Annotated in this window: 53 protein-coding genes (2 of these 53 cut by a window edge); 21 read left to right on the forward strand and 32 right to left on the reverse strand. The window is 66.4% G+C overall.

Annotated features, from left to right (window positions below; all coding sequences use genetic code 11):
- From K7G82_RS18015 to K7G82_RS18030, 4 genes are all read right to left on the reverse strand, one after another.
- Positions 1–110: the 5' portion of a DODA-type extradiol aromatic ring-opening family dioxygenase gene (locus tag K7G82_RS18015; RefSeq protein WP_222991291.1), read on the reverse strand. 736 nt of this gene lie to the left of the window's left edge; the window shows 110 of its 846 coding nt (coding positions 1–110); it begins with the start codon at positions 108–110; the stop codon falls past the left edge of the window.
- Between the two features lie 153 nt (positions 111–263).
- Positions 264–1,442, reverse strand: a complete 1,179-nt coding sequence (locus tag K7G82_RS18020; protein WP_222991292.1) for a dipeptidase — start codon at positions 1,440–1,442, stop codon at positions 264–266.
- 64 nt (positions 1,443–1,506) lie between these two features.
- On the reverse strand, positions 1,507–2,766 hold the full coding sequence (locus K7G82_RS18025) for a serine hydrolase domain-containing protein (RefSeq protein ID WP_222991293.1): 1,260 nt from the start codon (positions 2,764–2,766) through the stop codon (positions 1,507–1,509).
- Positions 2,767–2,903: 137 nt separating this feature from the next.
- A complete protein-coding gene (locus tag K7G82_RS18030; protein WP_222991294.1) occupies positions 2,904–4,715 on the reverse strand; it encodes a DUF885 domain-containing protein in 1,812 nt (603 codons plus the stop codon).
- Between the two features lie 131 nt (positions 4,716–4,846).
- Here K7G82_RS18030 and K7G82_RS18035 point away from each other — a divergent pair, with 131 nt between their 5' ends.
- On the forward strand, positions 4,847–6,448 hold the full coding sequence (locus tag K7G82_RS18035) for a serine hydrolase (protein ID WP_222991295.1): 1,602 nt from the start codon (positions 4,847–4,849) through the stop codon (positions 6,446–6,448).
- Here K7G82_RS18035 and K7G82_RS18040 read toward each other — a convergent pair.
- From K7G82_RS18040 to K7G82_RS18090, 11 genes are all read right to left on the reverse strand, one after another.
- The gene (locus K7G82_RS18040; RefSeq protein ID WP_343228602.1) at positions 6,432–7,490 is read right to left on the reverse strand and encodes a PepSY-associated TM helix domain-containing protein; all 1,059 of its coding nucleotides are present in this window, start codon (positions 7,488–7,490) and stop codon (positions 6,432–6,434) included. The two genes, K7G82_RS18035 and K7G82_RS18040, sit on opposite strands and share 17 nt — an antisense overlap.
- A gap of 5 nt (positions 7,491–7,495) precedes the next feature.
- Positions 7,496–8,254 (reverse strand): ethanolamine ammonia-lyase subunit EutC, encoded by a 759-nt coding sequence (gene eutC / locus K7G82_RS18045; RefSeq protein WP_222991296.1) that lies wholly within the window; start codon positions 8,252–8,254, stop codon positions 7,496–7,498.
- Positions 8,251–9,633 carry an ethanolamine ammonia-lyase subunit EutB gene (locus K7G82_RS18050; protein ID WP_222991297.1) on the reverse strand — a complete coding sequence of 461 codons (1,383 nt, stop codon included), beginning with the start codon at positions 9,631–9,633 and terminating at the stop codon, positions 8,251–8,253. Before K7G82_RS18050 ends, eutC begins: the two co-directional genes overlap by 4 nt.
- Positions 9,634–9,635: 2 nt before the next feature.
- A complete protein-coding gene (locus K7G82_RS18055) occupies positions 9,636–10,709 on the reverse strand; it encodes an ABC transporter ATP-binding protein (RefSeq protein WP_222991298.1) in 1,074 nt (357 codons plus the stop codon).
- Entirely contained in the window at positions 10,702–12,417 is a 1,716-nt protein-coding gene (locus K7G82_RS18060; protein ID WP_222991299.1) for an ABC transporter permease, read from the reverse strand. Before K7G82_RS18060 ends, K7G82_RS18055 begins: the two co-directional genes overlap by 8 nt.
- Entirely contained in the window at positions 12,414–13,526 is a 1,113-nt protein-coding gene (locus K7G82_RS18065) for an ABC transporter substrate-binding protein (RefSeq protein WP_222991300.1), read from the reverse strand. The genes K7G82_RS18060 and K7G82_RS18065 overlap by 4 nt, the downstream gene beginning before the upstream one ends.
- Before the next feature lie 5 nt (positions 13,527–13,531).
- The gene (locus K7G82_RS18070) at positions 13,532–14,293 is read right to left on the reverse strand and encodes an HpcH/HpaI aldolase family protein (RefSeq protein WP_222991301.1); all 762 of its coding nucleotides are present in this window, start codon (positions 14,291–14,293) and stop codon (positions 13,532–13,534) included.
- Positions 14,280–15,113, reverse strand: coding sequence for an alpha/beta hydrolase family protein (locus tag K7G82_RS18075; RefSeq protein ID WP_222991302.1), 834 nt, complete (start codon positions 15,111–15,113; stop codon positions 14,280–14,282). The genes K7G82_RS18070 and K7G82_RS18075 overlap by 14 nt, the downstream gene beginning before the upstream one ends.
- A 70-nt stretch (positions 15,114–15,183) precedes the next feature.
- Positions 15,184–17,301: a TonB-dependent receptor gene (locus tag K7G82_RS18080; protein WP_222991303.1), complete on the reverse strand. Its 2,118-nt coding sequence runs from the start codon at positions 17,299–17,301 to the stop codon at positions 15,184–15,186.
- A gap of 98 nt (positions 17,302–17,399) precedes the next feature.
- Positions 17,400–18,284, reverse strand: a complete 885-nt coding sequence (locus K7G82_RS18085; protein ID WP_222991304.1) for a proline iminopeptidase-family hydrolase — start codon at positions 18,282–18,284, stop codon at positions 17,400–17,402.
- Positions 18,281–19,126: a carbon-nitrogen hydrolase family protein gene (locus K7G82_RS18090; protein WP_222991305.1), complete on the reverse strand. Its 846-nt coding sequence runs from the start codon at positions 19,124–19,126 to the stop codon at positions 18,281–18,283. Before K7G82_RS18090 ends, K7G82_RS18085 begins: the two co-directional genes overlap by 4 nt.
- Positions 19,127–19,227: 101 nt before the next feature.
- Between K7G82_RS18090 and K7G82_RS18095 the strand changes: the two genes are divergently transcribed.
- Positions 19,228–19,893, forward strand: a complete 666-nt coding sequence (locus K7G82_RS18095) for a GntR family transcriptional regulator (RefSeq protein WP_222991306.1) — start codon at positions 19,228–19,230, stop codon at positions 19,891–19,893.
- Between the two features lie 246 nt (positions 19,894–20,139).
- On the opposite strand, the gene K7G82_RS18100 is transcribed toward K7G82_RS18095, so the two are convergent.
- Complete coding sequence (locus tag K7G82_RS18100; RefSeq protein ID WP_222991307.1) at positions 20,140–21,411, reverse strand: leucyl aminopeptidase family protein; 1,272 nt, start codon at positions 21,409–21,411, stop codon at positions 20,140–20,142.
- Positions 21,412–21,520: 109 nt separating this feature from the next.
- Between K7G82_RS18100 and K7G82_RS18105 the strand changes: the two genes are divergently transcribed.
- Together K7G82_RS18105 and adh are read left to right on the forward strand one after the other, a co-directional pair.
- On the forward strand, positions 21,521–22,477 hold the full coding sequence (locus K7G82_RS18105) for a GAF domain-containing protein (protein WP_222991308.1): 957 nt from the start codon (positions 21,521–21,523) through the stop codon (positions 22,475–22,477).
- A 149-nt stretch (positions 22,478–22,626) separates the two neighbouring features.
- The gene (adh, locus tag K7G82_RS18110) at positions 22,627–24,144 is read left to right on the forward strand and encodes an aldehyde dehydrogenase (RefSeq protein WP_425517292.1); all 1,518 of its coding nucleotides are present in this window, start codon (positions 22,627–22,629) and stop codon (positions 24,142–24,144) included.
- 59 nt (positions 24,145–24,203) lie between these two features.
- Here adh and K7G82_RS18115 read toward each other — a convergent pair whose 3' ends face one another.
- Positions 24,204–25,544 (reverse strand): MFS transporter, encoded by a 1,341-nt coding sequence (locus tag K7G82_RS18115; RefSeq protein WP_222991310.1) that lies wholly within the window; start codon positions 25,542–25,544, stop codon positions 24,204–24,206.
- Positions 25,545–25,569: 25 nt separating this feature from the next.
- A complete protein-coding gene (locus tag K7G82_RS18120) occupies positions 25,570–26,655 on the reverse strand; it encodes a DmpA family aminopeptidase (RefSeq protein ID WP_222991459.1) in 1,086 nt (361 codons plus the stop codon).
- Positions 26,656–26,917: 262 nt separating this feature from the next.
- On the opposite strand from K7G82_RS18120, the gene K7G82_RS18125 reads away from it, so the two are divergent.
- The 4 genes from K7G82_RS18125 (at position 26,918) to alkB (ending at position 29,199) form a co-directional block, all read left to right on the forward strand.
- Positions 26,918–27,064 carry a lmo0937 family membrane protein gene (locus K7G82_RS18125; protein ID WP_222991311.1) on the forward strand — a complete coding sequence of 49 codons (147 nt, stop codon included), beginning with the start codon at positions 26,918–26,920 and terminating at the stop codon, positions 27,062–27,064.
- Positions 27,065–27,288: 224 nt separating this feature from the next.
- Positions 27,289–27,816 carry a methylated-DNA--[protein]-cysteine S-methyltransferase gene (locus K7G82_RS18130; protein WP_222991312.1) on the forward strand — a complete coding sequence of 176 codons (528 nt, stop codon included), beginning with the start codon at positions 27,289–27,291 and terminating at the stop codon, positions 27,814–27,816.
- 41 nt (positions 27,817–27,857) lie between these two features.
- On the forward strand, positions 27,858–28,523 hold the full coding sequence (locus K7G82_RS18135; protein ID WP_222991460.1) for a 2OG-Fe(II) oxygenase: 666 nt from the start codon (positions 27,858–27,860) through the stop codon (positions 28,521–28,523).
- Positions 28,513–29,199 (forward strand): DNA oxidative demethylase AlkB, encoded by a 687-nt coding sequence (gene alkB, locus K7G82_RS18140; RefSeq protein WP_222991313.1) that lies wholly within the window; start codon positions 28,513–28,515, stop codon positions 29,197–29,199. The genes K7G82_RS18135 and alkB overlap by 11 nt, the downstream gene beginning before the upstream one ends.
- Positions 29,200–29,246: 47 nt before the next feature.
- Here the strand turns inward: alkB and K7G82_RS18145 are convergent, their stop codons facing one another.
- Genes K7G82_RS18145 through phhA form a run of 3 tightly spaced genes read right to left on the reverse strand, consistent with a single transcriptional unit; the run spans position 29,247 to position 31,599 of the window.
- Positions 29,247–29,549, reverse strand: a complete 303-nt coding sequence (locus K7G82_RS18145) for a 4a-hydroxytetrahydrobiopterin dehydratase (protein ID WP_222991314.1) — start codon at positions 29,547–29,549, stop codon at positions 29,247–29,249.
- Positions 29,546–30,733 carry an amino acid aminotransferase gene (locus K7G82_RS18150; RefSeq protein WP_246623654.1) on the reverse strand — a complete coding sequence of 396 codons (1,188 nt, stop codon included), beginning with the start codon at positions 30,731–30,733 and terminating at the stop codon, positions 29,546–29,548. The genes K7G82_RS18145 and K7G82_RS18150 overlap by 4 nt, the downstream gene beginning before the upstream one ends.
- Positions 30,730–31,599, reverse strand: a complete 870-nt coding sequence (gene phhA / locus K7G82_RS18155) for a phenylalanine 4-monooxygenase (protein ID WP_222991315.1) — start codon at positions 31,597–31,599, stop codon at positions 30,730–30,732. Before phhA ends, K7G82_RS18150 begins: the two co-directional genes overlap by 4 nt.
- Before the next feature lie 93 nt (positions 31,600–31,692).
- Between phhA and K7G82_RS18160 the strand changes: the two genes are divergently transcribed.
- Positions 31,693–32,163 (forward strand): Lrp/AsnC family transcriptional regulator, encoded by a 471-nt coding sequence (locus K7G82_RS18160; RefSeq protein WP_222991316.1) that lies wholly within the window; start codon positions 31,693–31,695, stop codon positions 32,161–32,163.
- A gap of 4 nt (positions 32,164–32,167) precedes the next feature.
- Here K7G82_RS18160 and K7G82_RS18165 read toward each other — a convergent pair whose 3' ends face one another.
- Genes K7G82_RS18165 through K7G82_RS18175 form a run of 3 tightly spaced genes read right to left on the reverse strand, consistent with a single transcriptional unit; the run spans position 32,168 to position 33,983 of the window.
- A complete protein-coding gene (locus tag K7G82_RS18165; protein WP_222991317.1) occupies positions 32,168–32,974 on the reverse strand; it encodes a hydroxyacylglutathione hydrolase C-terminal domain-containing protein in 807 nt (268 codons plus the stop codon).
- Positions 32,974–33,420 carry an SRPBCC family protein gene (locus tag K7G82_RS18170; protein WP_222991318.1) on the reverse strand — a complete coding sequence of 149 codons (447 nt, stop codon included), beginning with the start codon at positions 33,418–33,420 and terminating at the stop codon, positions 32,974–32,976. The genes K7G82_RS18165 and K7G82_RS18170 overlap by 1 nt, the downstream gene beginning before the upstream one ends.
- On the reverse strand, positions 33,417–33,983 hold the full coding sequence (locus tag K7G82_RS18175) for an Lrp/AsnC family transcriptional regulator (protein WP_222991319.1): 567 nt from the start codon (positions 33,981–33,983) through the stop codon (positions 33,417–33,419). The genes K7G82_RS18170 and K7G82_RS18175 overlap by 4 nt, the downstream gene beginning before the upstream one ends.
- 193 nt (positions 33,984–34,176) lie before the next feature.
- On the opposite strand from K7G82_RS18175, the gene K7G82_RS18180 reads away from it, so the two are divergent.
- The 6 genes from K7G82_RS18180 to K7G82_RS18205 are packed head-to-tail and all read left to right on the forward strand — an operon-like array spanning position 34,177 to position 40,013.
- The gene (locus K7G82_RS18180) at positions 34,177–35,172 is read left to right on the forward strand and encodes an aromatic ring-hydroxylating oxygenase subunit alpha (RefSeq protein WP_246623655.1); all 996 of its coding nucleotides are present in this window, start codon (positions 34,177–34,179) and stop codon (positions 35,170–35,172) included.
- 24 nt (positions 35,173–35,196) lie between these two features.
- Positions 35,197–35,637 carry a hypothetical protein gene (locus K7G82_RS18185; protein ID WP_222991320.1) on the forward strand — a complete coding sequence of 147 codons (441 nt, stop codon included), beginning with the start codon at positions 35,197–35,199 and terminating at the stop codon, positions 35,635–35,637.
- A 41-nt stretch (positions 35,638–35,678) separates the two neighbouring features.
- On the forward strand, positions 35,679–37,871 hold the full coding sequence (locus K7G82_RS18190; RefSeq protein ID WP_222991321.1) for a TonB-dependent receptor: 2,193 nt from the start codon (positions 35,679–35,681) through the stop codon (positions 37,869–37,871).
- A 14-nt stretch (positions 37,872–37,885) separates the two neighbouring features.
- Positions 37,886–38,278 carry a RidA family protein gene (locus tag K7G82_RS18195; protein WP_343228604.1) on the forward strand — a complete coding sequence of 131 codons (393 nt, stop codon included), beginning with the start codon at positions 37,886–37,888 and terminating at the stop codon, positions 38,276–38,278.
- A gap of 14 nt (positions 38,279–38,292) precedes the next feature.
- Positions 38,293–38,760 (forward strand): SRPBCC family protein, encoded by a 468-nt coding sequence (locus K7G82_RS18200; protein WP_222991322.1) that lies wholly within the window; start codon positions 38,293–38,295, stop codon positions 38,758–38,760.
- A complete protein-coding gene (locus tag K7G82_RS18205; protein ID WP_222991323.1) occupies positions 38,757–40,013 on the forward strand; it encodes an NAD(P)/FAD-dependent oxidoreductase in 1,257 nt (418 codons plus the stop codon). The genes K7G82_RS18200 and K7G82_RS18205 overlap by 4 nt, the downstream gene beginning before the upstream one ends.
- A 12-nt stretch (positions 40,014–40,025) precedes the next feature.
- Here the strand turns inward: K7G82_RS18205 and K7G82_RS18210 are convergent, their stop codons facing one another.
- The 3 genes from K7G82_RS18210 to K7G82_RS18220 form a co-directional block, all read right to left on the reverse strand.
- The gene (locus K7G82_RS18210; RefSeq protein WP_222991324.1) at positions 40,026–40,661 is read right to left on the reverse strand and encodes a hypothetical protein; all 636 of its coding nucleotides are present in this window, start codon (positions 40,659–40,661) and stop codon (positions 40,026–40,028) included.
- A 92-nt stretch (positions 40,662–40,753) separates the two neighbouring features.
- Positions 40,754–41,038, reverse strand: coding sequence for a hypothetical protein (locus tag K7G82_RS18215; protein WP_246623656.1), 285 nt, complete (start codon positions 41,036–41,038; stop codon positions 40,754–40,756).
- 124 nt (positions 41,039–41,162) lie between these two features.
- Complete coding sequence (locus K7G82_RS18220) at positions 41,163–41,579, reverse strand: hypothetical protein (RefSeq protein WP_222991325.1); 417 nt, start codon at positions 41,577–41,579, stop codon at positions 41,163–41,165.
- Positions 41,580–41,863: 284 nt separating this feature from the next.
- On the opposite strand from K7G82_RS18220, the gene ggt reads away from it, so the two are divergent.
- The 3 genes from ggt to K7G82_RS18235 all read left to right on the forward strand — a co-directional run bounded on the left by ggt (position 41,864) and on the right by K7G82_RS18235 (position 45,359).
- Entirely contained in the window at positions 41,864–43,570 is a 1,707-nt protein-coding gene (ggt, locus tag K7G82_RS18225; protein ID WP_222991326.1) for a gamma-glutamyltransferase, read from the forward strand.
- Positions 43,567–43,989, forward strand: coding sequence for a VOC family protein (locus K7G82_RS18230; protein WP_222991327.1), 423 nt, complete (start codon positions 43,567–43,569; stop codon positions 43,987–43,989). Before ggt ends, K7G82_RS18230 begins: the two co-directional genes overlap by 4 nt.
- Before the next feature lie 176 nt (positions 43,990–44,165).
- A complete protein-coding gene (locus tag K7G82_RS18235) occupies positions 44,166–45,359 on the forward strand; it encodes a serine hydrolase (protein ID WP_246623657.1) in 1,194 nt (397 codons plus the stop codon).
- Positions 45,360–45,469: 110 nt separating this feature from the next.
- Here K7G82_RS18235 and K7G82_RS18240 read toward each other — a convergent pair whose 3' ends face one another.
- Positions 45,470–46,708 (reverse strand): dicarboxylate/amino acid:cation symporter, encoded by a 1,239-nt coding sequence (locus K7G82_RS18240; RefSeq protein WP_222991329.1) that lies wholly within the window; start codon positions 46,706–46,708, stop codon positions 45,470–45,472.
- A gap of 85 nt (positions 46,709–46,793) precedes the next feature.
- Entirely contained in the window at positions 46,794–48,476 is a 1,683-nt protein-coding gene (locus tag K7G82_RS18245; protein WP_222991330.1) for an N-acyl-D-amino-acid deacylase family protein, read from the reverse strand.
- Positions 48,477–48,666: 190 nt separating this feature from the next.
- On the opposite strand from K7G82_RS18245, the gene uvrA reads away from it, so the two are divergent.
- A complete protein-coding gene (uvrA, locus tag K7G82_RS18250; protein WP_222991331.1) occupies positions 48,667–51,612 on the forward strand; it encodes an excinuclease ABC subunit UvrA in 2,946 nt (981 codons plus the stop codon).
- A 245-nt stretch (positions 51,613–51,857) separates the two neighbouring features.
- On the opposite strand, the gene K7G82_RS18255 is transcribed toward uvrA, so the two are convergent.
- Entirely contained in the window at positions 51,858–52,574 is a 717-nt protein-coding gene (locus tag K7G82_RS18255; RefSeq protein ID WP_222991332.1) for an LCCL domain-containing protein, read from the reverse strand.
- A gap of 74 nt (positions 52,575–52,648) precedes the next feature.
- Complete coding sequence (locus tag K7G82_RS18260; protein ID WP_222991333.1) at positions 52,649–53,350, reverse strand: SRPBCC family protein; 702 nt, start codon at positions 53,348–53,350, stop codon at positions 52,649–52,651.
- Between the two features lie 170 nt (positions 53,351–53,520).
- On the opposite strand from K7G82_RS18260, the gene K7G82_RS18265 reads away from it, so the two are divergent.
- Together K7G82_RS18265 and K7G82_RS18270 are read left to right on the forward strand one after the other, a co-directional pair.
- Positions 53,521–53,976: a hypothetical protein gene (locus K7G82_RS18265; protein ID WP_222991334.1), complete on the forward strand. Its 456-nt coding sequence runs from the start codon at positions 53,521–53,523 to the stop codon at positions 53,974–53,976.
- 33 nt (positions 53,977–54,009) lie between these two features.
- Positions 54,010–54,330, forward strand: a complete 321-nt coding sequence (locus K7G82_RS18270; RefSeq protein ID WP_246623658.1) for a hypothetical protein — start codon at positions 54,010–54,012, stop codon at positions 54,328–54,330.
- 341 nt (positions 54,331–54,671) lie between these two features.
- On the opposite strand, the gene K7G82_RS18275 is transcribed toward K7G82_RS18270, so the two are convergent.
- Positions 54,672–56,389 carry the 3' portion of a tetratricopeptide repeat-containing protein gene (locus K7G82_RS18275; protein WP_222991335.1) on the reverse strand. Its footprint extends 58 nt past the window's final position, so the window shows 1,718 of its 1,776 coding nt (coding positions 59–1,776); its start codon lies beyond the right edge, outside the window — the gene reads right to left on this strand; it ends in the stop codon at positions 54,672–54,674.

Genomic DNA, 56,389 nt, shown 5'->3' on the forward strand with positions numbered 1-56,389 from the left:
CCCATCTGCCGCCAGTCCATGAAAAAGCAGGGCCCGCCCCCGTGCGGGATGAACCATGTCGGAAAGATCGTATCCGTCGCGGCGCCTTGCTGGCCTGGGGCTTTGGTCATGGTTCCTCGCGCTGTCTCGACTGCGCTCCGACCATAGAATGCGCGGGCGGAAAATCTTGATCAGAGACGCGGGCAGACTTGGCTGATCCTGTCGAAGAGCGGCCAGGCCGCCGCGGCTTCGGGGGGCGCCATGGCACGCTTGCCCGTGGCGCCTCAGCCCCAGACCTCGCCGAAGACGCGGTTGAAATTGCCGCCGATGACCTTTGCGATCACCGCATCCTTGACGCCGGCCTGCGCCAGATCCCAGGCGATCACTTCCAGCCGCCGCGGCGTGTTCAGACCCGGCGTGCTGAACGGCATGCCGCTGTCTTCGAGCGGTGCGGAGATGTTGTTGCCCGCGCGCCCGGCGATGAACCGCTTGAGTTCGGCGCGATAACCGTCGTCATAAAGGATCGGCGTGATCGACGTGTCGCTGCCGATACCGACATGATCCTCGCCCGCCACTTTCAATGCGTGGACGATGTGGCGCGTCACCAGCGCGCGGCTCGGCCCCAGCGTATCGATGCCGAGGAACGGCATGATGTAGATGCCGAGCACGCCGCCCTTCGCGGCGACCACCCTGAACACCTCATCGGGCTGGCTGCGCGGGTGATCGTACACCGCGCGGCAGCCGGTGTGGGACAGGATGATCGGCTTGCTTGATTCGCGCGCGGCATCGAGTGCGGTCTGCGCGTGCGAATGCGAAAGATCGACGATCGCGCGCCGCGCGGTGATCCGCCGGATCGCCTCGCGGCCCACGGCTTCCAGCCCCGGCGCCGGATCGCGCGACAACGCGCCCGAACCGATGCTGCTTTCCTGATTATAGGTGAGTTGCATGATCAGGACGTTGGCAGCGGCGAATTCGTCGATCAGGTCCAGATTGTCCTGCATCCATTCCAGCCCCTGGAAACCGAGCATGATGCCGAGCTTGCCGCCCGCCTTGGCGCGCGCGATATCGGCATGGCTCTTCACCAGCATCAGCGTGTCCGGATGGCGGGCGATATCCTCCTTGATATTGGCGATGCGCTCGCGCGTGCGTTCGAGCGTCGGGCCGCCAACCGACATGTTGACCGCCGTCAACCCGCTCGCCCGCACATTGCGCAACTGTTCCGCTGACAGATCCTTGCCGCCGACGGGATAGTTGACGTTGAACGTATTGGGGCTGGCGAGGCAGTCGATCGCGACCGAATTCCTGTAGAGCGCCTTGATGCGGGGCGGGATCGGCCCGGGATTGTCGGCAGGCGCATCCGCCGCCCAAACGGCGCCGGGAAGCAGGCCCGTGCCGCCGGCAAGAGCAAGTCCGCCCAGCGCGAACCGGCGACGGTCCAGCTTCGGTAAGGATCGATCGGTCATCATGGCCCCCGCAATTGTTCGTCGAATTTTCCGATTCGAAAACTGTCATGCGCGGCGCGGGCGGTCAATCGAGCAACGCGCTGTAGACCAGGGTCCGGATCTGCGGCCGAAGCAAGGCGTTGCCGGGATTGCCCATGTCCTGCGCCAGCGCCACCACGACCAGATCCTTCTCGGGATCGACCCAGAAATGCGTGTTGGCGGCGCCGGCCCAGTAGAATGCCCCGGCCGAACTCATGAAGCCGGCCGCTGCGGGATCCTCGACGACCGCGAAGCCCAAGCCCCAGCCAACCCCCTTGGCGAACCCCTCCCTCTGCTTGTCGTCGAGATGATTGCGCGTCATGAAGCTGACCGTCTGTGGCCCGAGCAATCGCCGCCCCTCGAAGCTTCCACGGTTGAGCAGCATCTGGCCGAACCGCCAGTAATCGCTCGCAGTCGTCACCATGCCGTAGCTTCCCCCCTTTCTGGGGTGGTTGACCGCATAGCTGTTGACCGACCAGGGCTGACGCAGGAACACCGCGTCGGCGGGCGGAGCATGCGCCTCGTCGTTGCGCGTCAGTTTCCCGTCGCGGCTCCAGTAGAGCGTCGCCAGCCGGTCGGCGCGGTCCGGCCCCACCCACCATCCGCTGTCGACCATGCGGAGCGGCTGGAGGATTTCGCGCTCGACAAAGCTGTCGAAGGGCATGCCGGAGAAGATCTCGACCAGTCGCGCCTCGATGTCGGGCGCGACGCTGTAATTGTAGATACGACCCGGCTGATAAAGCAGCGGGATGCCGGCCAGCCGTGACGTCATCTCCGCCATGGTCACGTCCAGATCGAAGACCTTCCGCTTCACATATTCCTGATCGACCGCATTGGGATTGAAGCCATGGCCGAACCCTGCGGTGTGCCGCAGAAGATCATGGATCGTCGGTTCGCGTTCCGCCGTCACGGTATCACCCAGCGGCGATGTCGGCGTTCTCAGCACGCGAAGATTGGCGAATTCGGGAATATATCTGGAAACGGGTTCGTCGAGCTGGAAATGCCCCCGCTCGTACAGCATCATCAGCGCCGTGGCCGCGATCGGCTTGGTCATCGAATAGGCACGGAAGATCGTGTCGGGCGCCATGGCGCGCGACTTTTCGATGTCCGCATGGCCGATCGACTTGAGATGAACGATCTTGCCATGCCGCGCGATCAGGATGACGATGCCCGACATCTCACCCTTCGCGACCTTTGCCTCATAGAAGCGGTCGATCCGTTCGAGCCGCTCGGCCGAGAAGCCCGACCTGGCCTGCGAACCGGCGACGGGCGCGGCGGCGGGAAGCGGGACCGCAGCGCCGACCATCAATAGAGCCGCGAGAATCGAACCTCTCAAGCGCGTGAGCAAAACCCTTCCCCCTTGCCGCCTATGGTGCGGCCGGGAGCTTATCAGCGACGATCCGTCAGACCAGCGGTTTTGGCGACCGGCATCGTCGCCGGCTGTCAGCTCGCGCCGACGCCTCGCCAATCGGCCATGACGCGCGTCAGCACGTCGAGCGGCATCGCGCCCTTGAGCAGGCCTTCGTCGTGAAAGGCGCGCAGGTCGAAGCGCGGGCCGAGCCGCGCCTTTGCCTCGGTGCGCGCGGCGGTCCAGGCGCGCCAGCCGAGCATATAGCTGCAGGCCTGGGCCGGCTGGACGCAATAGCGCTGCACTTCGCGCACCGCCTCGGACTCGCTGTTGCCGAGCGTCGCGGTCATGTAGGCGATGCTCTGTTCGCGGGTCCAGCGCCGCGCATGAATCCCCGAATCGAGCACGAGCCGCGCCGCGCGGAACATCATCGAGGCGACATAGCCCAGCCGCGCAAGCGGATCCTCGCGATAGGCGCCCATCTCGTCGGACAGTTGCTCGGCATAGAGCGCCCAGCCTTCGGAGAAGCTGGAGAAGAGCGGCATGCGCCGCAAGGTCGGCAGGCCCTCCGCCTCGTTCGACAATGCGTTCTGCAGATGATGGCCCGGCACCGCTTCGTGATAGACCAGGGTCGGCAGGTCGAAGCGCGGCCATTCCGCCATGTTGCGCAGGTTGATCGAGAACAGGCCGGGCCTTTGCCCGTCCAGGCTGGGCGGCTGATAGGTGGCGCCCGACGATCCTGCCTCGATCGCGAGCGGCATGCGCTGGATGGTGACGCCCGCCCTGGGCAGATGCCCGAAGGCATCGGGCAGCCGCGCCAGCATGGCGTCGGCCATACGCTGGAGATCGGCGATCAGCGCGGCGCGGCCGGCATCGCTGTCGGCATAGAGCTGCGCCGGATCGCGGCGCAACGCGGCGATGCGCTGCGCCACGCTCCCCTGGGTCAGCCCGCGCGCCTTCAGGATCGCGTCCGCCTGGGCCGTCAGTTCGGCGACACGCTCCAGCCCGATCCGGTGGATCTCGTCACCCGCCAGATCGGTGGTCGTCGCCGCGCGGACGGCATAGCGATAATAGGCCTCGCCCTGCGGAACGCGCCAGACGCCGGCATCCGCCGTCGCCTTCGCCAGCGCGCCCGAAAGCAGGTCCGCCTGGCGCTGGAGCGCGGGATAGATTTCGCGCGCGACGATGCGTTCGGCGCGCGCCTGCCATTCGCCGGCGACGCCCGCCGCCGCCGCGCGCCGCACCAGGGCCGAGACCATGTCGCTCCGTTCGGGCGGCACGCGCATCAGTTCGCTCAACTGAAGCAGGGTCGTCCGCAGCACGAAATCGGGCGGCACCACGCCCGTGGCGAAATCCGCGCGCGCGCGATCGCTTTCCTGATCGAGCTGGACCGCGAAAGCGGAAAGACGCGACAGATAGGCATCAGCATCCGCCACCGTCTTGATCGGGTGCTGGTTTTCCAGAAAGGATGGAACCGAGCGATAGGCGCCGCTCAATTGCGAGACGATATAGGGAATGGCGACGCCGACATTGGGGTCGCCATAACCGAAGCCATAGCTTTGCAGGGTCGTGTCGGCGAGGAATAGCGCCGATTGATGATTGACCCAGTCGGCGGGTGAAAGCGTCTTCGGATCGAAGCGGACGAGCCCCGCCTTCATCTCCGCGAACAATCGCCGCATCGCATCGGCGCCGGCCTGCGAGCGATCGTCGAGCTTGCCGCGCGCCGCGGCGTTCGCGCCGGTATCGAGCCCCGTGATCGTCATCAGTTGCGGCGAGGAAAGGAGCGCCTGGCGCATCGCTTCCTCAAGCAGGGCGGTGATGCCGTTGCCGGCGGCGGGCAGGATACGCGGCCATCCGGCAAGCAGGGCGACAGCGGGCAGCGACAGCAACGAACGGCGATTCAACATGGGCTGCGGTTTCCGCCTTCCCGCGCCGGAATGCAATCCGCCTGCGGCACGGCAAAGGCCGCTTGCGGCGGATCGCATCGTCGGGGCATGGTCTTCGCCATCGCCCATCCCAGCCGCGGAGCCCACCCCATATGATCCCATGTTCCGCGACCGTCCGGAAAACCCGTTTCCTGTTCCGCATCGGCCTGGCGCTGGCCGTCGCGACCATGCCCGGCATGGCGCTCGCGCAATCGTCACCGAATGCGCAGGCCGAACGGCAGAAGGCCGCCCCGTTCGACGCGGCCACGTTCGACGCCAGGGTGGAGGCGATGATGCGCGACTGGAACCAGCCCGGGCTGGCCATCGCGATCGTCCGCGACGGCCGCATCGTCCATGAACGCGGCTATGGCGTGCGCAAGGCGGGCGGGAAGGATAAGATCGACGCGCAGACGCTGTTCGGCATCGCGTCGCTCACCAAGAGCTTCGCGTCGGCGACCGTCGCGAAGCTGGTCGGCGAAGGCAAGCTCGCCTGGGACGCGCCCGTCACCCGATATCTGCCCTGGTTCCGGATGCCGCGCGATCGCGACACCGATGAAGTGACGCTGCGCGACCTGCTGAGCATGCGCAGCGGCATCGGCAGTTCCGAATATACGTTCCGCCGCGCGAGCCTGGACCGGCGCGATCATGTCCGCCGGATCCGCTACCTGCCCCAGCTCCATCCGCTGCGGTCCGAATTTCTCTACACCACGGACAGCTATTCCGCGCTCGGCCAGGTCGTCGCCGGCGTCACCGGGGGCGTCTGGGAACGCTATGCCGCCGACAGTTTCTGGGCGCCGCTCGGCATGACGCGCACCAATGCCGACAGTCTGGCGGCGCGCGCCGACGCCAATGCCGCTTCCCCCCATCTGCGCGCGGACACGGGCTGGCGGCCGATCGAATGGCGTTACGAGGACGAGACGGCGACGCCGGCGGGCGGCGTCAATTCGAGCGCGCACGACATGGCGCTGTGGCTGCAATTCCAGCTCGCCGATGGCGGCAAGGGCGCACAGGCGCTTGTCCAGCAGGCGGCGCTGCATGAAACCCATGTGCCGCAGACGCCGGTGCGCGGCGCCTATTCCGGGGACGATTGGGTGACGGTCGCCGGTGAGGGCGAGGATCGCATCCGCTTCCGCAGCTATGCGATGGGCTGGTACGTCCATGACTATCGCGGCCACAATGTGATCTCGCATTCGGGTGGCATCGACGGTTTCCGCAGCCGGATGGCGTTCCTGCCCGACGACGGCATCGCCGTGATCGCGCTCGCCAATTCGGAAGAGACGCTGATGCCGCTCGCCGTCGTCCAGGCCGCGATCGACGATGCGCTGGGCGTGGGCGACCGGCAATGGAGCAGCCGCTTCCGCGCGCAGGCGGCCGGCCAGCGCGCCAAGGCCGAGGCGGCGCGCAAAGCGGTCGACGCGGCGCGTGTGATGGCCACCAGCCCCTCGCTGCCGCTCACCGCTTATACCGGCCGCTTCGCGGACAATGGCGCGTTCGGCACCGCCACCGTCACGCTGGAGAACGGCCATCTGGTGATCGCCGCCGGCCGCGACCGCTACGACCTGGAACATTGGAACTACGACATGTTCAAGGCGCGCCCGCGCTGGCCCTATGAGATGGACTCGCGCAATTTCTTCGTCGATTTCCGCCGCGATCCGCAGGGCCGGATGGACCGGTTCGATTTCTCGACCGGCTATTCGTTCAAGCGCGCGCCCTGACCGGCGCGGGTGGGCGCCGGAACCAGAAGGACCAGACCGCGAACGACCCGAGCAGCGCGAGGCCAAGGCCCGAAAGCGTCATCAGCAGCCGATGGGCGAGGCCGGTGCCCGAAGCGGAATGGAGCGGATAAAGCAGGTTGAACGCCCTGGCCTGCCACGGCAGGTCTTCGGCATCGCGCGCGCCGATCACTGCCCCGGTCGCCGGCGCGAACCATATCATCGTGCGGCCATTGGGCAGCCATTCGAACGGCCGCCGCATCCTCACCGTGATCGGCGCCCCCGGTTTCGCCGGGAGGATCAGCGCGCGAATCTCCGCATCGGGAAAGCGCGCATGCGCGGTGAGGATCATCGCATGCCAGTCTAGATCGGGCGAAACCGCGCCCGGCGGCGCGGCGGGATCGTCCAGCGTGGCCTGGATCGCCGCATTGGCGCCCGGCCCGAACAGGATATTGGCGATCGGCCGGAAGATCAGCGTCGCGCCGGTCACCAGCGACAGCAGCAGCACGGGCGCGAGCAGGATGCCGAGATCGCGGTGATGACGCACGATCGCGGGGCGGCTCACCCGCTTCGGCCAGAGGCGGAACTCGAAACTCCTGCGCGTGCGCCACCATAATATGACGCCCATGAGCACCAGTGCGATGCCTGCGATCCCGGCGATCCCGGTCGCCATCTTCCCCGCATCGCCCGCGAGCAGATAGTGATGGAATTCGAACAGCCATAATTCGGGGCGGCCCCAGGCATCGTTCCAGCGCGCAACGGCATTGCCCGCCCAATCGACATAAGCACCGCCACCGTCCGGCCAGCTCAGGCGCGACAGGCCGAACGCCTCGCCGGCGAAGAGGGTGCTGCGCGGCGGCGTGCCGTGAGACATGACCGCCTGCGCGAGCACAGCGACGCGTTCGGCCGATTGCGGACCAGTCTCGCCGGCATGGGGCAGCATGATCCAGCTATGGCGGTGCACCAGCGCCACGCCCGAAAGGCCGAGCAGCATCAGCAACACGCCGATCGTGCCACCGATCCAGCGGTGAAGAAGATCGATCATGCGCATCATGGCGCGTTGGGATCCGCGAGCAGCGGCATATCGGTCTCGTCCTTCAGCGCGATGCCACTGACCCGCCGGGACCGCGCCGCGTTGAGCAGCCAGGCGATGCGATCCGCCGCCTGATCATAGGACAGGCCGTGCGGCGGGCGGATGTTGGAAACGCAGTTGCGCTCGCTGTCGCGCCGTCCGATGCGCGGCGCCCAGGTGAGGTAGGCGCCCAGGCTGTCGGGCGAGCTCAGCCCCGGCCGCTCGCCGATGAGCATCAGCACGATCGCGGCGCCCAGCCGCTCGCCGATCGCGTCGCCCAGCGCCACGCGCGCCTGCCGGGCCAGCACCACAGGCGCGATCCGCCAGCCGGACAGGCGTTCGCGCAACACCGCGATCAGTGCCGGGGCATGCGCATGCACGGCATGGGCGGACAGGCCGTCGCCGACGACGAGCGCCAGATCATGCCCCTGCCCCGCCGCCGCATCCAGCATCGGCGCGCAGCCGGGATCGAGCGCGCGGCCGAGATCGGGGCGTTTGAGATAGGTTTCGCGCGTGTCGGCACGGCTCCGGACGGACAGTGTCTCGCCGCCGATCAGTTGCGCCAGCGTGTCGCCATCCATCGCCAGGTGCACGGCATCGCGCGCGCAGGCATGATCGAGCTGGAAGGCGAGCATCGGTCCGGTCGGCAGCGCAGCGCCGCTCCGCCCCAAGGCGATTCGCGCCTGGGTGGCGGCGCGCAGCCGCGCCGCCGGGCTGTCGTCGACAGGCAGAGTCATAGCGGCGGGGGCAGCAGCCGGGCCGCCTCGTCGGGGGACAGCCGGCGCGGCAGTCCATCAGCCTCCACCAATCCCATCTCGCGCTGCCAGGCCGCGAATTCGGGCGCGGGCGCAAGCCCCAGCGTGCGCCGCAGATACAGCGCATCGTGAAAGCTGGTCGACTGATAGTTGAGCATGATATCGTCCGACCCGGGCACGCCGATCACGAAATTCACCCCGGCGACGCCGAGCAGCGTCAGAAGCGTATCCATATCGTCCTGATCCGCCTCGCAATGATTGGTGTAGCAGACGTCGACGCCCATCGGCAGGCCGAGCAGCTTGCCGCAGAAATGATCCTCCAGCCCGGCGCGCAGTATCTCCTTGCCGTCATAGAGATATTCGGGGCCGATAAAGCCGACCACGGTGTTGACGAGCAGCGGATCGAACGCGCGCGCGACCGCATAGGCGCGCGCTTCCATTGTCTGCTGGTCGACGCCATGGTGCGCATCGGCGGACAGCGCCGCGCCCTGGCCCGTCTCGAAATACATGACATTGTCGCCGATCGTGCCGCGACCGAGCGACAGCGCCGCTTCCCGCGCCTCACCGATCAGCGCCAGCGTGACGCCGAAGCCCTGATTGGCCGCCTCCGATCCCGCGATCGACTGGAAGACCAGATCGACCGGCGCGCCCTGTTCGATCGCGAGGATGCTGTTGGTCACATGGGTCAGCACGCAGCTCTGCGTCGGGATCGCATAACGCTCGCGCAGATCGTCGAGCAGGCGCAGCAGCTCGCCTGCCCGCTGGACGCTATCGCTCGCCGGATTGATGCCGATCACGGCATCGCCCGATCCGAGCAGCAGGCCGTCGAGCGTCGATGCTGCGATCCCCATCGGATCGTCGACCGGATGATTGGGCTGCAGCCGCACCGCCAATGTGCCGGCGAGTCCGATCGTGCTGCGGAACCGCGTGACCACGCGCGTCTTGGCGGCGATCGCGATCAGATCCTGATTGCGGCAGAGCTTGGACAGCGCCGCGACCATTTCCGGCGTCAGCCCCGGCGCCAGCGCGGCGAGCATTGCCCCGTCGACCGTTTCGGAAAGCAGCAGGTCGCGCAGCCCGCCCACCGTCAGATGCGCGACGGGCGCAAAGGCGGCGGCATCATGGCTGTCGACGATCAGTCGCGTCACCTCGTCCGCTTCATAGGGGATCAGCGCTTCGTCGAGAAAAGTGCGCAAGGGCAGGTCTGCCAGCAAATAGCGCGCGGCGACGCGTTCGCGCATGTCGGCGGCGGCCAGGCCCGCCAGCACATCGCCCGAGCGATGCGGGGACGCCGCGGCGAGCAACGCCTTCAGATCCGCGAAGCGATGGCGCGTGCCGGCAAGATCGATCGCGAAGCCCATCCCTATCCGTCCAGCAGCAGCGTGTCCTCGGCGCGGAAGGCCAGGTGGACCGCGCCGGGTTCGAAAAGCTGCTCCGACTCCGCCTGGATCCGCTGATCCCCGATCGCGACCGTATAGCCGTGGCGCGCGCCGAGATAGGTGCGATCGACGATCGTGCCAGTCAGCCGGTTCTCGTCGTCGATCGGCGCGGCCGACAGCCGCAGATGCTGCGGGCGAATGGTGACCGCGAGGTCCGCTCCGGCGCCGGGCGGCGCAGTGCCGGCGGTGACCAGCCTGACGCCTTCGCCGGTCTCGACCAGCATCCGCCCGCCCTCGTCATGCCCGACATGGCGGACCGGCAGGAAATTGCCCGCGCCGATGAAATCGGCGACGAAGCGCGTCGCCGGGCGGCGATAGATGCGCTCGGGCGTATCGAGCTGGACGATCCTGCCCGCCTGCATCACCGCGATCCGATCGCTCATCGCCAGCGCCTCTTCCTGATCGTGGGTGACGTAGAGCGTGGTGAGGCCGAGCTGGCGCTGAAGCTGCTTCAGCCAGTCGCGCGCCTTGTGTCGCAGCTTGGCGTCGAGGTTGGAGAGCGGCTCGTCGAGCAGCAGCAGCGAGGGGCGGAAGACGAGCGTGCGCGCCAGCGCGACGCGCTGCTGCTGCCCGCCCGACAATTCGTGCGGCAGCCGTTCGCCGAGGCCGGTCAGGTCGACCAGTGCCAGCGCCTCTTCGATGCGTACCGCCTGTTCTGCCTTGGGTACTTTGCGCAGCTTCAGGGGGAAAGCGAGATTCTGGCGCACCGTCATGTGCGGCCACAGCGCATAGGATTGAAAGACCAGCCCGATGCCGCGCCGCTCCGCCGGCACGTCGATCCCCGCCGCCGCGTCGAAGAAGACGCGATCGCCGATACGGATCGTGCCCTCGGTCGGGCGGTCGAGCCCGGCCAGCGCGAAGAGCGTGGTCGATTTGCCGCAGCCCGACGGCCCCAGCAGGGTGACGAACTCGCCTTCGGCGACGTGCAGGCTGACATCGTCGAGCGCGCGGACCGCGCCATAATGTTTGCCCAGATTGTCGATGACGACCTCAGACATCGCGATGCGTCCTCGTGAAGCGGTGGGCGATCAACACGAACGCCAGGGTTATGATGAGCTGGATCACCGAAAGCGCCGCGACCGCGCCACCCTCGCCCTCCGCCCAGAAGGACAGCATGGTGGTGCCGATGATCTCGGCCCCCGGCGCATAGAGGAAGACGGCGGCCGAATATTCCTTCAGGAAGCTCAGGAACAGCAGCGTATAGGCGGCGAACAGCGCGGGCTTGGTCAGCGGCAGGATGATCCGCGTCACCGCCGTCCACCAGTCCGCGCCGAGCGATCGCGCGCTCTGGTCCAGCTCCGGACCGATCTGCATCAGCGCCGGTGCGATCGCGCCATAGGCGGTGGGAATACCGCGCATGGTGAAGGCGATCATGAGGATCCAGATCGTGCCCGAGAGTGCGCCGATAAAGGGCAGCAGCAGCATCGCCCAGAAGAAGCCGATGCCCGCCACGATCCCCGGCATCGCGCGCGGATAGAGCGCGACATATTCGAGCGCGCGCGCGAAGGGGAAGGACGATCGCCGTATGACCAGCGCGATCACTGCGATCAGCACGGTCGCGACCAGCCCGCCGACGCCCGCGATCACCACGCTGTTGACGATCGCGCGGACATGGACCGGATAATCGAAGATGCTCTGGAAATTCTCCAGGGTCAGCAGTTCGAAGGGCGACAGCAGCGGCGTAAGAAAGGTTGTGAAAGCGCGCAGCAGCACCGCCGCCATCGGCAACAGCACACCGACGAGCAGATAAAGGGCGAGCAGGCCCGACACGACATAGCCGCCCATGCCGAGATCGATCCGCTTGGGCCGCTGCGACTTGCCCTTGACCGACACGAACCGCCCGGCGCGACGCAGCAACAGCCCCTGCACGACCAGCAGCAGCGTCACGATCACCAGCAGCAGCGATGCGGCCGCGCCGATCATGCCGTAATCGGGCGTGATCGCGCCCAGTCCCTTGCTGTAGAGGAAGGTGGTGAAGAACTCGATGCCGACCGGCCGGCCGAAGATGAGCGGGATCGCCAGCGTCTCGAGCGAGCCGATAAAGACCAGGATCGCGCTGTAGATGATCGGCGGGCGCAGCATCGGCAGCGCCACCGACCACAGGATCCGGAACGGCCCCGCGCCAACGCTGCGCGCGGCATCCTCCAGCGTGGCATCGGCCATGCGCGCATTGCTGGCGCAGAACAGATAGACCACGGGCGCCTGGGTGACGCCGCCCAGGATCGCCATGCCGGGCACCGAATACATGTCCCAGAGCGGCACCCCGAAGATGCGCTCGCCAAGCAGGGTGAAATAGCCGGCGGGGCCGTAGAGCGTGTACCAGGAAAATGCGGTGACGAGCTGCGAGATGTAGAGCGGCCACATCAGCAGGTTGCGCAGCAGGTTGCGGCCCGGCAGCCGGGTGCGTTCGAGGAACAGTGTGAAGGCGACGCCCGCCAGCACCGCGATCACGGTCGCCAGCACCGCGAAGACGAACGAATTGCGCAGCACCGCATGGAAGTCCGGATCGCCGAACAGCCGGACATAATTGGCGAAGCCGGGCACCGCGCCCGCTTCGTAGAGCGGACGGTCGAGAAAGGATTGCCACAGGATCGGGCCGAGCGGCGCGACCACCAGCAGCAAGGTCAGCAGCGCGACGCTCCATTGGATCGTCAGCGCGCGGCGGGGCCAACCGGTCGCAGGATCGCGGGAGACTGCGATATTCATGTTCGCACCGGTGCGAAGACGCGCTTCCAGCGTGCGATGAACCCGGGATAGTCGGCGATCATCCGCCGGTCATAACCGACCAGCACGATCGGTGCGGTGCCGCCGAGCCGGCGCACGATGCCGTCGATCGTCAGGAAAGGCACCTCGCGCTCGCCGATGTCGCGCCGGCAGGGCGTCAGCCCGCCATTGGCCGCGGCGATCTGCCCGGTGTGCGACAACAGCCAGTCGAGCACCAGCCGCGATCCCGCCGGGGTGCGCGTCGCCTTGGTGATCGCCATGCCGCGCAGCGCCAGCGGAGTGCCGTCGCGGCACAATGTCCAGTCCAGCAGTTGCGCGCGCCCCTTGGTGCGCATCTGCGGCAGCACCGTCACCGCCGAGACATGGAAGCCCGCGAGATATTCGCCGGTGGTGACCTTGTCCAACATCGTCGCCCCGCCGGTTTCGAGGCGCATATAGGGCGCCAGCCGCTGCATCAGATCCCAGCCGCCGGGCTTGCCCGCGACGATCGCCGCGCGCTGCAGCGCATAGGCGAGCGCATGGCTTGCCGCGTCATAGGTGGTGATGCGGTGACGGAACTTGCGCGGGTTGGCGGCGGCGATCCGCGCCAGATGCTGCAATCCGGTCGGGCGCAGCGGCGGATCGAGCAAAGCCTTGTTGAAGATGAGCAGCATCGGATCCGCCGACAATGTGTAGAGCCCCGGGAAAGGCAGGCTCCAGCCGGGCAGCGCGGCGATCTGGCCGCTGCGATAGGGCAGCACCTGCCCGCGCCCGACCAGGCGCAGCCACGCATCGGGCGCATTGCTGATCAGCATGTCGGCACTGCGGCGGCCCGCCGCACTTTCGGCGTAATAGCGTTCGAACAGCTCGGTCGGCCCCATGTCGATCGTCTCGATCGCGAGCGTCGGATAGGCCTGGCGCAATCCGGCGAGGATCGGGCGCCAATTATATTGCGACATGTTCGAATAGATGCGCACCGGCGGCTCATGCCGTGCGGTTGCCAGAAGGCGCGTATCCGCCTCGGCGCGTTGCTCGGCGCCCCCGGCGAACAGCGTTGCGGCGCCGCCCGCCATCAGCATCCGGCGCGAAAGCGTTCCGCTTCCCTCGTCCATCTCGGTCACGCCGCGAGCGCGGCGAGCGCCGCATTGCGGAGAAAGCCGGCATCCGCGCCCAGCGTCGCGAAGCGATAGCCGCGTTCGAACAGCGCTGCCGCGCCATAGCCGGGCAGGATCGTCCCGCCCAGCGCGACGCCGCTTTCGACGATCCGCCGCTCAGCCTCCCGCCACAGGTCGAGAAAGCCGGGATCGTCCCAGCGCCCCGCCACGCCGATGCTCGCCGACAGGTCGAGCGGACCGATGAAGAACATGTCGATGCCCGTGACTTTCGCCATCTCCGGGATCGCCTGGACGCCGGCAGCGGACTCGATCATCGCGACGATCAGCGTTTCGCCGGCAGCATGGGCGGGATAGTCGGCCGCATAGGCGCCCCAGCCCGCCGCGCGCGAGACGGTGTAGTGCAGCCCGCGCACGCCGTGCGGCGGATAGCTTGCCGCCGCGACCAGGCCGGCCAGATCCTCGACGCGCTCGACACAGGGCAGCAGCAGCCCTTCGGCGCCGCTGTCGAGCACCGGCTTCACCGTTTCGGGCCGCGCATCAGGCACGCGCACCAGCAGGGTCGGCTGGGTGCCGCCATTGGCCGCGCGCAGCTGGTCGGTCATCGTGCCGATGCCGGTGCTGCGATGCTCGAGATCGGCGATCAGCGCGTCGAACGGCAGATGCGACAGCAGCTCCGCGGTGGACGGGCTGCCCATGAACAGCCAGCAGCCGACCGAGGGGGCACCGGCCGCCAGCCGGCGCTTGAGGCGGTTAGCGCGCAGCATCGCCAAGCGTTTCGGCGAAGAAGGTCATCGCCCGCCGCGCGAGCGGTTCATATTCATGCGCGGCGCCCTCGACGAGATCGAGGCGCACATCGATGTCCGAGGCGCGAAGCGCATCGTGCAGCGCGCCGATCCGCTCCACCCTGGTGTCGCCGGTATCGTTGGCGCCCTCCATCCAATGCGCGCTGCCCGGCCGATGCGTGATTTCCCAGGTCTCGACATCGCGCGTGCCGACCGCGAGATGGACGGGCACCGCGCGCATCGCCGGCAAGTTGAGCGGGCGGCCGAAGCGCGCCTCCATATCGGCGACGCCGACCCACCAGGGGCGATCCGGATCGGGCAATGTCGGCGATCCCGGCGCGCAGACCGACACGGCCGACAGGCGTTCGGGATAGAGATAATAGAAACGATGCGCGAAATGCGCCCCGCCCGAAAAGCCGAACAGGCCGAAACTTGTGTCGGTGACGCCGTATTTCGCGGCGACCTCGTCGATCATGGCCAGCAACACATGATCGAACCGGATACCGCGATATTCGACATATTTATAGTTGTCGCGATCGTCCGGATCCTCGATCCCGCAGGGGAAGAGCGGCGCGAGGATGATCAGGTTGAGCCGGTCGGCGAGCGCGACGAAGCTGTCGCGCACCACCTGGTTGCCCCGCCCGGTGCCATGCACCGCGACGAGCAGACGCCGCGTCGCCGGATCCCCGTCACGGGGCACATAGAGGCAATAGGAGAAGCGCTGATCCATCGCGCAGGCGATGGCGGGCGTCGCCCCCAGATCATAAGGCGAAAGGCTGGGTGGCTGGGTCGACGGAGTCATGCGGTTCCTCTCGGCAGCCGGCACGAACGGCCGGCTGCCTTCATTCAGGTCTGTCGGGATATGCGAACGCTCAGTAGTTGACGCCGAGCTTCACATAGACGGTCCGCCCCTCGGCCTTGGTGTAGAGCTCGTTGCGGTTGATGAGCTGTGCCGAGACCGAGAAATAGTCCTCGTTGAGCAGATTGTTGACGCCGACGCTCACATCGAACGGATCGGCCTTGAACTTGGTCGACAGATCGATGCGATCGGTCGGACGAATGCGGCCGGTGTAGAAATTGCCTGCCGCCGAGCCGGGAAAGGCGTTGCGTGAGCCCGAGTGATTATATTGCAGGCGCACCGACCAGTCAGTGGTGATGTCGTGATCGACCGCGAGGTTGAACTGGTCGGGCCCGATACGGCGATTGGTGAGCGGCGTATCGAGCTTGCCGTCCTTGTTCGCGTCGCGCCGGCCCTGATTGTGCGAATAATTCGCCATCCACCGCGTGCTGGTCGCGATGGTGCCGCTCAGGCTGACTTCCCAGCCCTGCACCTTTTCCTTCTCGCGCAAGGTCAGCGCCTCGGTGGGGTTGACCGTGTCGATCACGAAGTCGGTGCCGAAATCGGCTGTGCTGATATAATAAGCGGCGGAATAGCTGATGCCGGCGATCTTGCCGCGCACGCCGATCTCGTAATTGTTCACGAGCTGCGGTTCCGGGCGGAAACCGTTGAGGTTGGGCGCAACCACGCTGCGCAGCGGCGATCCGATATCGGGGATCGAGAAGCCCTGGGAGAAGCCGCCGAACAGCTCCAGTTCGGGCCCGACCCGCGCCGTCAGCCCGACATTCACCGGCGTTGCGCTGTATTTCAGCTTGCCGCCGGCGACATGGACATTGGTGAGGCCGGCGACGAAATCGTCGATGTCGAGCGTGAATTCGTCATGGCGGATGCCCGCGTTGAGCGAGAGCCAGGGCGTGATCGGCTTGTCGATCTGGATGAACGCCGCATAGTTCATCTGCTTGAGCGGCGGGGTGAAGGTCCGCCCATCGCCCGGCTTGTCGGTCAGCGGGATCAGCGGCTGTTCGGTCGTGTCGCGCGCGATATCGACGCCCCACAGGAAATAGCCATCGCCCAGCCCGAGCGCGTCGAACTGCGTCTTGAAATCGGCCTGCAGCCCGGTTTTCTTCGAATTGATCGTGGTCTGCGTGCCGCCCAGTCGCGCGGCGTTGAACGAGAACACCGAATAGCTGCTCAGGTGATAGAGCTGGGCGTGGAAGGTGCCGAGCAGATTGTCGTTGAAATAGGCGAGATAGCCCATGACGTTGCGGTTGATCGGGTCGATCGCGCGCGGATCGTAGCTGCCGCGCACCGCACGGACCTTCTGCCCCAGCGCGACATTGCCGCCCGTGGGAATGAAGTCGCTGCGCTGGTGCTGGTCATAATAGTTGAACATCGCCTCCAGGCGCTGTCCGCCGAAATTATAGCCGACCTTGCCGAAGAAGTTCCAGATATCGGAATCGGCGATGCCGCCGAAATTCTGAGGATCGGGCGGCAGGCGATCGCCCTCGGCGTCGAACTGACCGTTCACCCGCTCGTAACTGCCGGCAAAGGTGATGTCGAAATCGCCGATCGCCCCGGATCCGCTCTGCAGGATCATGGGATTGAGGCTGTCGCCGACATTCTGGGTGGAAAAGCCCAGCCCGGCTTCGGTGCGGAAGGTCCAGGCATCGCCCGCCTTTCCGCGCTTCGTGACATAGTTGATGATGCCGCCGGCGCCGCCCTGGCCATAAATGGCGGAAGCGCCGCGGATCACCTCGATCGCCCCGATCGCGGTGGGCGCGATCAGGCGCAGGTCGCGACCGCCGTCGCGCAACGGGTTGGAAACCGGCACGCCGTCAACGAAGATGCGCAGCGGACGGCCGCGCAGGCCCTGTTCGACATTGGCCGCGGTGTTGCTCGATGCGGACAGGCCCGGAACCGAAAAGGCGAGCACGCTGCCGAGATCGCGTGTCGTCGCGAGCTGGCTTTCGAGCTGCGCCGCGCCAACCACGGTCGAGGATCCGGGGAAATCCGCGATGGTCTCGCCAAGCCGGGTGGCGGTGACGACGATGTCGCTGTCGCCCTCTTCAGCTTGGGCCGCCGCCTGCGCATGCGCCGCCATCGGCAGTGCCGCGAGCGCCGTCGTCATCATCAGAATCATCAGTCCGCGCATAATCTCACCCCTTCCCTGTCCCCACGCCCGAAGGCCTTGATTCTCCCGGTGTCGCTCACATTGGCTACTATTTGTAGCCAATTTCAGCAACAGGAATTTTATCGGGATGAAGTATCGTGTAAAAATCGTTCCAGAACAGTGAAGTAGGCCTCAGTCTCTTCGTAGAAGGGCATGTGCGAGCTGTGGGGGAATATATGAATCCGCGACGATGGCAGCGCCGCATGCATGCGCATCGAGCAGGCCGGTGTCAGCTCGTCGTACCGGCCGCACAGCACCAGGCACGGTGCTGCAATCGCACCCATGTCGGGCACGCGATTCCAGTCCTTCATATTGCCGGTATAGGTGAACTCGTTCGGCCCCTGCATCGTCTCGTACGGCGCCATGTTCCAGTCGGCGAGCGCGTCGGTCAGCGTTGCCGGCCATTCGGCCAGACGGCAGACATGACGGTGGTTGAGCAATGTGATCGCCGCCTGATATTCGGGATGGTCGATCGTGCCCGCTGCCTCATGCGCGGTCATCATCGTCACCGTCTCGCCGCCCAGCGCCAGCCGCAGCCGCCCGAGTTCGGAGACGAGATGCGGAATGTCGCACGCGCCATCGGCGACGACATAGCTCTTCACGCGATCGGGATGGGTCAGCGCATATTCGGTGCCCAGCCACGTCCCCCAGCTATGCCCGAGGAAATGCACGCGATCCGCGCCGAACGCCGCGCGCACCTGATCGGCCTCGTCGACATAGCGTTCGAGTGTCCAGAGCGAACGGTCGTCCGGCCGGTCGGATTCACCGCAGCCGAGCTGATCCCAGGTGATGACCCGCCAGCCCCTGGTGGCGAGCCGTGCATGAGGTGCGCGCAGATACAGGCTGGGCAGCCCCGGTCCGCCATTGGCCAGCATCAGCGTTTCCGGCCCGTCACCATAGCAGTAACCCATCACCCGATGCCCATCGGTCAACCGGATCGGCATGCGCGTCGCTTCGATCGTCATTGCGCGACCTCCCCCAGGGCGAAGTCGCGGCCCTTGGTGAGCGACGGGATCGCGGTGCGAAAGCGATCGACCTCCTCCAGATCGAGATCGGCAAGGATCACCGCAGGCGCGTCGCCGGCACGCGCCATCACCCGTCCCCAGGGATCGATGATCATCGACTGGCCGTGGCTGACGCGGCCGGGATAATTGTCGCCGCATTGGGCGGCGGCGACCACGAAACAACCGGTCTCGATCGCGCGTGCGCGCAGCAGCGGCTCCCAATGAAGCGGACCGGTATAGTTGCTGAACGCGGCGGGGGTCGCGATCACCCGAGCGCCGCCCTGGCCCAGCGCACGGAACAATTGCGGGAAGCGAATATCGTAGCAGATGCTGAGTCCCAGCCCGATGCCGTCGAGGTCGGCGACCACCGCGGTACCGCCGGGCCTGTAAAAATCCGACTCGCGTGAGGATTCGCCATTGGGCAGGTCGATGTCGAACAGATGGATCTTGTCGTAGCGCGCGGCGATGACGCTTTCGGGCGAGAAGACCAGGGTCCGGTTGACGACGGCATCGTCGGCGGAGCGGACCGAGACCGAACCGGCGAGCAGCCAACGCCCCAGTTCGCGCGACAGGCGCGTGAAGCTCCGCACCGCCGGATGATCCTCTTCGGGCCGCGCATAGGCATGCATTTCGGCGGCCGTCGGCACCAGGCAGTCAAAGGCTTCGGGAAAGGCGATCCACTGCGCACCCTGCTCGGCCGCATCGCGCGCGGCGGCTTCGGCAGCCACCAGGTTCGCCCCCGCATCGGGCGTCGCGCATATCTGCACCGCGGCAACGCGCAGCGGTTTCCCATTGTCGGTCACGTCCTCGTCTCCCTTGGAAAATTGCCAGCCGCCGCTGGCCAGCGCGCCAGACAGATGCTAGAAAAGTTGCTCGTTATTGGCAGCAAAGATTGGCTACTATTGTGCGCAAGTCAACGGCGAAGGCGCCGGAGGAAAGCCGTGGCGTTACCAGCCTGCTGGAAGCCGACCTGATCGCCGGCATGTTCCGGCCCGGTGAATGGCTGAAACAGGCCGATATCGAGTCGATGTACAATGCGCACCGCTTCGACGTGCGCATGGCGTTGCTCGATCTGAAGACGCGGCACCTGATCGAGCATATTCCCAATCGCGGCTATCGCGTCATCAACCTGACCGAGCGTGAGCGTGAGGACCTGATCCACACGCGCACCGTGCTGGAAACGGCGGCGGTGCGGCTTGCGGTCAAGCATCGCGACGAAGAGGATCTGCTCGAATTGCGCACGCTCGTAGACCGCTTCGAAAATGCGATCGACACGGGCGAGATGGAGATGCTGCGCGATCTCAACTTCACTTTCCACGACCGCTTCTACGCGACCTGCGGCAACCGCATCCTGGCCGGCGAAATCACCGCGATGCGCCAGCGCGGCCTGCCCGGCGCGCGCGGCTGGCGCTCTCACGCCTCGATCCGCCAGAGCAACCAGGACCATGCCGAGATGGTGCGGCTGCTGGAAGCGCGCGACGCCGACGGACTGGTGGCGCTGGTCGATCGCCACCTCAATCGCTGGCGCGAAGGCGGCACTGTACTCGCGACGGCGCAGTTCGAGGCATAGGCCCGCTCCGTTCCAATATCCTTGATGTCATTCCCGCGAACGCGGGAATCCAGATGATGTCGATCATCGAGCTCTACGACTCTGGATTCCCGCATTCGCGGGAATGACAGTTGAGTGTGTCGTTTTCGGATTCATAGGAACGGTGCCCCCGCCGATCGCCCTACCCCCCGAAGCGCGTCTCCAGCGTGCGCCAGACGGCGCGCAGCCCACTGACATTGCCGCCATAGGGACGCGGGATATCGCGCATCACATTCCAGCTCTCGATATCGAGATGCACCCAGTCGAGCGCCGGCGGCACGAACTCCGCCAGGAACAGCGCGGCAGCGATGCTCGAAATGCCATGTTCGGGCGGCGGAAAGTTGGTGCGGCATCGGCGCGGATCGACCGTCGATAGCCGGCATGAAGCGGCAAGCGACACATCGCATCATATGTGTCAGCGGCCGCACGCAGCAGCGCAACGCCGGTTTCGTCCCGCCGCGCGAACAGCGCCGCGATGTCGGGCCCGAGGCCGGTCGTCGTCAGGCTGGCGAAGTCGATCAGCAGCGCCGGTTCCTCCTCGGCGGCGAGCGCGAGCGCATCGGCGAGCAGGACCCGCCCTTCATAATCGGTATTGGCGATCTCGATGGTCCGTCCGTTGCGGTTGCGGAGCACGTCGCCGGGCATCACTGATGTCGCGGAGGGCAGATTGTCCACGGCCGGAATCAGCGCGCGCAGCGATATGTCCAGCCCGATCTCCATGACGAGCGATGCGAGCGCAAGGACATGCGCCGCCCCTGCCATGTCGCTTTTCATCATCGCGATCTCGGGCTGGCGCTTGAGGTCGAGCCCGCCGGCATCGAAACAGACGCCCTTGCCCACCAGGGTCACGCGCGGCGCGGCCGGATCTCCCCAGCGCAGATCGATCAGCAGCGGCGGACGGACGCCGCCCTTGCCCACCGCGAATATACCCGGCAGGTCCTGCGCCAGCAACGCCTCGCCCCGGACGATAACAAGCCGCGCGCCGTGGCGTTCAGCCAGCCTCTCCGCCTCCCGCGCCAGTTCGTCAGGACCGAGCGCACCACCGGGCCGGTTGATGAGATCGCGCGCCCAACAGTCCATATCCGCCAGCGCGGCCGTCCGCCGATCCAGCCCCGCCGGCAAGCCGAGCATGGGCGCCACGGCAGCGCCACGCCCTTGGCTCCCCAACGCCCAGCCGATCGCGATCGCCTCGCACGGGGCGTCCGCGTCGATCAGCCGGTACGTCCCCGCCGGCAGGCCGCGCACCGCCAGCGCATAGCTCGCCGGATCCGCCGGATCGCCATCACCGATGCCCGCGAGCATTTCGGCCGGCGCACCGTCGGCATCGGGCAAGAGCAAGTGATCTCCCATGGAGCCATCGAATCCGGACAAGCGCAGCCAGGCCTCGGCATGCGGAACGGCCAGTTCCGGCAGGTCGCGGCCGGAAACGAAGCGCAGCGGCGTGCCGGTTTCGGTTTCGGTGAAGCACCAGGATTGCGAGCCGTGTGGATATTGGTGCATATTTTGGCTACTACACGATGGGCGATGGCGCCGCAAACCGAAGCGATCGAGCGTGACGAGTGATTTGACTCCGCCCGCATAGGGGAGCAGCCTCGGCACCGGAGCAAGGATGACCCGAACCAATTCCCCCCATGCCGATATCGTGTTCGATACGGTGCGTTCGGCAAGCAGCGCGGCGGTTTCGCCGGTGGCGGCGTCATGGTGCCGTTCGGCGCTGCATCATGGGCTCGACCCGGCGGACCGCCGCACGCGCGAACGGATCGACGCATCGTCGCTGCACGCGCTGCGCGATGCGCACCGGCCCCTGCTCGACGTCGCCAATCCCGTGCTCGACCAGATGTTCCGGTCGGTCGGACGATCGGGGTGCGGCGTGATCCTGAGCGACGCGCACGGCGTGATCCTCGAACGCCGGATCGGCGCCGGCGACGATCGCGAATTCTCGCAGGCCGGACTCGCCATGGGCGCACGCTGGGCGGAGGCGGAGGAAGGCACCAACGGCATCGGCACCTGCCTGTTCGAGGATCGGCCCGTGGTGATCCACCGCGACCAGCATTTCGCGAGCCGCAATATCGGGATCAGTTGCATGGATGCCCCCGTCCATGATCCGCACGGACGGCTGGTCGCCGCGCTCGATATCTCCACCTGCCGCGACGATCACGGTTCGGCGATGGCGGAGATCATCATCGCATTCGTCCGCGACGCGGCCCGGCGAATCGAGCGCGACTATTTCTGCAGTCATTTCGAAGGCGCGCGGATCATCTTCCTGGCGGACGATCCGACGCACGGCACGGCATTGCTCGCCGCCGACCGCGACGATCTGGTGGTCGGTGCAAGCCGGGCGGCGCGGCTGAAGCTGGGCCTGGATGATGCGGTGCTCGCCGATCCGCGCCCGCTTGATCAATTGCTGGGGCGCGAGCAGGCGCCGTCGTTCGAGGACGGCGACCGCGCCGTCCTGCGCCGCGCGCTCGCCCAGGCCGGCGGCAATGCCAGCAAGGCGGCGCAGTTGCTCGGAATCGGCCGCGCGACACTGTATCGGCGCATGTCGCGTGCAGGCTTGCGTCCATAGGGCGAAGCGCCGGCAAGCTGTCTCGATAATGAGACAGATGCGACCGTGTGTTTCTGCGCGACGCTTCCGTCGCGCAGGCGATCGGCCCTAGTCTTTCCGCAACGCCGGCAAGCGGCACCGTTTTGGGAAGAGGATCAGACGATATGGATATGCCCGTTCAGGATCGCGCATCCGCGCTGAAGGCGCCGTTCGCCGCGCGCTACGACAATTATATCGGCGGCCAGTGGGCAGCACCCAAGGCCGGCCGCTATTTCGAGAATATCTCGCCCGTCACCGGCAGGCCCGTGGGCGAAGTCGCCCGATCGGACGCCGCAGATATCGAGGCCGCGCTCGACGCCGCGCACGCCGCCAAGGATGCCTGGGGCCGTACCTCCGCCGCCGAGCGCGCGCTGATCCTCAACCGCATCGCCGACCGGATGGAGGCGAATCTCGAAGCGCTCGCGCTCGCCGAAACCTGGGACAACGGCAAGCCCATCCGCGAGACGATGGCGGCGGACATTCCACTGGCGATCGATCATTTCCGCTATTTCGCTGGCGCGATCCGTGGCCAGGAAGGATCGATCGGCGAGATCGACCAGGACACCATCGCTTATCATTTCCATGAACCGCTGGGCGTGGTCGCGCAGATCATCCCTTGGAATTTCCCAATCCTGATGGCGGCATGGAAGCTCGCCCCCGCACTCGCCGCCGGCAATTGTGTGGTGCTGAAGCCCGCCGAACAGACGCCGGCATCGATCATGGTGTGGATCGACCTGATCGGCGACCTGCTGCCGCCCGGCGTGCTCAACATCGTCAACGGCTTCGGGCTGGAAGCGGGCAAACCGCTCGCTTCGTCCAACCGCATCGCCAAGGTGGCCTTCACCGGCGAGACCTCGACCGGCCGGTTGATCATGCAATATGCCAGCGCCAACCTGATCCCCGTCACGCTGGAGCTGGGTGGCAAGAGCCCCAACATCTTCTTCGAGGATGTCGCGCGCGATGACGACGATTTCCTCGACAAGGCGATCGAGGGCTTCGTCATGTTCGCGCTCAACCAGGGCGAGGTCTGCACCTGTCCCAGCCGCGCGCTGGTCCATGAACGCATCTATGACCGGTTCATGGAGCGCGCACTCAAGCGCGTCGAGGCGATCATCCAGGGCAATCCGCTCGATCCCGCGACGATGATCGGCGCCCAGGCCTCGTCGGAGCAATGCGAGAAGATCCTGAGCTATATCGATATCGGCAAGCAGGAAGGCGCCGAGTTGCTGACCGGGGGCGCCGCCGCCGATCTGGGCGGCGAGTTGTCGGGCGGCTATTATGTGCAGCCGACCGTGTTCAAGGGCCATAACGGCATGCGGATCTTCCAGGAGGAGATTTTCGGCCCCGTGCTGTCGGTCGCGACCTTCCGCGATGAAGCCGAAGCGCTCGAGATCGCCAACGACACGCTTTACGGCCTGGGCGCGGGCGTGTGGAGCCGCGACGCCAACACCTGCTACCGCTTCGGCCGCGCCATCCGCGCCGGCCGCGTCTGGACCAACTGCTACCACGCCTATCCGGCGCACGCGGCGTTCGGCGGCTACAAGCAATCGGGCATCGGGCGCGAAACCCACAAGATGATGCTCGATCATTATCAGCAGACCAAGAATATGCTGGTCAGCTACAGCCCCAAGAAGCTCGGCTTCTTCTGACCGGCCTGGGCTGAGGCGCGGCAGGCGGAGCATATGCCCGCCCCGCGCCGCGGCCCGTTCTATCCCGCCCGCGCCATCCGGTCGCGGTCTTCGGCGTCGACGGCCGCCAGCGACGCGCCGCGCGTTTCGCGCATATAGAGCGCCGCGCCCAGGCTGACCGCGCCGGCGAAGAGGATGTAGATCGCGATCGGCGTCCAGTCCTCATAGCCGCGCAGCAGCGCGGTGCCGATCAGCGGCGCCCAGGATCCGGCGACGATCGCGGTCGCCTGATAACCCAGCGACACACCCGAATAACGCATCCGCGTCGGGAACATCTCAGCCATCACCGCCGGCTGCGCCGCATACATCAGGCCGTGCACCGCCAGCCCCAGGATGATCGCGGACAGGATCTGCACGGTCTCCCCCGTGCCGAACATCGGAAAGGCGACGAAGGGCCAGACCATCGTCAGCGCCGCGCCCAGCATATAGACGGGCCTGCGCCCCCGTCGATCGGCCGCCGCGCCGTAGAGCGGGATCAGCACGACATGCGCGATATGCGCGAAGAACAGCAATGTCAGGATACGCGTCGTGTCGACCTTCAGGTGATTGAGATAGGTGATCGAGAAGGTGACGACCATATAATAGAGGATGTTTTCGCCGAAGCGCAGGCCCATGGCGGTGAACACGCCGCGCGGATAGCGGCGGAAAACCTCGGTCAGCCCATAGCCGGCATCGGCCTGCTGCTCGATCCGCGCCTTCGCCGCTTCGAAGATCGGCGAGTCCGTCACCTGGGTGCGGATATAATAGCCGATGCCGACGATGATCACCGACAGCCAGAAGCCGACGCGCCAGCCCCAGGAGAGGAACGCCTCTTCGGAGAGCGTCGCCGACAGGATCAATAGCACGACGGTGGCGAGCAGATTGCCGAGCGGCACGCCGGCCTGGGGGAAACTGCCCCAAAAGGCGCGGCTTTTGTTCGGGCTGTGCTCGGTCACCAGCAGCACCGCGCCGCCCCATTCGCCGCCGAGCGCGAAACCCTGCACGAAACGCAGCAGCACCAGCAAGGCCGGCGCCCAATAGCCGATCGATGCATAGACGGGCAGGCAGCCCATCAGGAAGGTGGAGACGCCGATCAGCACCAGGCTGAACTGGAGCAGCGACTTGCGCCCGATCCGGTCGCCGATATGGCCGAAGACCACGCCGCCCAGCGGCCGGGCGATGAAACCGACGGCATAGGTGGCGAAGGCGGCGATGATCCCGTCCAGCTCATTGCCCGAATTGGGGAAGAACAGCTTGCCGAACACCAGAGTGGCGGCGGTGCCGTAAAGGAAGAACTCATACCATTCGACGACGGTGCCCGCCATCGACGCGCCGACCACCTTTTTGAGATAGGGCAGATCCGCGGTTTCTTCGTGCTTCATATGCCCCAATCCCCCAGCCAGCCTCTCAGCGCCGCTTCACCATCGGCAGCACCTTATCGAGCGGCAGCGCTTCGATCGTGCCGTTATGGCCCGCGACCGTCTTCGCCGTGAAGAGCGAATTGAGCACTGCTTCCTCGGTCGCCTCGGCGACGGCCTGGAACAGCGACGACATGCCGTCGTTGGGCATGGTCTCGACCGATGCCGCCGCCGCGCGTCGCTCGGGCGTCCGGCGCACCGCCGCATTGGTCGAAAAGGCGACGGCATAGTCGCCCGATCCGTTGGAAAAGCTCGAACCGGTGCGCGCGATGCCGGCAAAGGCGCGCTCGGCAATGCGACGCAGATTGCGGTCGGACACCGGCGCATCGGTGGCGATGACGATCACCACCGATCCATCGGCCTTGCGCTGCTCGATCTCGCTCTTGAAATCATATTTGCCCAGCCGGACGCCGACGGGCACGCCGGCGACGTTGAGCACGCCGCCATAATTGGACTGGACGAGCACGCCCACCGTCCAGCCGCCCAGCGATGCGGGCAGCTTGCGCGACGAGGTGCCGATGCCACCCTTCCAGCCGAACGCGACGGTGCCGGTGCCGGCGCCCACCGCGCCTTCCTCGACCGCGCCGGTCTTCGCGGTCTCGATCGCGCGGCGCGCATCGGCCTTGCCGACATGACGGCCGCGTATGTCGTTGAGATAGCCGTCATTGGTCTCGCCGACCACCGCGTTGACCGAGCGTACCTGCTCGTTGCCGGGCTGCGCCAATGTCCATTCGATCGCGCCCGCCGCCGCCTCCGCGACATTGAGTGTGTTGGTGAGCAGGATCGGCGTCTCGATCTCGCCGAGTTCGACCACCTGCGTCGATCCCATGAACTTGCCGAAGGCATTCTCCGCGACGAAGCCGGCGGGCACCTTGTCCTGGAAGATGTTGCCGCCATGCGGCAGCACCGCCGTGACGCCGGTATGGATCTTCGTGCCCTCGACCAGCGTCACCTGTCCGACGCGCACACCCTCGACATCGGTGATGCCGTTGAGCGGCCCGGGTTCCAGGATGCCGACCACGACACCCGCATCGCGGGCACGCGGCCCCGCCAGCGCGGTACCGCCGATCGCCATGGCCAGCACCAGCGCCGCCGCCGCCGTCGCGAAACTCTTCCTCACCCCATTCTCCTTCGTTGCCGTCCATGGAACGCTTCGCAGCGCCACCACGTTTGATCCTTGCTCGCCCTTACACCAAGCCACGCGAAAATCGCGCGGCTTGGTGCAAGTTTCTGTCGGCGCCGCTCGGTGTGCGGAAAACCGGTTCCCCCGCTTTCGCGAGGGCAGGCTTTTCCACGCGCTGCTGTGGCGGACGCAATCGATCCTTCGGAGTGGAAATATGCTTTGGACCATCGCCGTCATCCTCCTGGTGCTCTGGCTGCTCGGCTTCGCCTTCCATGTCGCGGGCGGACTGATCCATATCCTGCTGGTGATCGCGGTCATCGTCGGGCTGATCCAGCTCTTCACCGGCCGTCGGGTGGTTTAGCTTTTGGGTGTGGAGCGAGAAAACCCGTTCCACACCGTCATGCCAGCGCAGGCTGGCATCTGCCAACCAGATCGCGCTTTATCCTGCGGGAGATGCCAGCTTGCGCTGGCATGACGTATGGGATGAGCATACCCATATTTATCGTTTTGACCGCAAGAAGCGGAGAGCACTCGGATCGGGCGAGTGCCACTGTGTCTTCAAGAGAATAGTCTTGGAGATATGCGATGAGCACCGACGATCGCCCTTTCGCGGGCCAAACCCTGAGCTACGGCTTCATCGAAACGCCGCTCGGCGTCGCGCTGGTGGCGGCGAGCGAGCGCGGTGTCGCCGCGATCCTGATCGGCAGCGATCGCGCGCGCCTGCTGCGCGACCTGCATGCCGCTTTGGAAGGCGCCACACTTCGCGGGGATGCGACCGCAATGACGGAGACGCTCGATGCGGTGGCGACCTTACTGGCATATCCGGAGAAAGGCGCGTCCTTCGCGCTCGATCTGCGCGGTTCGCCGCTCGAACTCGCGGTCTGGAAGGCGCTGCGCATGGTGCCGGGCGGCCAGACGATCGGCTATGGCGAACTCGCCCGCTGGCTGAACATTGCCGCGACCGCACAGGAGGTCGGCGCCGCCTGCGCCGCCAATCGCATCGCGGTCGCGGTGCCGTGCCACCGCGTGGTCAAGGCCGATGGCGGCATTTCCGGCTATCGCTGGGGCGTCGAGCGCAAGCGGCGGCTGATCAACATGGAAGCGGTGGCGTGAACGACATCGAGGCGCGCGTCGACGCGATCGACCGGGACGCGATGCAGGCGGAACTTGATGCACAGGGCTGGGCGATGCTGCCGGAACTGCTGGAGGAGACCGAGTGCGACGCGCTGGCCGCGCTCTACGGGCCGACCGACATCTTCCGAAGCCATGTCGTGATGGCGCGACATGGCTTCGGCAAGGGCGAATATCGTTACTTCGCCTATCCGCTGCCGCCGCTGGTTCAGGCGCTGAGGACGGCGCTTTATCCCCGGCTCGCGCCGATCGCCAATCGCTGGCACCAGCGCATGGGAATGGATGCGCGCTTCCCGGACGATCATGCCGATTTCCTGAGCCACTGCCATGATGCCGGACAGAGGCGGCCGACGCCGTTGCTGCTGCGCTACGGCGCGGGCGACTATAATTGCCTGCATCAGGATCTGTACGGCGCGCATGTCTTTCCGCTTCAGATCGCCGTCCTGCTGTCGCGGCCGGGCACGGATTTCACGGGGGGCGAATTCGTGCTGACCGAACAGCGGCCACGCATGCAGTCGCGCGCCGAGGTGGTGCCGCTGGACAAGGGCGACGCCGTGATCTTCGCGGTCAATGCCCGCCCCCGCGCCGGCACGCGCGGCGATCATCGCGCGATGCTGCGCCACGGGGTGAGCACGGTGCGATCGGGCCATCGCCACACGCTCGGGATCATCTTCCACGATGCCGCATGACCTGTTCGCGCGCGATCGCCTGACCATCGCACCCGGCGCGGCGCTGCTCGGCGGCTTCGCCATGGACGACGCGCAGGCCTTGCTCGATCATATCGCCGCCATCGCGGCAGGGGCGCCGTTCCGCCATATGGAAACGCCGGGCGGACGCCGCATGTCCGTGGCGACGACAAGCTGCGGCGCGCTCGGCTGGACAAGCAGCGCGCGCGGCTATCGCTACGCCGCGCACGATCCGGAAAGCGGCGGCGCATGGTCGGCGATGCCCGAGGTCTTCGCGAGCCTCGCCGAGCGGGCGGCGGCGGCGGCGGGCTATCCCGGCTACGCGCCCGATGCATGCCTGATCAATCGCTATGCGCCCGGTACACGCCTGACCCTCCACCAGGATCGCAACGAACGCGACATGGCGGCGCCGATCGTCTCGATCTCGCTCGGCCTGTCCGCAACCTTCCTATGGGGTGGCGCGGAACGCCGCGACCGGCCACGGCGGATTCCGCTGCATCATGGCGACGTTGTGGTCTGGGGCGGCCCCGCGCGGCTGAACTTTCACGGCATCGACACGCTGCCGCGCGGCGAACATCCGTCGACCGGACCGTATCGCTACAATCTCAGCTTCCGTCAGACCGGAATCAGGCACATGGCGCTCTGCGACCCGATGCAATCGGATCCCAGAGCGCCATAAGCTTTTGCTCAACCGCGATTTGCTAGTCATTCGACGTTGCCGTCGAATTACAAATCGCTCCGCCCGGCCAGCACCGCGTTGATCGTGCCGGCAAGCGCGACATCGCGTTCGGACACACCATCGGCATCGTGCGTGGTCAACCAGATATCGACCCGGTCATGGACGTTGGACCATTCGGGATGATGATCGGCGGCGTCGGCCGCGACCGCGATTCCGGCCATGAAGCCGACCGCCTCGGTGCAGCTCGGGAAGCGCAGCCGGCGATACAGCGCATTGCGCGCCTCATCGAAAGCCCAGCCATCCAGGCCCGCCAGCGCCGCATCGCGCGCCTGTGTCGAGAGCGGGGTCATGCGTAAACCCTCAGCAGCGGCGCAGCCGCCTCGACGAACCGCTCGATATTCTCCTCGGTCAGCCCGGCGATATTGATGCGCCCATTGCCCGCCATATAGATGCCATGCATCTCGCGCAGCTCGGTCACCGCCTCGGGCGAGAAGGGCAGCAGCGCGAACATGCCGGTCTGCCGCGCCGCGCCGGCGAACAGCGGATGGCTCTCGGCCAGCTTCTCGCGCAGCCGCGAAATACGATCGCGCATTTCGTCGAGCTCCGCGTGCCAGAGCGCGACGAGTTCGGGACGCTCCAGGATGACGCGGACGATCGCAGCGCCATGATCGGGCGGCATCGACCAGATGCCGCGCGCCACCACCAGCATGTTGTCGCGCGCGATCTGCGTCGCGTCCGCTGTCTGGCCCTGCACCCAGAGCGCGCCGACACGCTCGCGATAGAGGCCGAAATTCTTGTCGCAGGAATAGGCGAGCAAAGCCTCGTCGCAGGCGGCGAGCAGACGGCGCGCCAGCCCCGCATCCTCTTCCAGCCCGCGGCCCAGGCCCTGATAGGCCAGGTCGATCAGCGGCACGAGGCCGCGACGCGCGCAGAGTTCGGCCAGCGCTTCCGCCTGCCCCTCGTCCAGCTCGGCGCCGGTGGGATTGTGCGACGATCCATGGACCAGCACGACGTCACCGGGCTCGGCGCTTTCCAGCGCGTTCATCATCGCGCCGAATTCGATCCGCTGCGTTTCCGCGTCGAAAAAGGGATGGGTGAGGATCTCGAGCCCGGCGCCCGCGAAGATCGGCGCGTGATTGGGCCAGGTGGGCGTGCCCGTCCAGATCCGCGCGCCGGGGCGCGATTGCGCGACGAGCTCGGCCGCCAGCCGCAGCGCGCCGGTTCCGCCCGGCGTCTGCACGCCGCCCAGCCGCGACGATCCCGCCATCTCCGCACCGAATATGATCGGTTCAAGCAGTTGCACGAAGCCGACATCGCCATCGGCGCCCAGATAGGATTTGCTCTCCTGCGTCTCGAGCAGGATGTGCTCCGCCGCCTTCACCGCCTTCAACACGGGGGTGGCGCCATCGTCGTCGCGATAGATGCCGACGCCCAGATCGATCTTGCCGGGGCGCGGATCGTCACGATGAAGCACGATCAGCCGCAACAGGCCGTCGGCGGGTTGGGGCGAGAGCCCCGAAAACAATGTGGTCATGCAGCGGACTCCAGACGCGAATGCGCATAGGCCTGGGTGCCATGCGTAAATACGACGTCGTCCGCAAGCACATCGTCGGTCTTCAGGTCGGTCGCGTCGGCGAGCGACGCATAGATCGGCGCGAAATCGGTCTCCAGCGTCTGGCGCAACAGATCTTCGAAGCTATCGATGACGAAATAGGTCTGCTGATAATCGTCGATGCGATAGTCGGTCCGCATCACGCGCTGCAGATCGAAGCCGATCCGGTTGGGCGACGGGTCGTCGAGCGCGAAGCGCGATTCACCGAAGGACGAGACGATGCCCGCGCCATAGAGCTTGAGCGCGTCGCCGTCGCGGATCAGCCCGAATTCGACGGTATACCAATAGAGCCGCGCGAGCTGCTTGATCATGCCCAGCTTGGCGGCGCGCAGGCCGCCCTCGCCATAGGCCTGCATATAATCGGCGAACACCGGATGCGCGAGCAGCGGCACATGGCCGAACACGTCGTGGAAGATGTCGGGTTCCTGCAGATAGTCGATCTGCTCGGGCGTGCGGATGAAGCGGCCCGCGACGAAGCGGCGATTGGCGAGGTGATCGAAGAACACCTCGTCAGGCACCAGCCCGGGGACGGCCACGACCTGCCAGCCGGTGGCCTTCATCAGCCGGTCCGACAATTCGTCGAAATCGGGAATGCCCGGGCGCGACATGCGCAGGATATCCAGCCCGTCCATGAAGGCGGGAACGACCCGCGATGGCAGCATCTCCGCCTGTCGCGCGAACAGCGTATCCCACATCGCATGTTCGTCGGGCGTGTACGACGCCCAATCCTGCGGAACGGTCCAATCCTCGGCGGAGCCGGGGGGGCGAATGAGATCTGATCCAGCCATGATGCGATTATACGCCATTCATGCGAAATATGATTCCTGATTCGTCGCAATCCGCGTAAGGATTGAAGAGGATTCATCGGAAACCCGGATTTTATGAAAGAAACTTATCAGCTTGATGCCGTCGATCGTCGCATCCTCGCGGCGCTGCAGGACGATGCTTCGATCAGCCATGCCGCGCTTGCCGAACGCGTCGGCGCCTCGACCGCGTCCTGCTGGCGGCGGATCAAGGCGCTGGAGGGGGCAGGGGTGCTCACCCGCACCGTCCGGCTGGTCGATGCCGGCATGGTCGGGCGCGGGGTCAATGTGATCTGCCATATCCGCATGCGCGGCCACACCGCCGAGGGCGTGGAGGCGTTCGAAAGCTTCGTGCGATCGCGCCCCGAGATCCTAGAATGCTATTCGATGTCGGGCGACTGGGATTATCTGCTGCGCATCTCGGTTTGCGACGTCGCCGACTATGAGCATTTCCTGATGCGCACGCTGCTGCGCCATCCCTCGGTCGCGACCGGCGCCTCGCATTTCGCGCTGGGCCAGGTGAAATACACCACCGCCATTCCGGTGTGATCCTTTACGCGGCCTCCGCCCAGCGATCGCGATAGGCGCGCAGCGCCAGAAACACCGTGCGATCGTCGCCCTCCGGATCGAGCATGGGATCGAGCTCGGCCAGACGCGCGCGCAGGGCCGGGCTCGCGCAACGGAGGAACGGGTTGATCCGGCCCTCCTCCGCCAATGTGGTGAAACGCAAGCGATCCGGCGGCAGGTCCGCGATTTCGCTCGCGAGCGCGCGGACATCGTCGTTGCCCGGCTCGACATGCGCGGCGAAGCGCAGATTGCGCGCGAGATAGTCGTGGCCCGGATAGACGATCGTTTCCTCCGCCAATGCGGCGGCGAGCGTCGTCAGCGTATCGAACAAGGTCGGCGCATGGCCGCCATAGCCGCAATTGCCTGCACCGGCCGCGAACAGCGTATCGCCGGAAATGAGGAAGGGGATTCCGCCTTCCTCTCCGCGCAATGCGATATGCGCCATGGTGTGCCCGGGCGTTGCCAACACCTGCAATCTTACCGTCTCGCCGACCATGATCTCGTCTCCGTCACACAGCATGCGGTCTATGGGCAGGATCGTGCCGGCGGCCGCCAGCGGCGCCATGATCAGCACATCACTATCCGCCTTCATCGCGGCATTGCGCCCGGCATGATCCCAATGTTCGTGCGTGTTGACGACCGCGGTCAGCCGCAGCCCGTTGGCGGCGACCGCCGCGCGCACGGCTTCATCGTCATAGGGATCGACCGACACCGCCTCACGGGTTTCGGGGCAGAAGACGATATGGTGGAAATGATCGAAGCGCGTGCCGGGCCGGAGCGGCAGCACCGCCATCACCAGTCGCCCGAGGCCAGCGCGTCGCGCAGATTGCCGAAGAACAGCGTGTAGTTCGCCTCCGACATGGCGCGCGCCTCGTCCTCCGCCACGTCGACGGGCACGAAGGTCGATCGCGCGAGCAGTATCGACGCGTTCGGGCCGGCGGGGATCACCTTGGCGAAACCGAGATAGCCGGCGAAGGGCACGATATCGCCGGTGTCGACGATCTCGAAGGTCATCTCCATCGCCTGCGGGTCGAAATGTACGAGCTTTTCCTTCACGATGCCGTCGCCCAGATGCCCCTCCGTCCGCATGGTGCGGACCATGCCGAGCCCTTCACCCTCGAACTCGATCGACGAGACGAAGCCGAGTTCGGCGCGGCGCTGGCCATCCTCGGTCGCGAACAGCCGCCACAGGCGTTCGGCGGACGCGTCGAAGCGGGAGGCGCGTTCGATCGTGATCATTGCCCCTTCCCTCCCTTGGCGAGCACGGCGCCGCGCGCGCCTTTGTCCAGTTCCCATTGCAGTCGCATCTTGTGGACCTTGAGCACCATCGCGGTCTCCACCGCGGCGATATCGGGCTGGCCGTAACAATGGTCGATCAGGAAGGTTCGATAGTCCTCGTGCGATCGATGATAGGTCGCCAGGCCGATATCGAAACGGCCCAGCGTCATGATCAGGTAGAAGACTTCGGGCACGTCGCTCAGCCGGGCGATCAGCGCCTCGATATCGGCGCCCGGCGCCGCGTTGATGAAGGTCTGGGCATTGAACGCGTAACCGAACGCTTCGGGCAACGCTTCCGCCTGGATGGTGATGACATTGTCGTCGATCAACTGACGGACGCGGTTGCGCACCGTTCCTTCGGACACACCGACCGCGGCCGCGATGTTGGAATAGGGCATCCGCCCATCCTGCTGGAGCAGGCGGATGATGCGGCTGTTGAGCTCATGCGTATCGTCCACGCCCGCCGATGCCAAAGGGGGACTTTCGCCCCCGCGCCGCGCGCCGCCCCGTCCCTTTTCAGCCATCACCCTGCCTCCCGGCGCTTTTCGGATCCACCATCACCAACTAGCCCAACGCAGCGCTTTCCGCAACATATACCTACATGATTTGCGCATTCCTCATCCAATTAGGCCATACAGTGATGAATCCTTATTGACTCGCCCGAAATCGAGGCATATCCACAATGCAGCCCGGCACACGGGCCTTCAGGAGAATGATTTGACCCAGGTTGCGCCCAGATTCGCGGCCCGCTCGCTCGCGCCCCAGCCGGAGGGAACCGACGGCCTGTTCAGCCAGACCTGGTTTCCGGTCTGCCGCTCGGACGAAGTCGTCGCCGGCCAGGTGCAGGGTTTCGACTTTCTGGGCGGACGGGTGATCGTGATCCGCGACGACGATGGCCAGGCGCGCGTGCTCAGCGCCTATTGCCCGCATATGGGCGCTGACCTCTGCACCGGCGAGATGATCGACGGCACGGTCCGCTGCCCCTTTCATTTCTGGCGCTACGATGCCGATGGTCGCTGCATCGCGACGGGATCAGGTGATCCGACGCCGCCGACCGCGCGGCTCTTCGCCTTTCCCACGGCCGAGCGCTATGGCTGCATCTTCGCCTTCAACGGTGAAACGCCGCTGTTCGACATTCCCGATTTTCCCGACGCGCCGAAAAAGCTGATCTGGAAGACCGGCGAATATGATCGCGAGATGCCGGCCGATCCCTGGGTGATCTGCTGCAACACGCCCGACATGCAGCACATCCAGGTCGTCCACGGCATCAGCTTCGACAATGGCATGCCCCATGATCGCGTCGAATGGACCCCCCATTCGATGGTCTACGAATTCGACGGAACGATGCGCGACGGATCGGCGATCCGTTTCCGCGTCGGCATATTCGGCGCCAATATCTATTGGCAGGACGGCTATATCGACGGCCGCTGGTTCGGCTTCGTCGCGCCGATGGGGCTTCCCCGCCCCGGCAATTCGCGCCTGTTCTTCACCGTGGGCGTCGAGGACGACGGCAGCGATCCGCCGGCGGCGCGTGAATTTCTCGACGCGATGTACGCACTCGAAGTGCATGTCGCGACCGAGGATCTGCCGATCATCGAACATGCCCGCTTCAAGCCCGGCACGCTGACGCGCAGCGACCAGACGCTCGCGCGCTTCCTGCAATATCTGCGCGACTATCCGCGCGCCCATCCGTCGGCGGCCTTTATCAGCTGACGCTCAACCCAAGGGGAAACGATCATGAGGGGCGGCATCACCGACAGCGACCTGACCGAAATCCTGGCCTTGTGCCCGCGCCTCTACGCGGCCGTGGGCTGGAACGCGGCGCAGGCGCCCGACTGGGAGACCTTCCGCGCCTGCTGTCATCCGCAGGCGATCCTGGCGCCGTTGAGCGCGGGTGCGGCCGCGACGATCGCCATCGAGGATTTCATCGGCGCGATGACCGCCCAACGCGCTTCCGGCGAACTGGTCGATTTCAACGAAGTCGAGCTCGGCCGCCATGTCGAGGCATTCGGCAACGTCGCCGGTGTGCGCAGCAGCTTCGCCGCCGTCATGAACGGGGTCGAGCGGCGCGGCGTCACCTTCGCGCAGATCGTCCGACACGAGGGCCGCTGGCTGATCCTGTCGGCGATCTGGGACAATGAGGCGGAAGACCGCCCGGTTCCGGCCGATCTCGCCTGACCGGCGGAAAAAACACGAGCATAAGACCAGGGAGGGACATCATGGGGAAAGCATATCGATCGCGGGGAACCGCCGGGCTGATCGCCATCGCGATCGCCACCGCATTCGGGGGCGCCGGGGTCGCGCGTGCGCAGGACACAGCCGGGGCGAGCGAGGACGGCATCGCCGACATCGTCGTCACGGCGCGCCAGCGCGAGGAGAATCTGCAGGAGATTCCGGATTCGATCACGGCATTCTCCGCCAGCACGATCGCGGAACGCCGGCTGCAACGGATCGACGACTTCCTGGCGCTGACGTCCAATGTGCGGATCAACAACGATCAGGATACCGCGACCAACAATATCTCGATCCGCGGCCTGGGATCGAACCGCAACCAGGCGGCCGCGGTCGCCTTTTCGATCGACGGCGTCGTGCTGCCCGATTCCGACGCCTTCACCATGGACCTGTCCGACGTGGAGCGCGTCGAGGTGCTGAAGGGGCCGCAGGGCGCGTTGTACGGCAAGGGTGCCATCGCCGGCGCGATCAACATCACCACCAAGAAGCCGACCAACGAGATGGAGGGCGAGGTGAAGGCCGGCTATGCCAGCGGCAACGCATGGCGGGTGTTCGGGGCGCTGAGTGGGCCGATCGTCGACGATGTGGTGCTGGCGCGCGTCTCGATCTCGCACCGCGACGGCGACGGCACCATCGTCAACCGGCTCGACGGGCGCGGACTAGACCGCAATCGACAGACCCGCGTCACCGGCCGTGTCATCGTCAACCCCAGCCCGGATTTCAGCATCGACCTGCGCGCGTCGCACACCAAGGAACGCGGCGGCGCCACCTGGTTCAGCCTGGTCAACGTGCTCGGCACCAGCGGCGGAGAGATCACCAGCGCGATGGCGCGCATCCGCCCGAACCTGGATGGGGAATCGATCACCCGGCGCAAGGTGACCGACCTGTCGATGACGCTCAGCTACGACACCGCGATCGGCACGCTCAGCGCGATCAGCGCCTATGACAAGATCGACGTCTACTTCAATCAGGACCTCGACATCTCGCCCTTCCCGATGGTGCCGACCGCCGCGCAGGATCGCGTGACCAGGAGCTTCAGCCAGGAAGTGCGGCTGACCTCTCCCGGCGACCAGCCGCTGCGTTACATCGTCGGCGCCTACTACCAGCATTCGAAGCGCGACATCGACACCTTCGCCGAGCTCGATTTCTGCCTGTTCGTCGCGAGTTGCTTCAGCGGCCCCGCCGGCGGTTTCGTCTCGGGCGGCGTCATTCCGGCGGTGCTTGCCGACAATCGCATCACCTTCAAGCAATATGCGCTGTTCGGCCAGATCAACTACGACATCATGGAGACGCTCGAGCTGACCGCGGCGCTGCGCTACGACACCAACAAGGCGCGGATCGACGACTATCAGGCGTCGATGGTCGATCGCGACACCTTCTCCAAGCTCCAGCCCAAAGTGTCGCTCGCCTACAAGCCGTCCGAGGCGCTGACGCTCTACGGCACCTATTCGCAGGGCTTCAAGAGCGGCAGCTTCAATCCGGCATCGGCGGGCCCCGCCTTCCCGCGCGTGATCGGGCAGGAAAGCTCGCGCAACTACGAGATCGGCGTGAAGACGAGCTGGCTAGACCGGCGCCTGATCTTCAACGCCGCGGCTTTCTACACCGAGCATCTCAACCCGCAGATCTTCCAGCTCGACGCGGCGACGCTCACCCAGGGCTCGCTCAACGCCCGGCGATCGGAGATCAAGGGCCTCGAGCTGGAACTGAACGCGCGCCCGGCGCGCGGTTTCGATCTCAACGCCTCGTTCGGGTACATCGACGCGAAGATCACGGACTTCAACGGCACCGCCGCCTATGTCGGCCAGCAACTGCCAAACGCGCCCAAATTCACGTTGAACATCGGCGCGCAATATCGCCATCCGCTGAGCGACGCGATCGAGGGCCGCATGCGCCTCGATTTCGCGGCGGTCGGGCGGCAATCCTTCCAGGATTTCCAGCTCCCCTCCAGCCCCGATGTCTATCTGTTCCAGAAAAGCTACGGCACGCTCGATGCGACATTGGGGCTGGACGGCGCCAACTGGAGCGCGTCGCTGTTCGTCAAGAACCTGACCAAACGGCATTACGCCACCTCCGCCTTCTCGCGGTATATCTTCGCGGCCGGTTTCGTCCCGCTCAACGCCGACGCTGTACAGATCGACACCGGCCGGATCGTCGGCGGCGAACTCAGCTTCAGATTCTGATCGGGAGAGGCACAGTGACGATCGACAGGCAAAGCTTCCATCTGGCGCCCGACGCCGAAAAGGCGTTCGGCTATGCCCAGGCGGTGCGGATCGGCGACCGGCTCCACATCTCCGGCTCGCTCAGCGTCGATGACGATTTCGCGCCGATCCATGCGGGCGACATGGCCGCACAGATCGGGCGGGTCTACGACACCATAAGCCGCACGCTCACGGCGTTCGACGCCGGGTTCGCCAATGTCGTTTCCGAGCGGATCTTCGTGACCGACATGGACGCCTTCCTCGCCGCCAACCTTGCGCGGATCGCGGCCTATGCCGGGTGCGACCTGCCCGCGGCCACCGCCGTCGAGGTGCGCCGCCTCGCCTTTTCCGAATGCCTGATCGAAGTGGAGATCATGGCAGCGCTCTGAACGCGGAGATCCCGATGAACAGCGACATCACCAACCCGTCCGCCCACTCCATCCATATCGACCGCGCGGTGACGCTGGCGGCCGATGCCGACGCGATATGGGCCGTGGTCGGCGATCTCGCGGACACCACGATCACCGAGGGGCTGGCCGAGCGTGTCGAGGTCGATGGAGACGGGGTCGGCGCAGTGCGCCGTTTCTTCCTGCCGGGCGGGGTCAGCATCGCCGAACGCGTGGAGCGCTTCGATTCCACGGACCGCAGCTATACCTATCGCATCTTCGATTTCGGCCCGCTGCCCTTCACCGATTATCTCGGGTTCGCGCGGGTCGTGCCCGCCGGCCCCGGCAGTGCGCTGCTGTCCTGGTCGGCGACCGCGCGTCCATTCGATGGCGCGGACGAGGCCGCCCGCGCGATGATCGCGGCCAATATCGATCATGCGCTCTCAGCGCTCGCGCGGCGCTTCGGCACGGCGGAACCCCGTTGACCGCAGCGGTCTGGGCCGACGAAGCTGACCGCTTCGACCACCCCGCGCTGCGCGGCGATGTGACGGCGGACGCGGTCATCATCGGCGCGGGTTATTCCGGCCTTGTCGCGGCGCTGGAAGCGCGATCGGCCGGGCTTTCGGTGACGGTGCTGGAGGCCGGGCAACCCGGCGCCGGCGCATCCGGCGTCAATGCCGGCCATTTCGCGCCGATGATCGTGCCGGGCACCAGTCCGGAAAAGGTCCGCACCATGCTGGGCGAGGCGCGCGCGCGTCGCTGGCTGGGGATGATCGCGGGCTCCGGACGCTGGCTGACCGACTGCATCGAGCGCCATGCCATCGCCTGCGATCTGACGCGCGGCTATCTCTGCCTCGCGCGCAGCGATCGCGGCGTCGACCGGATGCGGGCGAGCTTCACCGCCTGGACCGATCATGGCGGATCGTTCGAGATGCGCGACCGCGCAGGCATCGCCGACCATATCCGATCGCCGCGCTATGCCGGCGGCGCCTGGCTGCCGGAGGGCGGCACGCTCGATCCGCTCGCGCTGGTCCGGGGACTCGCGCGCGTGGCCAGGGCCGGGGGCGTGAGTATTTTCGGGAACAGCCGGGTGCTCTCCGCCACGCGCGATGGCGAGCATTGGATCGTCTCGACAGCGCGGGGGGAAGTGCGCGCGCGCCGCATGCTGGTGGCGACGGGGGCGGCGCACCTGCCTTTCGCCTCCCTGCGCGGAACCAGCTACCGCATGGCGGCGGCCGTCGTCGCAACCGAGCCGCTCGCCGATCGCGGCGCGGCGATGTTTCCGCTGCGCGGCGGCATCGTCGACCTTGACGACAAGGCCGTGTTCAGCCCGACGATCGACGCGCGCGGCCGTCTGGTCGGCAGCGTATTGTGCGGCGCCGGCATGCCCGGCCTGCCGCATAGCGCCAAGCCGCTGTCACGCCGGCTGGGGCGGACCTTTCCGGACATCGAACAGCCCGCCTTCACCCATCTGTCCTGGGGCGAGATGACGATATCGCCCACCGGCCTGCCGCGCATCCTGCGCTTCGGCGATGATGCCTGGGCGATCTCCGGCTGCAACGGCTTCGGCCTGACCCATGGCATCGCCGCGGCGCGTGAAGCGGCGAAGCTGCTGACCGGCCAGTCGCCCGACACGCTGGCATTGCCCATCTTCCCGCCCAAGCCGCTCAAGGGGCATCGCTTCGTCGCGTTCACGCTGCGATCGATGGTCGCGCCGGCACTCAACCGCTTCGGCTGAGCAGGCCGGAATCTACAGATGGACGGTAGGGGTTTCCCCCTTGCCGACCATGCAGAGCGACGGTTTCGCGCCACGCGTATATTGCAGCCGGCCGATACGGATGACGCTGATATGGCCCAGCCGCCGCGATCCGAGCCGGCGGTGCGACAGGATGGACGGGATATTATAGTCGGCGATGCTGCTCATCGTGCAGTCGAGCCCCTCCCGCCGCAACCACGCCTTCATCCCGCCCCAGACCGCCGAAAAGGCGCGGCTCATCCGCTTGTCCTCGCGCAACCACATGCCGGTATCCCAGGCGGCATTGGCGGGCAGGATATAGCGGACATGCATGTCGCCCTCGTCATGCACCGCCTTGCCCATCCAGGTGACGCCGATCAGTTCGTCATGCCGGTCGAAGATGCCGAGACACGTCAGCCCGCGCGCGAAACGCTCGGCCTGCGCCGCCACATCGATATCGATGGCGTGGCCGGCGAGTTCGGCCCGGTCGAGGTCACGGCATGAATAGCCGCGCGGCATCTCCGGAATCCGATCGATCGGCACCGCGATCAGCTTGTAGCGATGATAGGAGACGTGCGGCAGCCGCGTGCAGAAATAGGCGAGCGCATAGGACGCCATCCCCGTCAGGCCGAGAACCTTCAAAGCCAACATGCTCGGCATCCGGTCGCCCCCGCGCGGTCAAGACATTGTCGCGCATTATCAACATCCTGCTCCGACGTCCAATCCCGACGAACGAGTGGCGATCAGGCCAGCCGATGGGGAGAGGGATCGCCGAGTTCGCCGATGAGCTGCACCCGCGCCTCGGCGCGGCAGGCATCGAACATGGCTTGCAGGGCCGGGATGTCGATATCCGGGCGGAGCGGCGCGACATGATCCAGCAGCACGTCGTCGCCATGTCGCGCGACCAGCGCGATCAGAATGGCGGGCTCGATATCGAGCGGCGCGGCGAGCAGCTTCATCGTCCGCGCCCGCAGCCTGAACTCGAAATCGGCGAGGCGCGCGGATTCGACTTCCTGCTTCTTCAGCAACGCGCCACGCAGATCCCAGACCAGAGCGGGACTCCTTCAGACTTACGAGCCGGCAGACGCTATCAGAATCGGATCCGGCAGGATCGGATCCGGCGGAACATCGAAATGCCCCGCCGGGTCCGGATCAGTTGCTGGCGACCTTGGTATAGGGCACGAACTTGCCGAGCCCGACAAAGCCGGACTGGAACTGCGTGCCGCGATCGAGCAGGCGGACGGTGTCGAGGCTGCACAGTTGCGAGCTATAGGTCTTCGTCACCATGATATCGTCGCGATCCAGCGAGGAACCGCCGATATCGGGCCGGTTGACGTAAAGCTTGTTGCCGCTCGTCCGGTACAGGATCGCGGTCCGGTCGATGATCTCGCTGGAGCGGATATCGCGCAGATTGATGCAATCCACGGGCTTGCCCGCGACACGGCCGTCGAGCGCCTTGGCCAGGCGCGCTTCCGCCTTCACGGTCAATGCCGATGGCGCCGCCGCCTGGGCGGGAAGCGCCGCCACGAGCAGCGCCGCGCCGATCGAGAGGATGATGGGGGTACGCATATCGTTCACCTCTGCTGAGTCTGTCCATTTCCGTATCATATCGAAACTGAACCGGTGATGAGCGCCCCCAAAAGATACGGCATTTCCATGCCGCCGCCAATCCCGTCGTTCCGAATGCGGATGCGCCGCTTCATGACTCCGGCGCTTCCAGCACAAGGACGACACCATGGCGTGCGAACCGCATCCGGACACGCCGTCACCGGGAACGGATGTCGGCCGATTTCCCGCATGGCGTGCGCGACAAGCCTCGACAGGGCGTCACTGACGGACCATGACTGCCCGCCATGAAATGGCCTGTCTCCCTGCTCGCACTGCTCGCGCTCGCCGGCTGCGCGACGTCCGAACCCAATCCGCCCGCCGCATCGACCGCGCCGGCCACGACGGCGCCCGCCAACCGCCAGATCCTGGCCGCGACCGCGCATCCGATGGCAACGGAGGCGGCGCTCGCCGTGTTGCGGCGCGGCGGCAGCGCGGTCGATGCCGCGATCGCCGCGCAGGCGATGCTGTCACTGGTCGAACCGCAAAGCTCCGGGCTCGGCGGCGGCGCCTTCATGACCTATTTCTCGGCGAAGGACGGCCGCGTCACCGTCTATAACGGGCGCGAGACCGCGCCGATGGGCGCTTCGCCACGCATGTTCCTGGGCGCGGACGGCAAGCCGATCAATCGCGGCGCCGCGATGACCGGCGGGATCGCGACGGGCGTGCCCGGCGTCGTCCGCATGCTCAAGCTCGCGCATGACGAACAGGGCAAGCTGCCCTGGAACAGCCTGTTCGCCGATGCGGAGCGCGCCGCCGATCAGGGCTTCCCCGTATCGCCGCGCCTTGGCCGTTTCGCGCAGGGCGGGCGCTATGCCCAGGCGAGCCAGCCCGATGTCGTCGCCTATTTCACCAAGCCCGACGGCAGCCGCTACCAGACAGGCGACACGCTGAAGAATCCGGCCTATGCCGACTTCCTTCGCCGGCTGGCGTCGCAAGGCCCCGACGCGCTCTATGCCGGCAGGACGGCGGCGGCGATCGTCGCCAAGACCACAAGCGGTTCGCTGCCCGGCACGATGACGCTGAAGGACATCGCCGCCTACCGCCCGATCAAGGCGGAGCCGCTGTGCGGGCCCTATCGCATGATCCTGGTCTGCGTGCCGCCCCCGCCGTCGAGCGGCGTCGGCCTGCTCCAGCTTCTCGCCATCCTCGAACGCACCGACATTGCCGGGCGCGGCCCCGCCGATCCGCAGTCCTGGTATCTTTTCGCCGAGGCAAGCCGCGTCATGTACGCCGATCGCGACGCCTGGGTGGGCGACGTGGCCGACGTGCCGGTGAAGGGCCTGCTCGATCCGGCCTATGTCGCGAGCCGCGCGGCGCTGATCGGCCCCAGGGCCGGCCCGCCGCCCGCCGCCGGCACCCCGCCCGGCGCGACGGCGCCCAAACGCGACGCCACGGTCGAACCCGGGGGCACGTCGCATTTCGTGATCGTCGACACATGGGGCAATGCCGTCTCGATGACGACGACGGTGGAATCGATCTTCGGTTCGGGCCGGATGGTCGACGGCTTCTTCCTCAACAACCAGATGACCGATTTCTCGTTCATTCCCGAAGGCCCCAACGCGGTCGGCCCGGGCAAGCGCCCGCGTTCCTCGATGACGCCGGCGATCCTGCTCGACGGCAAGGGCCATCTGGCCGGCGCGATCGGATCGCCGGGCGGCAATTCGATCCTCGCCTATGTCGGCAAGGCGACGCTGGGCGCGCTCGGCTGGAAGCTGCCGATGGCGGACGCGATCGCGCTGCCCAACATCGTCGCGCGCGGCCCGAACTTCAACGCGGAGGCGGACAAGTTCGCCCCCGGCGTGGTCGATGGCCTGTTCGCGCGCGGCATCGACGTACGCGGCGCCAGCGGCGAGGAATCGGGGCTTCACGGTTTCCTCGTGACGCCCAATGGATATGTCGGCGGGGCCGATCCCCGCCGTGACGGCAACTCGGTTACGGAGGCTGTACAATGAGCACGCTCACCCCTTTCCATCTCGCCTTTCCCGTCGACGACCTGGATGCCGCGCGCCATTTCTACGGCACCGTGCTCGGCTGCCCCGAGGGCCGCAGCAGCGATCGCTGGATCGACTTCGACCTGTTCGGCCATCAGATCGTCACGCATCTGACCGACGAGCCGCGCGCCAGGCCGACGGGCAACGGCGTCGACGGCCATCACGTGCCCGTTCCCCATTTCGGCGTGGTGCTGACGCCCGAGGCCTGGGATGCGCTCGCGGAGCGGATGAAGGCGCACGACATCAGCTTCGTGATCGAGCCCTATACCCGCTTCAAGGGCGAGACCGGCGAGCAATCGACGATGTTCTTCCTCGATCCGGCGGGCAATGCGCTCGAATTCAAGGCGTTCGCCGATATGGACCAGCTCTTCGCCGCCTGAAGCGCTGCGCGACCACGAAGGTCTCTGTGACGGGCTGCACGATCCGTATTCGCGCAGCCTGCCGCAAACCGCCTGCCGCGTTCATGGCCCGGCCGGTCGTACGCTATACCCAATGATGGATTCCCAAGCGCGCGGCGATGGTGTTGATGGACGCGGGCAAAAGGAGTTTTCGGCTTTTGTATTCGCGTATCAAGGCGTCGTGCGTAAGGATTACCGGAATCGTCGGTCTGTTGGCGCTCGGCGCCTGCGCCTCGGCGATCGTTCCGTCACCGCGCACCCAGACGCCGCGCGCCGAAGCGCCGCGCGCACAGGCACCGCGTTCGCAGCCCCGCCCACAACCGCGCACCCAGCCCCGCGCGCCCGCCCCGGTACCGCGTTCGCCCACCCCCCTGCCGCCTGCCGCCGCGCCGATCCAGCGCCCCTCCGCCCCGCCCGCCGAACGCCCCGTCCAGGCATCGCGCGCGCTCGAAGCCGCGATCCGGTCGCTCGGGTCGAGCTTTTCGGGCAGCGTCGGCATCGCGGTGCGCGACGTGCATCAGGACTGGCTGATCGAATATAATGGCCGGCGGCCGATGCCGCAGCAGAGCGTCAGCAAGCTCTGGGTGGCGACGACGCTGCTCGACGGCGTCGACAAGGGCCGGATCTCGCTTTCGGACAGCGTCACCATCCGGATGGAGGACCTGACGCTATTCCACCAGCCGATCCGCGCGCTGGTCGGCAAGGACGGCTATTCCACGACCATTTCCAGCCTGCTCGATCGCGCGATGACGCAAAGCGACAATACCGCGAACGACGCACTGCTCCGCCGCGCCGGCGGGCCGGACGCGGTGCGCGCCTTCCTCGCGCGCAACGGGCTTTCCGATATCCGTTTCGGCCCCGGCGAGCGGCTGCTTCAGGCCGGCACCGCCGGGCTCACCTGGCAGCAAAGCTATTCGCGCGGTATCGCTTTCCAGGAAGCGCGCAACAAGCTGAGCCGGCAGACGCGCGAAGCCGCGCTCGATCGCTATCTCGCCAATCCGCCCGATGGCGCGACCGCCGTTGGGCTGGTCAACGGCCTCGCCCGGCTGAAGCGCGGCGAGATGCTGTCGAGCCGGTCGACCGACTATCTGATCCAGGTGATGACCGAGTCCAGGACCGGACCCAGGCGGCTGAAAGGCGGCCTCGCGCCGGGCTGGCGCTTCGCGCACAAGACCGGCACCGGCCAGGAACTGGGCGCCCGCGCCACCGGCTATAACGATATCGCGCTGCTCACCGCGCCCGATGGCCGCACCTATGCGGTCGCGGTGATGATCGGGGAGACGACCCGACCGATCCCCGAGCGGATGAGCCTGATGCAGGCGGTAACGCGGGCGATCATCGCCAATCATTGACGTTTCGGATCACGTCACCCCAGCGCAGGCTGGGGTCTGCCAACCAGATCGCGCCTTTGCCTGATACAGACCCCAGCCTGCGCTGGGGTGACGCATGGGTTATGTAAAAGCTAGGCTTGGGCCTCCGCCTTGCCCCCACGCCGCACCGCCGCAGTCGTTGCGGCCACATCCATGGTGACGTTGCCGACGGTGCGGACCAGATCGGGGATCATCTCCACCGCCACCAGCAGCGCCAGCGGTTCCAGCGGCACGCCCATCGCGGCGGCGATGGGGGCGATCGAGGTGAAGAAGCTGATCTGCCCGGGCAGGCTGACCGATCCCATCGTCGTGACGGCCGCGACCACCAGGCCGGTGGCCAGCACGCTCGGCGTCAGCGGAATGCCGAACCAGTGCGCGATATAGATGGCGACGGCCAGGTTCATCGCCGGGCCGGTCGCGCGGAAGATCGCGACCGCGATCGGCAGCGGCACACCCGCGGTCTCGGCCGGGATGCCCAGCTTCTCGCAGCTCTTGAGCATCGCGGGCAATGACGCGAGCGAACTCTGCGTCGAGATCGCGACCGCCTGCGCGGGCGCCACCGCCCGGATGAAATCGCCCAGCTTCACCTTGCCGCCGAAGATTGCGAGCGGATAGGCCATGCCCCAGACGACGATGCCCGCAAGGCTGACGACGATGACGTAATGCGCCAGCGCGCCGATCGCCGAAGTGCCGGCATTGACGCCGACGACAAAGGCCAGCGCGATCACGCCGATCGGCGCGATCAGCAGCACCCAGCCGACGATGACCAGCATCGCCTGCTCGATCGCAGAGAAGAAGCCGACCAGCCGCTCGCGCGCATCCGCGCCCAGCCGCGTGACCGCGATCGCGAAGACGGTGACGAACAGGATCAACGGCAGCATCGAATCGCTCGATGCGGCGGCGGCGATCGGATTGGTCGGCACGATCGTGCGCAGGAAATCGAGCACGCTCGGCGCCTGGCCGACGGCCTCGGTGCGCGAGCCCAGCGCCGCGCTCAGCGCCTTCGCGGATTCGCCGGGGATCGGCCAGAGCTGAAGCACCGCCGGCACCAGCAGCGCCGCGACCGTCGCGGAGATCCAGAGGACGATCGCGAAGAGGATGACCGATCGGAACGCCAGCCGCCCGCCCCGCGCGCTGTCCGCCGTCCGGGCGATGCCGGTGATCATCAGCGCGACCACCAGCGGCACGATCGTCATGCGCAGGCCGTCGAGCCACAATGTCCCGATCGGTTCCGCGACCTTGGCCAGTTCCCCCCATCCCGCCTGCCCTGCGATGATGCCGAGCGTGAGGCCGGCGACAAGGGCGATCAGGATGCGCGTGGTATTCGACATGACTTCGGTTTAGCGCGAAGCCGCATCGCGGCAAGCGGGAACGAATCCCCGCGCGGCATCATCCGTCCGCATGGCGTTCAGGCCGTCAGCCGGTGCACTTGCCATAGCCCGGCCCACGCACCGCGCGGCCGGGGGTGGCGCCGGTATGTTCGCCGTCCTTCAGCACCTGCACGCCGTTCACGAAGACATGGCGCATGCCGGTGGCATAGACCTGGGGTTTCTCGAAGGTCGCATGATCGGTGATCGTCGCCGGATCGAAGATCGCGATATCGGCGAACATGCCGGGCTTCAGCGAGCCGCGATCCTTGATGCCCAGGTTCGACGCCGGAAAAGCGCTCATCCGCCGGATCGCGTCGGGCAAGGTGATCACCTTCTCGTCGCGGACATATTTGCCGAGCAGCCGCGCGAAATTGCCATAGGCGCGCGGATGCGTGCTCGATTTCAGGAACACGCCCTCGGGCGCCTGCGACGAGGCGTCCGATCCGAAGCTCATGAAGGGCAGCGCCACCTGCTTGCGGACATTGTCCTCGGTCATCATGAAATAGGTGGTGTCGACGCGGCTGCCGTCCTCGATCACCAGGTCCATCGCCACTTCCTCGGCCGGCTTGCCGCGTTCGGCCGCCACCTCCGCCAGCGACTTGCCGATATATTTGCGCAGCTCCGGGTTCTTGAAGCCCGTGAACTTCATGTTCGCCGGGCCGACGCCGTAGAAATAATTCTCCCAGGTCGTCGCGGGCTTCTTCATCTCCTCGGCCATGCGCGCGCGTGTCGCCGGATCCTTCATCCGCCCGATCCACGCTTCCAGCCCGCCATCCTGCGCCCAGGTCGGCATCGCCGCGTCGAGCCCGGTGGCGCCTGCCGGATAGGTGTACATGTCCGTCGTGATGCGCAGCCCCTCCGCGCGCGCGGCCTCGATCTTCGCGATCGCCTGGTCATATTTCGCCCAGTTGGTGCGCCCCGCCATCTTGAGGTGATAGACCTCGGCGGGGGTGTTCGACTTGCGCGAGATCTCGATCAGCTCGTCGATCGATTCGAGCAGCCGGTCCCCTTCGGACCGCATATGGCTGATATACATGCCGCCGCACTTGCCCGCCTCGGCGGTGATCGCGATCAGCTCGGGCGTCTCGGCATAGGTGCCGGGCGCGTAGATCAGCGAGCTGCCGACGCCCATCGCGCCTTCGTTCATCGCCTGGCGGACGAGCGCACGCATCCGGTCGAGCTGTTCGGGGGTGGGATCGACATCCTTCTCGCCCAGTTCGTGGACGCGCACCGTCTCCGCGCCGACGAAGCTGCCGAAATTGGTCGAGACGCCCTTTTTCTCGAGAAAGTCGAAATAGCCGCCCAGGGTGGTCCAGCTCACCGGGAATCTCACATCGCCCTGGCGGCGTTCGGCATCGGCCTTCATCTCCGGGCTCACCGGCCCCATCGACGTGCCCTCGCCCATCACTTCCAGCGTCACGCCCTGGCGAATGTCGCTCTGCGACTTGCCGTCGACGATCAGCGAGACATTCGCCCAGCTCAGCATGTTGATGAAGCCCGGCGACACCGCGAGGCCACGCGCGTCGACCTCCGCCTTGCCCTTGCCCTCGACACGCGGCGCGACCGCGACGATCCTGTCGCCCTTCACCGCGACATCGCCGCGATAGCCCTCTCCGCCCGACCCGTCATAGATGGTGCCGCCGCGGATCACGACGTCATAGGCCGGCGGCGCGGCGAGCGCGGCGGTGGTGGAACACAGGGCGAGGAGGAGGAGCGTGGCGCGTTTCATGCCCGCAGCCTAGCCGGGTTTTCAGGATTGGCAATTATCGAGCGCCAAGCGGCCGATAATTTTCCATTCGGGCAATCGGCCGGATCGGCGGAAGCGTCGATCTCCGTCTTGTCGCCGGCCGATCCGCGCCCCATCTACCGCGTCGCGCGCCGGCTTGCGCGACCGGAACAAATCTGGAACAATTCACCCCATGCTGACTCATATTTCGGTGCGCGGCGCGCGCGAGCACAATCTGAAGGGCGTGGATGTAGAGATCCCGCGCGACACGCTGACGGTGATCACCGGCCTGTCGGGATCGGGCAAGTCGAGCCTTGCCTTCGACACCATCTATGCCGAGGGGCAGCGCCGCTACGTCGAATCGCTCTCCGCCTATGCGCGCCAGTTCCTGGAACTGATGCAGAAGCCCGATGTCGATCATATCGAGGGGCTGAGCCCGGCGATCTCGATCGAGCAGAAGACGACCAGCCGCAATCCGCGCTCGACCGTCGCGACCGTCACCGAGATATACGATTATATGCGCCTGCTCTGGGCGCGCGTCGGCATTCCCTACAGCCCGGCGACAGGGCTGCCGATCGCGGCGCAGACCGTCAGCCAGATGGTCGATCGGGTGATGCAATTGCCGGATGGCACGCGCTTCTACCTGCTCGCGCCCGTCGTGCGCGGCCGCAAGGGCGAATATCGCAAGGAACTGGCCGAATGGCAGAAAGCGGGCTTCACCCGCGTGCGTATCGACGGCGAGTTCCACGACATCGAAAGCGCGCCCGCGCTCGACAAGAAATACAAGCATGACATCGAGGTGGTGGTCGATCGCATCGCGGTGCGCGAGGGGATCGAGACGCGGCTGGCCGACAGTTTCGAAACCGCGCTGAAGCTGGCCGAAGGGCTCGCCTATGCCGACATGGCCGACGGCCCCGTGCCCGGCCGCGAAGCGGCGGGTGCCGATGGCGGCGCGATGAAGGGTGCGGGCGTGCCCGAGAACCGCATCGTCTTTTCCGAGAAATTCGCCTGTCCCGTCTCCGGCTTCACCATCGCCGAGATCGAACCCCGCCTGTTCAGCTTCAACGCGCCGCAGGGCGCCTGCCCGGCCTGTGACGGGCTGGGCGAAAAACTGCTGTTCGACGAGGACCTCGTCGTCCCCAATCACGCGCTGAGCCTGAAAAAGGGCGCGATCGTGCCCTGGGCGAAATCCAACCCGCCCTCGCCCTATTATATGCAGGTGCTCGACAGCCTGGCGCGCGAATTCGGCTTTTCGCTGGAAACGCCTTGGCAGGACCTGCCGGGCGAGGTTCGCCTGATCATCCTGCACGGCACCGGCGGCAAGCCGGTCACGCTGCGCTTCCAGGACGGGCGCAAATCCTATGAGGTGAAAAAGCCGTTCGAGGGCGTGATCGGCAATCTCAACCGCCGCATGCTCCAGACCGAAAGCGCCTGGATGCGCGAGGAGCTGGGCAAATATCAGTCGGCCGCGCCCTGCGAGGTCTGCGACGGCGCACGGCTCAAGCCCGAGGCGCTGGCGGTGAAGGTCGCGATGACCGATATCAGCACGGTCACCCACATGTCGGTGGTCGATGCGCTGCCCTGGTTCACCGACCTGCCCAATCACCTGAGCGACCAGCAGCGCGCGATCGCCGAGCGCATCCTGAAGGAGATCGTCGAGCGCATCGGCTTCCTCAACAATGTCGGGCTCGACTATCTCAATCTCGATCGCACCAGCGGCACGCTCTCGGGCGGGGAATCGCAGCGCATCCGACTGGCGAGCCAGATCGGCAGCGGGCTTTCGGGCGTGCTCTACGTGCTCGACGAGCCGTCGATCGGCCTGCACCAACGCGACAACGACATGCTGCTGGCGACGCTGCGCCGCTTGCGCGACCTGGGCAATACCGTGCTCGTCGTCGAACATGACGAGGATGCGATCCGCACCGCCGACCATGTCATCGACATGGGGCCGGGCGCGGGCGTCCATGGCGGCGAGATCGTCGCGCAGGGCAAATTGGAGGATATCCTCGCCAACGAAAACAGCCTGACCGGCGATTATCTCGCCGGCCGCCGCGAAGTGCCGGTGCCGGCCAAGCGGCGCAAGGGCACAGGCAAGAAGCTGACGGTGCACAATGCCACCGCCAACAACCTGCGCGGCGTGACCGCGTCGATCCCGCTCGGCACCTTCACCTGCATCACCGGCGTTTCGGGATCGGGCAAGTCGAGCTTCACCGTCGACACGCTCTACGCCGCGTCGGCGCGCGCGCTCAACGGCGCGCGGGTGATCGCGGGCAAGCATGAGAAGATCACCGGGCTCGAGCATCTCGACAAGGTGATCGACATCGATCAGTCGCCGATCGGCCGCACCCCGCGATCGAACCCGGCCACCTATACCGGCGCCTTCACCAATATCCGCGACTGGTTCGCCGGACTGCCCGAGGCGGAAGCGCGGGGCTACAAGCCCGGCCGCTTCAGCTTCAACGTGAAGGGCGGCCGGTGCGAGGCCTGCACCGGCGATGGGCTGATCAAGATCGAGATGCACTTCCTGCCCGACGTCTATGTCACCTGCGACGTCTGCCACGGCGCGCGCTACAATCGCGAGACGCTGGAAGTGAAGTTCAAGGGCAAGTCGATCGCCGACGTGCTCGACATGACGGTCGAGGACGCGGTGGAGTTCTTCAAGGCGGTGCCGCCGATCCGCGACAAGATGGCGATGCTCGCCGAAGTCGGCCTGGGTTACGTCAAGGTCGGCCAGCAGGCGACGACGCTGTCGGGCGGCGAGGCGCAGCGCGTGAAGCTCGCCAAGGAACTGAGCCGCAGGGCCACGGGCAACACGCTCTACATCCTCGACGAGCCGACCACCGGCCTGCATTTCGAGGATGTCCGCAAGCTGCTGGAAGTGCTCCACGCGCTGGTCGAGCAGGGCAACAGCGTCGTGGTGATCGAGCATAATCTGGACGTCATCAAGACCGCCGACTGGATCATCGACCTCGGCCCCGAAGGCGGCGTGAAGGGCGGCGAGATCGTCGCCGAAGGCACGCCCGAAAAGGTCGCGGAAAATCCGCGCAGCTTCACCGGCAGCTATCTGAAGCCGCTGCTGATGCGGGGGAAAAAGGCGCCGGCGAAGGAACTGGCGCTGGAGGGCGAAGCGGCGGAGTGAAACACGAATAGTGCGAAACGTCAGAGATCAGTACTCGTAGAGATCGAGATATAGATTACCCAGCCTAGGATTGCGTTGACGCCAACAACGCATACGGCACCCAGTGCCGCCAACCCGCGCCTCCCAGCCACAAGGTCATCAAAGGCCCTCCAAGACCCATAGGCAAGATTAAGAAGCCAAATAAGAGATGCCAAAATAAGCCACATTACTTCGGTTGCTCCGCTATCCCATACATCAACACGTTATCAGCTATCGACACCATCAAACTCGAAGCTTGTCGGGTAGCTCCCCCAATCGCCGGTGCTGACACCATTGGCTTCGCTGCCCGCATAGCCTGACCGCCCGGGTGCCGCGCGTGCCGTGACGGTGCCACCGCGCGGGCCGATCAGGCCGGCATGGAGCGCGGCGCGGCAGATTGCGGAGTCGGTGGTATAGGGGCCACTGCCCCAGACCGAGCCCGAAGCAGCAGCCTCAGCTGGACAGCGGCAGGTGAGCGTCGTGCCCGCCGTCGCCAGTACGCCGGCGCTGGCCGGACAGATCGCCACCGTCGTTTCGGGATAGCCGGGCGAAACCGAATTGGATGCGGTGGCGCGCGCGACGACAAAGCTGCGCGACCATGATCCCCAGTCGCTCGATGCCACGCCGCGCCGCGTCGATGCCTTATAGGCGCTGCGGCCCGGGCGGGCATCGACGCGGATCGTGCCGCCATCTTCGCGCACCGCACCGGCATGGAGCGCCGCGCGGCAGAGCTCCGAATCGTCGGTATAGATATCCGATCCCCAGACCGATCCGGTTGCAACCGCATCGCCCGAACAATGGCAGACCAGGGCCTCGCGGCCGGGTTCGAGCTTGGCGGGGCATTCGCCGGGCGGCATCGGCTGTGCCACGGCACGCTCCGGAAATGTCGTGGAAGCGGTCGCGCCGAAGATGAGTGCCGCCGCGGCAAGGGCAAAACGCTTCATGCCATGTCTCCCCCAGGATCCGTCCCAGGCTAACATTCCACACCCGGAACGACAAATCGGTGGATGCCTGCCGTTCAGCGGCTGTGCTGCATCCGGCGCCATTCGTCATGACCATGCGAGGACGGATGGCCGCCACTCACGTCCACCATCGGTTTCGCCGCATCGCGCATCGCCTGTTCGCGTTCGCGCCGCTGAATATCGACCCCGCGCGACGGATCGTGCGGCGTCACGCCGCGCTGCTCCGCCTCGGCGCGCTCCATCATGCCCTTGATGCGCGGCAGATCGAGATTGACGAAGCGCTTGATATCGCCGCGTTCCATGCCCCGCACCAGTTCGTCCATCATCACGCCCGATCCGAGCTTGAGCATCGCGAAATTGGGTTTCATCCCCACCGGCCCGCCATCGAGATCGATGGTGGCGCCGAGCCTGGTCTTGCCGTCCCCCGTCGGCTCCACGGTGAAATCGATATCGGCGATCTCCTCGTCGTCCGCCAGGATTTCGACCGACACCGCCTTGTTCGCGCTTTTTTCGACCTGGAAGGTGATCGTCTTGCTCCCGGTCGCGTCTGCCGCCCCCGGCGCGCGCCCGGGCACCTGCACGTCCGGCCGGAAATCCTCGATGCGCCGCTTCTCGACCAGATCGGCGCTGCCCGCGAGCAGATCATATACCGCCTGCGGCGACTGGTTCACGATGCGCTCGTGGTGCACGGCATCGTCGCCCGCCGCATAAACCCCTGCGGCCGCAACCCCCACCATGCCGATCACTGCCGTTCTCATATGCCCCACTCCCCCGGTCGGCGGGGCGTTAGATGCGCGCGGTTAACGACCGGTCTCCGTTGCGGTCGATCCCATCCGAAATGGATACATCTCCGCATCGGCCGCGCGGGGCGGAACGCCGCCATGGCCCACTCGTTCTTCCGACATCGAGAACGATCAGGACACGGCAGATGAAAGCGACTTTCCTCGCCGCATCGGCGCTTCTTCTTTGTGCGACCGCAGCCGGCGCACAGACCTCGCCACCGGCGGCCGATCCCGGCCAGCCGGGCACGCCGCTGGAACAGGATCGCGGTTACGACAAACCCAGCGCCCGCACCGATGCGATAAACGCGCCCAATCAGGCAGAGCGCGCCGCCGCCAACGCTGCGGTTGCCGCGCGTCCGCCGAGCCGAACCGACATGAATCCCGAAGCGCAGGCGCAATATGATGCCGATCTGGCGGCTTATCTCACCGCCCTGCGGACCCGGCGTCAGATCGCGGCGGCGGACGAGCGGCTGCATGAGCGGCAGCAGCGCGCTTATGCCGATGCCATGTATGTCTGGCGGCTGCAGGCGGCGGATTGCCGCGCCGGCCGCCGCGAAGCGTGCAAGGCCCCCGCGCCCGACCCGGCCGATTTTTTCGAATGAGGTGGAACAGGTTCCCGAAACAAGGAGGCACGCATGACCATCGACAATAGCGAGATCGAAGACGCCTTTGCCGAGGCGCAGAGGCAAAGGGGACAATCGGGCAGCCCCGGCGATGATGGCCGGATCGGCGCCGGCCCCGAGGACGATTTCGCCGACGATGGCTATGACGACAGTCAGCGTGCCGAGATACTCGAGGCGGAAAGCCTTGGCCCGCGCGGCGCGCGCGGCGTGGTGCAGACCGATATCGTGCCCGATCTGGGCGGCGGCGATGCCGATGACGACGAGATCGAGGACGATGCCGACCGCATCGACCATATCGAAGATACCGACGAACCCTTCACGCGGGGCGGCTGAGGAAAAGATTGGCGCTGCACGGGAACGATAGCGTCGAACAGTGCCCCTCCCGTGAACAGGAGGGGCCAGCCTTCATCAGGTCACGGAACTGCAGAGCCCGGTGAATACCGTTTCAACCGCCCCGAAAAACGCGATTGGGCAGCGTCGCGCGCGGCTGGTGCGGCGGAATATAGGTTGCGAGCAGATCGGCCCGCGCCGCCGGCCGGGGCATATCAGAAACGATCGGGCGATGCGCATTCGCGGTCTGTTTCGGCATCGTCATCGCTCGCTTCTCCGATGGGTTTCGAAGATGCGAACACGTCGCCGGATCGATGGTTCAAATCGCTGCGGCGCAGCAGAAATTATCGCGCCGCCGCATCCGCGGCATCGGCACGGATCAGCCGATACATGGGATAGGTGCCGTAGCGCTTGGCGAGCGCGATCCGCCCGACATAGCGGCAGCGATACGCATCGGGCGCCTCCAGCGCCAGGATCGCGGCGAAAGGTTCGGTGACGAAGACCGCGCCGGGCGGGGTCACCGGTTCGATCCGCGCGGCGCGCGATACTTCGGTGCCGTAAAAATTGGTACGCCCGGTGATGCGATCGAGCGTCCGGTAAGCGGGGCCGTAATGCGCGCCGATCCGCATGCCGCCGCTGTGCGACAGGCCGAGCGCGCCATAATCAAAATCGGCCAGCCGGTGCTGGAGCGCCAGCGCGATCTCGGCTGCGGCGGTCGCGCTCGATGCGACCGCGTAAAGCGCATCGCCCCAGCTGTTGCGGCACAGCACCTCATCGCCACGCTCGTCGAGCACATCGGCGACATGGCGCATCACGCCGTTCCAGAAACTCGGCAGCACGGTTTCGGCAAGGCCCGAGAAACCCGGGAAATCGGTGAACAGGATCGCGGCCAGCGCGCGATCGCTCTGCGCCTCCGCTTCGGCCGGGGGGCGCACGAGCGCCCGATCGATCGCGCCGGGATCGACGATATCGGTTGCGCCGCCGCGCCCGCGCCAGGTGGCGACATCGGCGCCGGTGCCCGCCGATCCCGATACTGCGCCCCCGTCCCAGATCGCGAACTGACGCGGCGCAATACCCAGATGCTGGGCGCGCAGCACCGCCAGGCCCATCGCGACACGGCTGCCATAGGCGAACTGATCGGGGTCGCCGACATAGGCCATCTCGCTGGCGAAGGTGCGGCTGGTCGCCGCCGCCAGGCAGCGCTCGAAGCGCGGCACCCAGGCGTCCCCGGCCGGCCGCACCGACTGCGAAACGAAATCCTCACGCGCGAAGGGCAGAACCACATGGAGTTCGCCGCCGCGCGCCAGCATCGCCTCTGCGATCAATATGTCGGCGCCCGCCGCCAGCGCGCCATAGGCGAAGCCGACATCGTCCGCCGCCAGACGGGACGCGATCCCGGCCGCGAGCGCGGATTCGGCATCGGCGTCGGATGCGAACATATGCCCGCAATAATGGATCACGCGCGGCGGCCGGATAGGCGCGAGCAGCCGATCGGTCGCGCCCTCCGCCAAGCCCATATGCGCGGCCAGCGCGGCGAATTGCCGGCAGGTGGTCGATCGCGCGCCATGATCGGCGCCGTCGAGCGTCACCGCGCGCCGCAGCATCGCCTCGCTCTCGGTGGCGTGGCCCAGGATCAGCAGAGCCTCGGCGCCGGTCGCCGCCATGTAATAGTCGCGCGGATCGTCGATCGCGGGATGGCGCAGGATCGCCTCCGCTATTTGTCGCGCATTGTCGTTCCGCCCGCACAATGCCGAGAGGCTGGCGGCGTTGATGCCGGGATAGGGATCGCCGCTATCGTCGAACAGCGCGCCATAGGCATCCGACGCGGCCACAAGGGCGCTCAATCGGCGATCGCCCGGCGGCATTACGAGCGCGCGATCCTTGAGCAGCCGCGCACCGATCGCGCGATGATGCGGATCATCGGACCGATCGAGGCCATAATCGCCGAACAATTCCGCCGCGCGATCGACATCGCCCATCCGCGCCAGCGCCAGTACCAGTTGATGCCGGATCGCGGCGGATTCGTCGCCCTCGCCGATCGCCGACACCGCCTCGTCATAGG

Origin of the sequence: Sphingomonas colocasiae (assembly GCF_019880585.1) — a bacterium.
Classification (GTDB): Bacteria; Pseudomonadota; Alphaproteobacteria; order Sphingomonadales; family Sphingomonadaceae; genus Sphingobium_A; species Sphingobium_A colocasiae.

Bases quoted from the DNA above. Each gene is read 5' to 3' on its own strand.
- K7G82_RS18085 (WP_222991304.1), bottom strand. From the start codon at position 18,284: ATGACGATCGAAGCGACGCGCATGCCGATCCGGTTGACCGATGGGCAT.
- K7G82_RS18270 (WP_246623658.1), top strand. From the start codon at position 54,010: ATGACCATCGACAATAGCGAGATCGAAGACGCCTTTGCCGAGGCGCAG.
- K7G82_RS18080 (WP_222991303.1), bottom strand. From the start codon at position 17,301: ATGCGCGGACTGATGATTCTGATGATGACGACGGCGCTCGCGGCACTG.
- K7G82_RS18065 (WP_222991300.1), bottom strand. From the start codon at position 13,526: ATGGACGAGGGAAGCGGAACGCTTTCGCGCCGGATGCTGATGGCGGGC.
- K7G82_RS18260 (WP_222991333.1), bottom strand. From the start codon at position 53,350: ATGAGAACGGCAGTGATCGGCATGGTGGGGGTTGCGGCCGCAGGGGTT.
- K7G82_RS18115 (WP_222991310.1), bottom strand. From the start codon at position 25,544: ATGAAGCACGAAGAAACCGCGGATCTGCCCTATCTCAAAAAGGTGGTC.
- K7G82_RS18135 (WP_222991460.1), top strand. From the start codon at position 27,858: ATGCAGGCGGAACTTGATGCACAGGGCTGGGCGATGCTGCCGGAACTG.
- K7G82_RS18150 (WP_246623654.1), bottom strand. From the start codon at position 30,733: ATGACCACATTGTTTTCGGGGCTCTCGCCCCAACCCGCCGACGGCCTG.
- K7G82_RS18060 (WP_222991299.1), bottom strand. From the start codon at position 12,417: ATGAATATCGCAGTCTCCCGCGATCCTGCGACCGGTTGGCCCCGCCGC.
- ggt (WP_222991326.1), top strand. From the start codon at position 41,864: ATGAAATGGCCTGTCTCCCTGCTCGCACTGCTCGCGCTCGCCGGCTGC.
- K7G82_RS18050 (WP_222991297.1), bottom strand. From the start codon at position 9,633: ATGGGCTTCGCGATCGATCTTGCCGGCACGCGCCATCGCTTCGCGGAT.
- K7G82_RS18190 (WP_222991321.1), top strand. From the start codon at position 35,679: ATGGGGAAAGCATATCGATCGCGGGGAACCGCCGGGCTGATCGCCATC.
- K7G82_RS18120 (WP_222991459.1), bottom strand. From the start codon at position 26,655: ATGGCGATCGGCGGTACCGCGCTGGCGGGGCCGCGTGCCCGCGATGCG.
- K7G82_RS18040 (WP_343228602.1), bottom strand. From the start codon at position 7,490: ATGATCGATCTTCTTCACCGCTGGATCGGTGGCACGATCGGCGTGTTG.
- K7G82_RS18125 (WP_222991311.1), top strand. From the start codon at position 26,918: ATGCTTTGGACCATCGCCGTCATCCTCCTGGTGCTCTGGCTGCTCGGC.
- K7G82_RS18020 (WP_222991292.1), bottom strand. From the start codon at position 1,442: ATGACCGATCGATCCTTACCGAAGCTGGACCGTCGCCGGTTCGCGCTG.
- eutC (WP_222991296.1), bottom strand. From the start codon at position 8,254: ATGACTCTGCCTGTCGACGACAGCCCGGCGGCGCGGCTGCGCGCCGCC.
- K7G82_RS18245 (WP_222991330.1), bottom strand. From the start codon at position 48,476: ATGAAACGCGCCACGCTCCTCCTCCTCGCCCTGTGTTCCACCACCGCC.
- K7G82_RS18220 (WP_222991325.1), bottom strand. From the start codon at position 41,579: ATGCGTACCCCCATCATCCTCTCGATCGGCGCGGCGCTGCTCGTGGCG.
- K7G82_RS18025 (WP_222991293.1), bottom strand. From the start codon at position 2,766: ATGGTCGGCGCTGCGGTCCCGCTTCCCGCCGCCGCGCCCGTCGCCGGT.
- K7G82_RS18240 (WP_222991329.1), bottom strand. From the start codon at position 46,708: ATGTCGAATACCACGCGCATCCTGATCGCCCTTGTCGCCGGCCTCACG.
- K7G82_RS18210 (WP_222991324.1), bottom strand. From the start codon at position 40,661: ATGTTGGCTTTGAAGGTTCTCGGCCTGACGGGGATGGCGTCCTATGCG.
- alkB (WP_222991313.1), top strand. From the start codon at position 28,513: ATGCCGCATGACCTGTTCGCGCGCGATCGCCTGACCATCGCACCCGGC.
- K7G82_RS18030 (WP_222991294.1), bottom strand. From the start codon at position 4,715: ATGTTGAATCGCCGTTCGTTGCTGTCGCTGCCCGCTGTCGCCCTGCTT.
- K7G82_RS18255 (WP_222991332.1), bottom strand. From the start codon at position 52,574: ATGAAGCGTTTTGCCCTTGCCGCGGCGGCACTCATCTTCGGCGCGACC.
- K7G82_RS18055 (WP_222991298.1), bottom strand. From the start codon at position 10,709: ATGTCTGAGGTCGTCATCGACAATCTGGGCAAACATTATGGCGCGGTC.
- K7G82_RS18035 (WP_222991295.1), top strand. From the start codon at position 4,847: ATGATCCCATGTTCCGCGACCGTCCGGAAAACCCGTTTCCTGTTCCGC.
- K7G82_RS18170 (WP_222991318.1), bottom strand. From the start codon at position 33,420: ATGATCACGATCGAACGCGCCTCCCGCTTCGACGCGTCCGCCGAACGC.
- K7G82_RS18130 (WP_222991312.1), top strand. From the start codon at position 27,289: ATGAGCACCGACGATCGCCCTTTCGCGGGCCAAACCCTGAGCTACGGC.
- K7G82_RS18200 (WP_222991322.1), top strand. From the start codon at position 38,293: ATGAACAGCGACATCACCAACCCGTCCGCCCACTCCATCCATATCGAC.
- K7G82_RS18175 (WP_222991319.1), bottom strand. From the start codon at position 33,983: ATGGCTGAAAAGGGACGGGGCGGCGCGCGGCGCGGGGGCGAAAGTCCC.
- uvrA (WP_222991331.1), top strand. From the start codon at position 48,667: ATGCTGACTCATATTTCGGTGCGCGGCGCGCGCGAGCACAATCTGAAG.
- K7G82_RS18145 (WP_222991314.1), bottom strand. From the start codon at position 29,549: ATGACCCCGCTCTCGACACAGGCGCGCGATGCGGCGCTGGCGGGCCTG.
- K7G82_RS18185 (WP_222991320.1), top strand. From the start codon at position 35,197: ATGAGGGGCGGCATCACCGACAGCGACCTGACCGAAATCCTGGCCTTG.
- K7G82_RS18070 (WP_222991301.1), bottom strand. From the start codon at position 14,293: ATGCTGCGCGCTAACCGCCTCAAGCGCCGGCTGGCGGCCGGTGCCCCC.
- phhA (WP_222991315.1), bottom strand. From the start codon at position 31,599: ATGGCTGGATCAGATCTCATTCGCCCCCCCGGCTCCGCCGAGGATTGG.
- K7G82_RS18230 (WP_222991327.1), top strand. From the start codon at position 43,567: ATGAGCACGCTCACCCCTTTCCATCTCGCCTTTCCCGTCGACGACCTG.
- K7G82_RS18165 (WP_222991317.1), bottom strand. From the start codon at position 32,974: ATGGCGGTGCTGCCGCTCCGGCCCGGCACGCGCTTCGATCATTTCCAC.
- K7G82_RS18105 (WP_222991308.1), top strand. From the start codon at position 21,521: ATGACCCGAACCAATTCCCCCCATGCCGATATCGTGTTCGATACGGTG.
- K7G82_RS18100 (WP_222991307.1), bottom strand. From the start codon at position 21,411: ATGCACCAATATCCACACGGCTCGCAATCCTGGTGCTTCACCGAAACC.
- adh (WP_425517292.1), top strand. From the start codon at position 22,627: ATGCCCGTTCAGGATCGCGCATCCGCGCTGAAGGCGCCGTTCGCCGCG.
- K7G82_RS18160 (WP_222991316.1), top strand. From the start codon at position 31,693: ATGAAAGAAACTTATCAGCTTGATGCCGTCGATCGTCGCATCCTCGCG.
- K7G82_RS18075 (WP_222991302.1), bottom strand. From the start codon at position 15,113: ATGACTCCGTCGACCCAGCCACCCAGCCTTTCGCCTTATGATCTGGGG.
- K7G82_RS18265 (WP_222991334.1), top strand. From the start codon at position 53,521: ATGAAAGCGACTTTCCTCGCCGCATCGGCGCTTCTTCTTTGTGCGACC.